The organism is Mesorhizobium helmanticense (assembly GCF_003034915.1).
Classification (GTDB): domain Bacteria; phylum Pseudomonadota; class Alphaproteobacteria; order Rhizobiales; family Rhizobiaceae; genus Mesorhizobium; species Mesorhizobium helmanticense.
In genome coordinates this window covers 57,672-114,305 of the sequence record NZ_PZJX01000014.1, presented here as the reverse complement: position 1 = coordinate 114,305, position 56,634 = coordinate 57,672, and the positions used below count along the sequence as shown (strand labels likewise).

The following is a 56,634-nucleotide window of genomic DNA, read 5'->3' as shown; positions in this document are numbered from 1 at the left end:
CCAGCAGTTCGGGCTTTCGCAGCAGCAGACGCAATCGGCGGTCGAGGCGCTGCTGCCGGCCTTCTCGCAAGGGCTGAAGCGCAACACGTCCGACCCTTACGGGCTCGGCTCCTTCATGACGGCGATGGCCAGCGGCCAGCACGCCAAATATTTCGAAGACGCAAGCCGGGCCTTCTCGCCGCAAGGCGTCGATGAAGGCAACGGCATTCTGGGGCATCTGTTCGGCTCGAAGGATCTGTCCCGCGCCGTTGCCAGCCAGGCCGCGCAGGCGAGCGGCGTCAGCCAACAGGTCTTGCAGCAGATGCTGCCGGCCGTGGCTTCGATGGTCATGGGCGGCCTGTTCAAGCAGACCACAAACCAGATGCAGGCGGCAGGCGGCTTCGGCGGCGGCGGCAATCCGCTCGGCGAGCTCATCGAGCAGATGATGCGGCAGGCGGGCGGTGGCGCCCCGGCCCCCCAGCAACGCCAGGCGCCGCAGCCTGCCAGCCCGGCCGACAATCCGCTTGGCAAGGTGCTGCAGGATATGTTCGGCGGTGGCGGCCAGCAGCCGCAAGGCCAGCCCCAGCAGACACAGAACCCAATGGGAGACAATCCGCTCGGCAAGGTGCTGCAAGACATGTTCGGTGGTGGCGCGCAGCAGCCGCAGCGCCAGCCACAGCAGACGCAGAACCCCATGGGCGACAATCCGCTCGGCAAGGTGCTGCAGGACATGTTCGGCGGCGGCGCGCAGCAGCCGCAGGGTCGGACCCAGCAAACGCAGAACCCCATGGGCGACAATCCGCTCGGCAAGGTATTGCAGGACATGTTCGGCGGCGGCCAAGGAGGCGGCACGGCTGGCGGACAGCCAGCGCCGCAGCAGCGCCAGGCGCCGCAGCCGGCGCCCAATCCGAGCGGCAGGCCGAGAAACCCATTCGACGATCTGTTCGGCAAGATGTTCGAGACGGGTGCGCAGCAGCGCGACGACTACCAGAAGGGCGTCGAGTCGATCTTCGACCAGTTCAAGCAAGGAATGGGTCGGCGGTAGGCAGTACCCTGGTCGACATGCCGTGAGGAAGAGACTGGAACAGATGCGCCGCAACCCTCGCGGCGATTGGTCGATAGCGGACGTAAAGGCAGTTTGTGACGAGGCCGGCGTTCAATGCATGCCGCCGAGATCAGGCGGATCGCACTACAAAGTCTATCATTCCGCGATGGCTGACATTTTGACCGTGCCTTTCAAACGCCCGATCAAAGCCGTATATATTCGGAAACTCGTGGCATTCATCGACGAGGCAAAGGCACATGACGGACAGACTTGAATATCCGGTTGTCATCGCGCCGCTCTCTGCGGAAGACGGGGGCGGATTTTCGGCCCTGGTACCTGATTTGCCGGGCTGCATAAGTGACGGCGACACTCCTGAAGAAGCCATCGCGAATGTGCAGGACGCCATCGCGAGTTGGATAGAAGCCGCCCATGAGCTCGGCAGGACGATACCAAGGCCATCGCGAAAGCTGGCGTTCGCCTGAAAGAAAAAGAAAATGCCCGGTCCTCGCGGGACCGGGCAGGATGCAGGCGGCCGGGGGGGAAACCGGCAGGGAGTGGGAGCCTGCGATAGTCCTTGGCCGCGTCGCCCCTCGAAAAGGTTCAACGCGACCGAAACAGCAAGGCGATCAGGCTACTTTGCGAGCCAGATCCTCGATCGTGTCGGCGCGGTCGGTGGCGATCGCTCGCAGCCTGACCGTCGGATCGCGGCCGAACGGCACATTGGCGACGTGCAGGTCGGCGCGCGTCAAGCCGATGTCGGCGAGTTCAGCGTCTGACATCTCGCCAAGGCGATAGAAGGCGCGGCGATTTTTCCAGGCGCGGCAGGCATTGGCGACCGCATTGGCCACGCGCGTCGCAACGGACGGACGCGTGGTGATGCGCGAGGTCTCGGTGGCGAAATCATACGTGGTCATGTCGATCTCCTTCAGTTCGAGCAGACAAAGCCGGCCGATCGGCGCTGGCGACAGCGACCGTTCCGGTTTCGATTCACATGCCTTCATGTGGATGCTGCTAATTTGCCATCACTCGATTGATTAATCCAACGAATGTTTCTAATCCTAGACATCAACACTAGTGATGGATTGGGCCGATGAAAGCACCTCTCGATCTCGATCAGTTGCAGACCTTCATCTCGATCGCCGACACCGGCAGCTTTACCCGCGCAGCCGAGGAAGTGCACCGCACCCAGTCGGCGGTGTCCATGCAGATGCGCCGGCTGGAGGAGCGGATCGGCAAGCCGCTGTTCGAGAAGGACGGGCGCACCAACAGGCTGACCGAGGAAGGCGACAAGCTGCTTTCCTACGCAAGACGGTTGCTGTTCCTCAACCGGGAAACGCTGGCCGCCTTCGACGACCGACGCCTCGAAGGCACGATCCGCATCGGCACGCCGGACGACTATGCCGACCGCTTCCTGCCCGAGATCATGGCGCGGTTCGCGCGCTCCAATCCGCGTGTCGAACTGACCGTGATCTGCGAGCCGACGCCGGGGCTCGTCGAGCATATCAAGCGAGGCAATCTCGATCTGGCCCTGGTGACGCACAATGATGCGCATGGCCAATCGGAAGTGGTGCGGCGCGAGCCGTTGCTATGGGTCACCTCGGCCAACCATGCGACGCATGAGCAGGACGTGCTGCCGATGGCCTTCGGCCGGCCGAACTGCATCTGGCGGCGCGCCGCCGTCGACGTGCTCGACCGGCAGAACCGCGACTATCGCATCCTGTTCACCAGTTTCTCGGCAACCGTCATCACCGCCGCGGTGCTGTCCGGCCTGGCGATCTCGGTGCTGCCGGAATGCGCGCTCAGGCCCGGCATGCGGGTGCTGGGCGACGCCGACGGGTTCGGCGTCCTGCCCGATTGCCGCATCGGTATCATGCGCGGCCAGACATCGCGGCCGGAGATCGTCGACGCGCTGGCCCGCCATATCTCGGAAAGCCTGGACAATATTTCGGTGCCGCTCGGCGAAGAGGCGGGAAGCTTCGACTTCGCCGCGCTCGCCGTTGCGAAGATGAAGCGGACCAAGCCGAACCAAATCCTGCCAGGCTGGTAAGCTCTCTGTTTTAGGCATGGCGTCTTTCCAGAAGCGCCAGGCACCGGCTCAAGCCGAGGGCATGCTTTTGGGCGGCTTTATCAGGCGTGGGCGATGGCATGCCCGCTTTGGTCACCGGACGACAGGCCCGGGAGGGTGAGCAACTGGGTTGTCTCCAGCGGTGGCGACAGCAGGTAACCCTGCAATTGGTGGCAGCCCATGCCAACGAGCTGCACTTTCTGTTCCTCTGTCTCGACACCTTCCGCAGTGACTTCGACCTTGAGGGCGACGGCGAGGTCGATCAAGGCCCGCACGATCGCCGACGAACTGCCGTCGCCGTCGTCTAGGAGGCGCACGAAAGAGCGGTCGATCTTGAGCTTGTCGATAGCATGGCGGCGCAGATAGCTCAGCGACGAGTACCCCGTGCCGAAATCATCGAGCACGATGCCGACACCAGACTGCCGCAGGGCAGCCAAAGCCATTCTTGTGGCATTGCTGCTTTCCAGAAGAACGCTTTCCGTGATCTCGATCTGCAGGCGCTCCGGCGCCAGCCCGGTTTCCGTGAGAATCGACGCAACCTGCTCGGCAAAACCGAAGTCGCGCAATTGCAGCGGTGACACATTGACCGCTACCCAGGGCAATCTGGTGCCAATGGCGAACCGGCAGGCCTCGTGCAACACCCATTTGCCGAGTTGACCGATCATGCCACGCTCTTCCGCGATGGCGATAAATTGCGCCGGCGGCAAAGCGCCATGGACCTCGTGCGCCCAGCGGATGAGTGCTTCCGCGCCGAGGATCGTCTTGCCATCGGCTGCAAAGATCGGCTGATACACCAGTTTGATGCCGGTTCCCCCATTCAGGGCATTGCGAAGCTCGCTCTCGACTTTGCGTTTGCGCAGCAGAAGATCGTCCATGTCGCCGGCGAATACCTGATAGCGGCCACGACCGTTCTTCTTGGCTTCGTAAAGAGCGATGTCGGCCTTGCGCAGCAAATCGTCGGAGTCGACATCGGGACCCGACGAGATCGCAATCCCGATGCTGGCGCTGATGAAGACCTGATCGTCCATCAGCTTGAAGGGTTCCTGCAGCCTTTGCAGAAGCTGTTCCGAAATATCCTCGGCGGTCCTGATATCGCGGATATCGATCAGGATCAGGGCGAATTCGTCGCCGCCGAGCCGCGCCACCGTATCGATTTCGCGAATTGTCTGCTGGAGCCTGGCCGCGGTCTGGCGCACGAGTTCGTCACCGGCCGGATGGCCAAACGTATCGTTGACATGCTTGAAGCGGTCGATATCGAGGTAAAGCAGCCCCACCTTGGCCTTGTCGCGACTGGCTGTCAGGAGGGCCTGCCGGAGCCTGTCCTCGAAAAGAGCTCGATTGGGAAGACCCGTAAGCGTATCGTGAAATGCCAGATACTGGGCCTGGTCCTGGCTGGTCTGCAATGCGAATGAGGCCCGGCGAAGACGTCGCAACAGGAATGCCAGCACGCTTGCGGCGAGCAACGCGCCGATGACCAGTGCCGGCCCCGCCTTGCGCACCAGCGTCAGGCCAGGACGCTCCTGGTCCCAGCCGATATAACCCAGAATGACACCATGCGAATCCATCAGCGGAATGGCGGCCGAGCTGATCGGCTGCGACAATGGCAGCTGACGGGCGCCCGCCAGCAGGTACTTCTCCGCTATCTTGCCGACAACGGCATCATTGATGAACTCTATTGAAACATGGAGATATTCGCTGCCCGGTGCCTGGGTGACGCGGTCCGAGCTCGGCACCAGCGGCATGACGCTGAGGATGGCAGGCCTGCCACCAAGCGACACCAGATCCTCGGCGAGCAATTTGACCGGACCGCCGGCCTGGTTTTCCTTCGGCGGCTGGCTGATCAGTTGGCGCAGTCTTTCGACGGTCGGTTGAATGGCCGATTGGTCCTCGCGATACGCGCTCGGCAGCACCAGCTGTCCTTCGTGCATCGCATGGACCGGCCGGTTGGCGGCGTCCAGAACATAGATCCGGTTGTGCCCGTAGTAGGAATACATCCAGACGCTGATATTCTCGGCCATCCACTGCTGGTTGCCGGCCTTGGCGTTGATGACGGAATCGTCCCATACGGCGATGCTCTCCTGCTCGCGCTCCACCGCTGCGATCTGGTCCTGAAGGCCATTGGCGAAGAAGATCTTCTGCCGCTCGAGAGAAGCTCGGTCCGCCTGCATCATGGCGTAGAAGCCGAAGCCTACGACCATGGCCAGCGCAAAAGCGGCGAGCGCCAGCACGGTCAGAGTGACGTGGAACGTCAATGGGCTGCGGTTTACACGTGCACTCATGCGTCGTGGGCACCTCCTTGCCGCAGAGTCAACCAAATCAGGCTTAAGATGACGTTATGAGATCAGCCATGACGGGGAACGCCTTGACGCGGGCGGACAACCGCCCCTCAATCGGTCCATGAGCGACGCCGCATCCGAATCACGCACCAACGCCACCGAATACACGGTGAGCGAGATTTCCGGCGCGCTGAAACGCACGGTCGAGGATGTCTTCGGCCATGTGCGGGTGCGCGGTGAAATATCGGGCTATCGCGGGCCGCACTCTTCCGGCCATGCCTATTTCGCGCTGAAGGACGACCGCGCGCGGCTCGATGCGGTGGTCTGGAAGACCACGATGAGCCGGCTGAAGTTCCGACCCGAGGAAGGCATGGAGGTGATCGCCACCGGCAGGCTCACCACCTATCCCGGAAAGTCCAACTACCAGATCGTCATCGACAATCTCGAGCCCGCCGGCGCCGGCGCGCTGATGGCGCTGCTGGAGGAGCGCAAGCGCCGGCTGCAGGCCGAAGGCCTGTTCGATGCCGGACGCAAGCGGCGGCTGCCTTTCATGCCGCGCGTCATCGGCGTCATCACCTCGCCGACAGGTTCGGTCATCCGCGACATCATCCACCGGATCAAGGACCGGTTTCCGCTGCATGTGCTTGTCTGGCCGGTCAGGGTACAGGGCGAGACGGCGGGCGCGGAAGTGACCGCCGCCGTCAACGGCTTCAACGCGCTTGTCATGGACGGCGCCATTCCGCATCCCGACCTGTTGATCGTGGCGCGCGGCGGCGGCAGCCTCGAGGACCTCTGGGGTTTCAACGACGAAGCGCTCGCCCGTGCCGCCGCCGCCTCGCGCATTCCGCTGATTTCCGCCGTCGGCCACGAAACGGACTGGACGCTGATCGATCTGGTGGCGGATGTGCGGGCGCCGACGCCGACGGGTGCCGCCGAAATTGCCGTGCCGGTCAAGGCGGATCTCGAAGCGACGCTTGCGGGTCTCGGCGCGCGGCTGAAGGCTGCCGTCTCCCGCAATTTCGAACGCAAACGCCAGCTCGTGCGCGCTGCCGCCCGCGCGCTGCCCTCGCCCGACCAGTTGCTGGCGCTGCCGCGCCGCCGCTTCGACGAGGCGACAAGCCGGCTCGGCCGGGCGCTGTCGGTCAGCATCGATCGCAAGCGGGCCAGGTTGCAAGGACAAAGGCTGACGCCGGCCACCCTGTCGCGACGCATGAACGAAGCCCGCACGCTCACCGGCCGCGATCTCGCCCGCGCGCAGGCTGCGTTCTTCGCCATCGTACGCGAGCGGCGGGCGCGGTTTTCGCGCAACGCGGCGCGGCTGTCGCCCGCGCCGATCGCAAGGCGACAGAAATTGCAGGCCGATGCGCTGACGAGGCTGACGCGGCGACAGGACCAGGCGATTTCGCGGCGGCTGGACCGCCTGCGCGGGCAACTGACCCAGGCCGACCGGCTGCTGGCGACGCTGTCGCACAAGGCCGTGCTGGCGCGCGGCTTCGCCCTGGTGAAGGACGCCGACGGCGCGGTCGTCAAGCATGCGGCGGAAGTGGCGCCGGGAATGGCGCTTTCGCTGGAGTTCGCCGACGGCGCGGCGGATGCCATTGCCACCAGCAGCACGGCGAGTCCGGCAAGACCGAAGGCAATTACGAGACCGGCCGCCAAATCCAGAGAGCCCGGCAACCAGGGTTCCCTGTTCTGAGCAGCCATGGCTTTTGAACACCTATGACTTCTATGCACCCATGACCGGCAATCCGCACCAACAGACGCCTTCCGGCAAATGGCGCGCAAGAGCCTTCGGTATCGGTTTTGACGGCACGCCTGGCCGGCTCAATGCCATCACCGACGTGCCCGGCGTCGCCGTGGGTTACACCACGCTGATTATGGGCGACGGGCCGCTGGTGGTCGGCAAGGGACCGGTGCGCACCGGCGTGACCGCCATCCTGCCCAGACCGCGCGCCGATCTCGCCACGCCGGTCTTTGCCGGCATGTTCAGCCAGAACGGCAATGGCGAACTGACCGGCTCGCATATTATCGAGGAAACCGGCGCCTTCAATTTTCCGGTCACCATCACCAACACGCATTCCTGCGGCGTCAGCCGCGACGCGACCTTGCGCTGGATGCAGAAGACACTGCCGCAATCGCTCGAAAGCGCCTGGGCGCTACCGGTGGCGGGCGAAACTTATGACGGCTTCCTCAACGACATCAATGGCCACCATCTTGGGGTCGAGCATGTCTTTTCCGCTCTCGATGCGGCTGCAAGCGGGGCGATTGAGGAAGGCAGCGTCGGCGGTGGCACCGGCATGATCAGCTTCGGCTTCAAGGCGGGCTCCGGCAGCGCGTCGCGCATCGCCGAATGGCAGGGCAGGCGATACACGGTCGGCGTGTTCGTGCAGGCAAATTTCGGCAGGCGGCATAATTTGGCCATTCGCGGCATGCGCGCCGGGCCCGATCTCAAGGAGCCGGCGATCCGCGAAGGCACGCCACGCGCCGAAAAGGGCTCGATCATCGCCATCGTCGCCACCGACGCGCCATTCCTGCCGCATCAGATGAAGCGGCTGGCGCGGCGGGTGCCGCTTGGCGTCGCCATGACCGGCGGGTTCGGCTATCATAGTTCGGGCGATATTTTCCTGGCCTTTTCTACGGCCAACCCGGAGGCGGCGCTGACGCCGTCAGGGCGCATCGCCAAGGCCGACTTCATCCCCGACATCGATATCGATCCGTTCTTCGACGCGGTGATCCAGGGGGTGGAGGAAGCGATCCTCAATGCGCTCATAGCCAATGACGACATGACCGGGCGCGACGGCAATTTCGTGCCGGCGCTGCCGAAGGCATGGCTCATGAACAGGTTTGGTGCGGGTCCAAAGAAATAGAGGCCGTACGGGCCGTCAGACAGGCTTGAAAGCCGCGACCTCTTTCGCCGGATTCGGCATTTCTACTCGGCAGCTTTGCTCGCGTTCTTTTCGTCTTCTTCGGCCTCGGCTGCCTCTTCCAGCCGCGACGCGATGAGCTCCTGGATGTCGCCGACCTCTTCCTGAATATCCTCCAGGGGTATGCCGGCTTCCGCAGCCTTGGCCGCGCACTCCTTCGCAAGGGTCTCGGCCTGCTTCTCGATCCTCTCCGGCGAGGGCTGGCACTGGACCTTTTCGCCGATCCACCCCTGCAAGAACTCGATCGCGTGTTCACTCATACTGCTGTTCCCTGGCGGCTATGCCGTTGGTAATCATAAACGTCGCCACCCTGCAAAGGATGCATATTCCATTCCAGCCGAGTCGTCGTCACCCGGCAAGCCAATCTTGTCCAAGCTCCACAGAGCTGAAGGAATCGCAGGTTCAAGGAGCACGTTCTGTTCTAGAGGAGACTGGTACCGTTCGCTGGGATCCATGGCGATCCCGCGCTATTGTTTCTATTCGCTTTTTCCCGGTTTTTTAAGACCGACATTTATCACAAAAGGTGTCACAACATGTAGCGCATTTACGGTCGCTCCACGGACGTGAGCCGTCGAAGCCGCCGCTATATAGTGTCATCCCCATGCAATGTCGACTCTGCTCGCCATCCTGCTTCCTTCCGCCGCGCCGGGGTGAATTCGCGAGTGTCAGCCAAGCCGGAATCGCGACCTTTATCGGTCCGCCTTTGGAAGTGCTGCCAAATCAATCTCCGTGATATGCCAGCGACCAAGATTTGCGGTGTAAAGTTTGTCGCCCTTGAAGGCGATGTTGGTGGGGTGCGCCAGCGTGGTCGCCGCCGGATCCTCGATCAGCACTTCAAGACCTCTGTCCTGGCGCCAGCGATAAATCCGGCTCGGCTCGTAGCATGAGATGAACAGCGAACCGTCGGGTGCGAAGGCCACGCCATCGGGAACATTGTGCACGCTCTCGACGATGACTTGCCGCGCCCCTGCCGTACCGTCGCCAAGGATCGGCACATGACTGATGCACGGCGCGTTGCTTTCCACGACATAGAGACCGTTGCCATCCGGCGCCATGGCCATGCCATTAGCGAACGACATGATCTCCCGGCACCACAAACTGCCCTCGCCGGTCTTGAGGTCATAGCGGAAGATGCCCGAGCGATTGTCCTCGCCGACACTGTCCGACACGTAGAGCCAACCCCTCGCTTCATCAACGATCGGATAGTTCGGCACGCGAATGCCGGACGAAGCGAAGCGTTCCATGTGCGCCGTCGCGACATCCCAGCGAAAGATCGCGGCATGCTTCAAATCGCAGGCAAAGCAGTTCCCCGCGCTGTCGAAAGCAATGCCAAGCAGAAAACCATCCGTGCCGCCCATGCGCTCGACCGAGCCGCCATCGGCGGCCAGCCGCAAGAGGTCGCCGGTTTCGGTGCCGCACCAGATCGACCCATCGCGGTGCACAGCCACACCCTCCGGATGCGCGACGCGCGGGCTGGTGAAGATGCCGTCGAAGAAGACGCGCGCGGCGGACATATCGAGCAATGGCTTTGCCATGGAACGTTCCTCAGCTTGCGATGGGCGAGTTCTGCGCGGCGATGCAGCGCTCGACCATGATGCGGTCGGCGGCGAGGATCTCGGCGATGAGCGCGCCGCGCTCCTTGGCGCTGACGAATTCCAGACGACGCAGGCCGAGCGGGTCGATCCGGCTTCGCAGGACAGCGAGCGTCTCTTCGGACGGAAGTGCCATCTCCCGGCACTCGGCTTCGAACGTCACCGTAAACCCGGTGGCATCACGGATCTGCTGGTGCGTGACACCAGGCATGGTTTCGATGACGGTCAATTCCCCGGATGTCTGATCGAGCTGAAAGACGCATAGGTCGGTGAAGACCAGCGCCTTGCCGGTGCGATACCCCATGGGCTCGCGCTCGGCCGGCGTCAGCAGTCCACGGGCCGAGCTGGCGATCTCGACCTCATCCACCAGCGACTGGACCGAATGGCGGGGGATGTAGAGCAGGTAGTCGCGGTGCATGTTGGCGACGTCGGCCATGCCGCCCTGCCCGGGCAGCCGGATGAGGCCGCCGCCTGGTTTGCGCAATGCGATCGTGTTGACACGGCCACGCCGGTCGACTTGTGCGGCGCCGACAATCTCATGCGTCACAGCACCCGCCTGGTAATAGGTCGAGTAGGTGTCGTCGCCGCCGGCATGCGCCACCGCCGTCTCGCAATCCAGACTTTCGATCAGCGACAGGATCATCGGGCTCGGCGCGATGTCGAGGTGGCCGCAACTCATCGTCGCGATGATCATGTCCGGCGCGTGCGTCGCCTTTGCCAGCCGGTAGGCGACATTGGCCAGCGGCGATACCGCGCCGGCGCTGGCAAAGCTCTCATTGTCGAGTTCGGCGGCAATGCGCGCGGCGATGATCTCATCGACGGAAGCGTTCTTTTCGCTGCGCATGAGCGCGGGCATTGCGATGACCGTTTCAGCGCGGACCTTTGCAGCTTTTTGAAGCAGTTCCGGTACGCCATCGGATGGCAGGCGCAGATTGTCCGCCAAAGGCGTGTCCCTGGTCGCGAACACCTCCGACAATCTCCGATAGTCCGTGACATGGAATGGCAGGCACGAGGCCGGATAGGCGCCGCCTGGCACCAGCGCTATGGCCGAAACCTGATTGCGGGTGAGGATGCTCTGGCGCCCGTCCCGCCGCAGCGCCCCAACCGGGACGATTTCCTCGACCGTAACCAGCACCTGCCGTGCCGCGCCCGCCATGGCGAAGTCCAGCGCGCGCGGCCCGATGATTTGCACGTTGCCGCTTTCATCCGCGCGCTGGGCGTGAACAACAAACGTATCAAGCCTAAGCGGTGGGATAAATCCGGTATCTGTCCCGGCAATGGGATCGGGCCTGGCATTTGCACCCGGCACGCACGCCAGCATGTCCGAACCCGCCGGAAGCTGGAACGGCATCGACGGCAGGTTCTGCTGCGCCGCCCGCAGCGCCTGGATCATGGCAAGCGCTGTCCAATCGCGAACGGGCACTGCATTGGTCTCGGCTGCCGCGCGGAAGCGTGGCGGAAGGCCAAAAATATCCAGGCTGGAAAAGCAGAGGTCGATTTCCGCCACCGCATCGGCTTCGAGAAGCAGTTCGAGCGGCAAGCCGCCGGCCCAGCAAACGTAGCGCAAATCCTTGACGCCGGATCCGGCTATCGCACGCAGCAATGCGATCGGCAGCCGCGCGAAATGGTGACCACCGACGCCAAGCGAGTCACCGTGGCCGACCATCGCGGCCAGTCCCTCGACATCGGTGAAGCGCGGCCGGTTCGGCTTGACCAGAGACATTGCGGCACGGTCTGTCACAGCGCGGATGCCTCGATGCGGTAGCGGGTGACGAACGGTCTTTCCGGCAAGAATTCCAGCGCCGTCGCGGTGCCGGATTGCGCGATGGGATTGTCGGCCAGTGCGGTCGCCGGACCAAGCCCGAAGGGCGAGCAGATCGGCTCGATGCCGATGGCGACATGACGCCCATTCCAGGGTGCTGCCTTGCGGCCGCGGTTGGAGTACCAGAGCAGAAGGCTCGGGAAATGCTCCTTCTGCCACGAGAGTTTTACCCTGTACCCCTCCGCTCGATTGGCGAGCGCGACACTGCCGTCGAGGCCGTCGATCTGCAGCAGCTCCTCCGTATCGGCGGCCAGAGGCACGTGGGAGGCGTCAACCACGCCACCGGCACGCGCGGGCACGCTGGTTAGGTCGGCGAAGGTTTCGTTTCTGGCAAACAGCGCCGCGCCGGGTTCGACGTCGTGTGGATAGGTGCGGCCATGGTCGAAGCAGCCGAGTTCGAGCGTGGCGGCACCGGTTTCTCCCGGCAACCGGAACACCGGGTGCAAGCCGATCGGCAGGCGGCAGGCGCGGCGAACGACGACCTTGAATTCGATGTCGATTGCCGGTCCCGACGGATCGGGCGTAATCGTGCGTTCAACGCGCTCGACCGGGCTTCCCTGGGGATAGGCGAGCATCAGCGACAATGCCCCGCCCGTGCTGTCGCACCAGGCCCAATCATGATTGGAGCAATGGCCATGGATTTCTTCGTCCGGCTCCGGCGGGCCCATCACACGCGCCCAGTTCTCGGGCCATCCGTCGGCAGGCACCGAATAGCCGAAGGGAAGACAGGGCCATTCGCCGCGCAACTTGCGCAGAATGCCTGGCAGTGCTTCCGCCTCCGGCTCATGCGACCAGGGTGCTACGTGCATCGGCGAAACCTGCCGGCCGTCCGCAAGCAGGAATGTGACGGGAGCCAGCATCGCGCCGAGCCGCTGGACGGTCAACGCGCCATGCGCCCAGCCCAGTCCGCGATAGTCGTCGTCTCCCTTCACGGCGCGGCCTTCTTCACCTTTGTCGTGCTCCTGTCGGCGAACTCCTTGACGCGCTGCTGGCCGATGTCGCTGCGGTAGAGATCACCCAGAATGTCGCGCTCCATGGCGAGGCCATTGGCCAGATCGCCTGATACGGCGTGCGCCGTCAGCACCTTCAGGCCTTCGATGGCGGCGGGGGGTTCGGCGGCGATCATGTCGGCCAGCTCCAGCGCGCGCGGCATCAGTCGGTCGACATCGACGACCTCGTTGACCAGGCCGGCAGCGATGAATTCGGAGGCCGGCACAATGGCGCCGGTCATCAGCAGAAAATTGGCGCGGTTGCGGCCGAGCCTGGCGACGCTGCGTTGCGTGCCGCCACCACCGGGGACCAACCCGAGCTTGATCTCCGGCAGACCGAGCTTCGCGAACTGGTTGGCGATCACGATGTCGCAGCACAGCACCAGTTCCATGCCACCGCCCAACGCGAAACCATTGACCGCCGCAATCACCGGTTTGCGGTTTTCCTCGATTGCCGCGTACATGCGCGTGCCCGCGGCCTGAAAGGTGTCGAACTCCTCGGTGGTCTGCGCCGCATATTCCTTGATGTCGGCGCCGGCCATGAAGCCGCGCCCCTCGCCGGTCACCACGATCGCACCGACGCTCGCATCGCCCGACAGCGCCTCGAAAGCCTCGGTGATCTCGCCTTGCATCAGCCGATTCATGGCATTGAGCTGGTCGGAGCGCCGGAAGGTGACGATCGCGACCCGGCCCGATGTTTCGACCGTGAGTGTCCGGTAGGCGCTCATCGTCAGGCCGCGTCCACGGTCATGTCGCCGGACGCCTCCAATGCCGCGATCTCGTCCTTGGAGAGGCCGAACTCGGCCAGGATCTCGCGGCCGTGCTGGCCGACCAGCGGGGCCGGCCGATCGATGGTCGCCGGCGTCTCGCTCATCTTGACCGCGGGTGCGACCACCCTCACCCTGCCGCCGCGCGGATGATCATAGCTGGTGATCATGCCCATATGCCTGACCTGCGGATCCTCCGCGGCGCGGCGGATATCCTTCACCTCGGCGCACCAGATGTCGACCGCCAGAAGCCGCTCCAACAGATCTCGCGTCGCGAATTTCCTGGTCTCGGCATTGACCTCCTCGAACACCTCGTCGCGCTTGTCGAACAGGGTTTTCAGGTCGTCATAGACGGCAAGCTGCGGCGCTTCCAGCACCTCGTACAGCGTCTTGAACGGGCTCATGGCGATCGACACGTAGCCGCCATCCTTCGTCTCGTAGATGCCGAACGGCGCCTGCATGCCGGGATGGCCTATGCCGGAATTCGGCCGCACGAAATCCTCGCCGAGGTTGAGCACTGCGACATATTCCTGGTTGAGATGCGCCAGCAGGCCGGCCAGCAAATTGACCTCGATCTTCTGCCCCTTGCCGGACTTCTCGCGATAATAGAGCGCCGACAGGATGCCGTAGACCATGTTCATGGCGCCGATCTGGTCGGCGAGACCGGCGCCGGCGGGAACCGGAGCCTGGTCGCCACGGCCGGTGTTGGCAATCAGCCCGGCAAGACCCTGGATCAGCATGTCCTGGCCAGGGCGTTCGACATAGGGGCCTTCCTCGCCATAGCCGGACCCCGAGCAATAGATGATGCGCGGATTGACGGCTTTGAAGTCATCGTAGCCATAGCCGAGCTTGGCCAACACGCCGGGGCGGAAATTCTGCACCACCACGTCGGCGCTCTTGGCCATCTCCATGATGATGGCATGCACCTTGCGGCTCTTCAGGTTGAGCGCGATCGAGCGCTTGTTGCGGTTCCAGGCGAGGAAATTCGGGCTCTCCGAGCCGCCCACCCATTTGGCAAAGAATGTCATGCCGCGAAACATGTCGCCGGCGCCGGCGCGCTCGATCTTGATGACGTCGGCGCCCATGTCGCCAAGCAATTGCGTGGCGAACGGCCCCTGCAGCAGATGGCTGAAATCGAGGATGCGGACGCCTTCGAGGGCCTTGTTCATTTCATGTCTCGTTTCGTGTTTTCACAGCAGTTCAGGAACGTAGCGGGGTGCCGCGGTCAGCCCGCCGTCGACGCGCAGGTCGGTGCCGGTGGTGAAGCCGGCGGCATCCGAGGCGAGATAGACGGCGGCCTCGGCCACTTCGGAAGGCTCGCCGATACGGCCGAGCGGATGCATCTTGACCCAGGCCTTGGCCAGGTTGCCGCCGATCTCCTTGATCAATTTGTCGTTCATCGGCGTGTTGATGGTGCCCGGCGAGATCGAGTTGACGCGGATGTTCATGGGGCCGAACTCGACCGCCATCTGGCGCGTCATCGCCATCACCGCGCCCTTGGCGCCAGCATAGGCGGTCCAGCCATCGAGGCCGATGTGACCCTGCGCCGAGGCCATGTTGATGATCGAGCCCGACTTTTGCGCGATCATGTAAGGCAGGGCAAATTTGCAGCCGCGAAACACGCTGGTCAGGTTGACCGCGATCAGCCGGTGCCACTGCTCGTCCGTCATCTCATGCACAGGCATGCCGCCAATGGCGATGGCGGCGTTGTTGACCATGATGTCGAGGCGCCGCGTCTTCTTGACAGCGCTGTCAATGAGGCGGGCAATATCGGCTTCCTGCGACACGTCGCAGTGCACATAGTCGGCATGGTGGCCGGCCGCGCGCAGTGCAGCGGCGAAATCTTCGCCGGCCTTGTCGGCGATGTCGCCGAGGAAGACATGCGCGCCCTCTCGCGCCATGGCCTCGGCGATCGCGTGGCCAATGCCGTCGGCGGCGCCGGTGATGACGGCGGTTTTTCCTTCAAGACGAGCCATGTCAGCCTCCATTCGCGCGCCGGCGCTTTGCTTCGTCAAAGGCGACAGCCGCGATGATGATCATGCCGGTGATGACCAGTTGCCATTCGGTCGGCAGGCCAAGACCGCGCAGGCCATTGGACAGGAATTGCAGGATCAGCACGCCGAGCGCCATGCCGCTCAGGCTGCCGATGCCGCCGGCAAGGCTGACACCGCCGAGCACCGTCGCGGCGACGACCTGGAATTCGAAATTCAATCCTGCCGTATGTTGCGCCGAGCCGACACGCGCTGCCAGGATAATGCCGGCAACCGTCGCCAGCAGCGCGCTGATGATGAAGCAGATGAACTTCACGCGCCGCACGTCATAACCCGCCAGCCGCGCCACTTCCTGGTTGCCGCCGACGGCATAGATCTGCCGCCCGAACGGCCGGTGCTGCATCATGTAGGCGAAGGCGGCGAGCAAAACGATGGCGATGACGGCCGAATACGGGATGACGTTGAACAGGCGGCCATCGGACAGCGCGATGAAGCTGTCGAGGCTGGCATCGTCCGGGATGGCGCGCTGGCCGGTGTAGAGGTAGACGCCGCCGCGCATGATGAACATCGTGCCCAGCGTCACGATCAGCGAGTTGATGCCGGCATAGGCGGTGAGATAGCCGTTCACCACGCCGACGATCAGGCCGAACAGCAGCGCGCCGCTTACACCAACCAGCAATGAGTTGGTGTCGTTCATGATGATGATCAGCGGCAGGGCAATGGTGGCGAGCAGCGAGCCGATCGAAATGTCGACCTCACCGGAAATGAAGACGATGGCACAGCCAATGCCGGCGATCAGCGGCAACGACGCCTGGCCAAGCACGTTGGTCAAGTTGCGCACAGAGAGGAAATTCTCGACCGTGACCGAGAAGAACGCCAGCACCAGGATGAGGCAGGCGAGCAGCGCCAGTTCCTGCCGGGCGAAGAGCCGCGCCAGCATGGACGGCTGGTCTTTGAGGGAAGCCGTGCTTGCAAGGCTCATTGCTTGCTCCCTTCGAAGAAGTAGGGCCGATCGCTGCTGTAATGAAGCATCATGGTCTCATCCGATCGCCGCATTGAGGATCTTCTCCTGCGTGGCTTCATCGCGCGACATGATCGCGGTCAAACGGCCTTCGCACATCACCGCGACGCGGTCGGCAAGACCCAGCAGCTCCGGCATTTCGGACGTCATCATGACGACCGCCAGGCCCTCGCCGGCAAGCCGGTCGATCAGTGCAAAGATCTCCGTCTTGGCGCCGACATCGATGCCGCGAGTCGGCTCGTCGACGACGATCACCTTCAGGCCCCGCATCAGCCAGCGCGCGATCAGCACCTTCTGCTGATTGCCGCCCGACAGGTTCTTCACCTGCTGGAACAGGCTGGGGGTCTTGATGCGGAAGCGGTCGACATAGTCCTGCACCGCCCGGTGTTCCCTGGCCTTGTCGACGAACCCCAGGCGGGCGAAGGCGCCGAGCGAGGCAAGGCTGGCATTCTGGTAGACGGGCAGTTCGCCCATCAGTCCTTCGCTCTTGCGGTCCTCGGTGAGCAGGCCGATGCCGAGCCGGACGCCCGTGCGCGTGTCGTGCGGCAGCAGGCGGCTGCCGTCGACCGTAATCGTACCCGAAGTGATCGGGTCGTAACCGACGATCGCCTTGGCGAGTTCGGTACGGCCGGCGCCCATCAAGCCGAAGAAGCCAAGGACCTCGCCGGCGCGTGCCTCGAAGGAGACGTCGTTCAGCTTCTTTGCCGTGCTGAGGTTCTCCACGGAAAGGGCGACCTTGCTGCCGGGCGCGCCGCGCTTGCGGGGGAACAGATTGTCGATGCGCCGGCCGATCATGTCCTGGATCAGCGTATCGTTGCTGTGCTCGCCGATCGGCCTGGTCGAGATGTGGCGGCCGTCGCGCAGCACCGTCACCGTGTCGGCGATCTCGAAGACCTCGTCGAGCTTGTGGCTGACATAGACCACCGCGATGCCGAGTGCGGCCAGCCGGCGGATGACCGTGAACAGCAGAGAGACCTCGTTCGGCGTCAGCGAGGATGTCGGCTCGTCCATCACCACGACGCGGGCTTCGTGAGCGAGCGCACGCGCGATCTCGACCATCTGCTGCTGGCTCACCGGCAGCGATCCGGTCCGCGCCGCCGGATCGACGTTGAAGCCGATGCGGTTGAACAGCGCGGCTGAATCGGCACGGATCTTCTTCCAGTCGATTGAGCCGCCCTTGCCGGTCGGGTAGCCTTCCAGGAAGATATTCTCGGCGACGGTGAATTCGGAGATCAGTGCGATCTCCTGGAACACGACCTTGATGCCCTCTTTCAGACTGTCGCGCGGCGACTTGATGTCGACCTCGCGCCCACGCATGCGGATGGTGCCGGCATCCTTGCCGTAGACGCCGGCCATGATCTTGATCAGGGTCGACTTGCCGGCGCCGTTCTCGCCCATCAAGGCATGGATCTTGCCGGCTTCGAGGGTGAAATCGACATTGTCCAGCGCCACCACGCCCGGAAAGCGCTTGTCGATGCCGCGCAGTTCCAGCGCCGGCACATCTGTATCGATGGCCGTGCCTTCGCCGGGGTGAAGGAAATCAACGGACATTGGCTCTGTTCCGGATGATGTCGAGATAGGTTGCCAGGATGATGACGACGCCCGGCACCACCATCTGCAGATCCTGGTTCCAGCCGAGAATGATGATGCCGTTGTCGATCACCTTGAGCACCAGCACGCCGAGCAATGTGCCGAATAGCGAGCCGCGGCCGCCGAGCAAGCTGGTGCCGCCGAGGATGACGGCGGCGATCACCGTCAGTTCGAAGCCGCGCCCGGCGGTCGGCTGTCCGGCATTCATCAGCGACGACAGGATCATGCCGGCGACACCGACGCAGAGGCCCGTGACGACGAAGGCAAACAGCTTGAGGCGCTCCGAGCGCAGGCCGGACAGGCGCACCGCCTTTTCGTTGGCGCCGACCGCATAGAGGTAACGGCCGAGCGTGGTGAAGCGCAGCGTCACATAGGCAACCACAAAGATCAGCGCCGCCAGGATCACGGGCACCGGCACCGCGCCGACATAGCCGGCGCCGAGATCTGTAAAGCTCACCAGCCGATTGTGGTTCTGCACCGCCTCGCGCGTGAACAGATAGACGCCGCCCTGCAGCATCATCATCGTGCCGATGGTGGCGATCAGCGAGTTCACTCTGAGCCTGGTGACGACCAGACCATTGAACAGGCCGACGCCGCCGGCAAAGGCGAGTGCCGCCAGCATGCCGAGCGCGAGACTGTGCGTCGAATTGAGCACGGCCATGCCGATACAGCCGACAAAGGCGAGCGACGCACCGACCGACAGATCGACCTCGGCGGTGATGATCAGCATGGTCATGCCCGAGGCGACGATCAGCACCAGCGCGCATTGGCGCAGAATGGCGATGATATTGGCCTCGGAGTAGAACTGTGGCGCCGCGATCGAGATGGCGATGCAGAGCGCGGCCAGGATGAGCCCGAGCACGAGCTGGCTGCTGCCCAGAAGCTGGCCGCCAATGGAACGTCTGGGCGCGGAGGCGTGTGTAAGCTCGCTCATTTCCATTTCATTTCCGGGCGGCATCGGTGCCGTCGCCATTTGGAGACCTGCCGCCTAAACAGGACAGTTGACCTGTTTTGCCGTCGGCATCCGTCCCGCTGCCCTTCCCGCCGAGCGGGAAGGGCAATCCGGGACCCTACTTCTTCAGGTCGGCGGAGGTCTTCATGCACTTTGCCGGCGGCTGCAGCGCGTTGACGGCATCCCATTTGATGGTGCGGGTGGTGCCGTCATAGTCGTAGTATTTCTTCCAGTCGTCGCCGTTCATCGGTGCGGTCGGGCTAACGATGTGCTCCGGCACTTCCTCGTTGTTGAAGAGCTTCACCGCGGCGTCGATGGCGGTAAAGCCTTCCTTTTCCGGGAACATCGCGGCCTCGATGCGGTAGGAAGGCTCGTTCTGCATTGCGTTTATGAAGGCAAGTCCCTCGCCGCCGGTGCCGACCGTCAACAGGCCATCCTGCGACTTCCCTGCCGCTTTCCAGGCCTGCAGGCCACCGAGCGACGACGAGTCGTTGATGCCGTAGATGATGTTGATATCGGCGTTCTTGGCCAGCGCCGCCGAGGACACTTCGAGCGCGCGGTCCGGGTTGCCGCCGCCGTCGAGGTCGTGGACCATAACCGCATCAGGGATGATGGTTTTCAGCCCATCCATGAAGCCCTGCGAGCGCAGCACGGTTGCCGACAGCAGCGGCAGGCCGACATTCATCACCTTGGCGGTGCCGCCGAGCTTTTCCTTGGCGTATTTGCCAGCCTCGACGCCGGAGAAATAGCCGGTGTCATAATCGCAGATCGCGACCATGGTGGTCATGCCCTTGACCGGGTTGCCTTCAAGCACCACCGGGACGTTGGCGGCTTTGGCTTGACGCAGCAGCGGCACCACACCCTCTTCATTCACCGGGGTGATAATCAGCACGTCAACGCCCTTGGCGATAAAGTCCTCGGCCGCGGCGACCTGCTTGGCTATGTCGAGATTGGCGTCCTGTACCTCGACCTCGATGCCGAGTTCCTTGCCGTGAGCCTTCATGCCCTTGATGACGTTCTGATACCACTCATGGGTGGCGTAATTGGTGACGTAGCCGATGCGCTTTGGCATGTTCTCGGCATGCGTAGCCGCCGCACTCAAGGCCAGCACGGCCGCGGATGCAAACAGGATTGACTTGGACCACTGCATGTTTCTTCTCCCAGGTTTATCGTTTTTGTCAGTCGCTGAACGGGTAATCCCGCCGTTCCGGGTCGGCACGTAACGAAGGGGTGGATTCGCCCCAGCCGAGTGCCGCCGAGATCTTCTCGGCGGCGGCGCAGGTGCGTTCGAAGACGGTTTGCCGATCGAACCGCGCCGCCTTTTGCGGCAACAGCGGCACCGTCAGCGCGGCGATAACGGCGCCGGTGTGGTCGCGCACCGGCATCGAGATATTGGTGCAGGCCTCGACGGCCAATGAGGCGCGCATCTCGTAACCGAGGCTGGCGACCTCATTCAGCCGTGCCTCGATTTCGGCCCGTGTGCCCTGGCCTTCGCCGGCGGCCACGATGCGCTCGACGATGCGGTCGCGCTCGGCCCGGTTCGAATGGGCGAGCAGCACCGCGCCGGAACTGGTTTCGAGGATCGGAAAATGCGACCCAAGTGCCACCGAGTAGCGCATCGGCAGCGGCGAATCGATCTGCAGCACCACCAGCGCATTCTGTCCTTCGCGCACCACCAGGTGACAGCTTTGATCGGCATTGGCGGTCAATTCGCGCATCACCGGCAGCGCGCATTCGACGAGCCGGTTTACCGGCGGATGCATATGCGCCAGTTCGAACAGCTTTAGCGACAGCCGGAAGCGGTCCGATTGCGTGCGGAAGATGTAGCCGCGTTTCTCCAAGAGAAGCAGGATGCGGTAGATTTCGTGAATGGAACGCCCCAGGCCGGCCGCGATCTCGGTCTGGGTCAGCGTTTCGGCGCTCGAAGCCATGAACTCCAGAACGTCGAGGGCCTTCTCCACCGCCGGCACGCGATAGCCGTTGCGGCCACCTTCGCCTTCGTCGAGCGTTTCGGCAACGCTGGCGGCCATCACGCGACGCTCCGCTGGGGTTGGCCTTGCCTGGTTTCACGGTAGAGGCGGTTCACATGGTCGGCGAGTTCGGCTGCCGGGATGCCGCCGGCAATGGCAGCGGCCGCATATGGCGCACATTCGCGGAAGAAGGCGATGAAGCCAGGATGCGTCGGACGCAGGTAGGAGGAGCTGATCGTCTGCAGCGTCGAGGTGAAGAAATTCCCGGAAAGGTCGTTCACCCCGGCGTCCTTCCAGGCGGCCAGCGATCCCGGCTGTCCGCCTGCCCTGACATAGTCGCCACGCTGATACTGCGGTGAACACAGGAAAAGCGCGTAGTCGATGGCCGCCTGCTGGTGCTTCGACCGGGCGCTGACGCCGATACCGGCGCCACCAAGCAGGGCGCCGGCGGAGTGCGCTGTCGGCACGTCGGCAAAGCGTAGATACGGCCTGTCGGTTTTCGCGGAATAGTTCACATAGCCGAAGGCGAATGGCACATAGACCACGTCGTCATGCGCGATCATGTGGTCATAGCAGCGGATCGGGTTCCATTTCGACGAATTCGGATGCGATAGCGCCGCAAGTTCGCGCAGTTGCGCGATGGCTTGCTCGACCATTTCCCTTGCAATGAATTGCTCGCCATCCTCCCGCGGATGACCAAGGGTCAAAAGCATGCACATGGCGTCCGTCGGCACGAACGGCAGGCCAAGCGATTTGCCGTCCTTGCGCGCATTGCGGCCAAGGTCGACCACCTCTTCATGCGTGCGCGGCACCGATCCGTAGCGTTCCAGAAGATCCGGACGATAGGAGGCGACCTGGCAGGCAGCATCGATGGGCAACGCCCACTGGCGTCCATTCTTCTCGTAGGAGCGCCAGGACGCACCGACTGAATCGTCCTCGAAGAAGCGGATTTGCTCGGCCGACAAATAGGCATCGAACGGCACCATCAACTCGCCCTGCGCGATATCGCCGATGAAGGGATGATCGAAGACAACCAGATCGTAGGTGCCGAGCACCGGGCCGAGCGCGCCCTCGCCGAATTCATAGAGGCTGCGGCGGTCCCATTCGATTTCTAGGCCAGGATTGGCGGCGCAATACGGCCCGACGCTGGCGTCGAGCGGACCCCAGCAACGTCGATGATCCCACGCAAGACCGCGCAGTCTTGTCATTTCAGGCAATTCCTCCCTGGAACCGGGCATGCGTGTCCGGCCCGCTTTAGTAGCAGGTATTTTCACCTAGACAAATAGTTTTTACATACGCAAACAGCGATCGTTTATCGCCGAGACTCTCAAGCCAAGCCGAACCGCTCCACGGCGCGCATGATGCCGCGCAGCTCGGCGAGGCCTTTCAGCCGGCCGATCAAGGAGTAACCGGGGTTGATCCTGGTCTTGCCGATATCGTCGGCGAGCAGGTGGCCATGGTCCGGTCGCATCGGAATTTGCCAGTCGGCGCGGCCCTCCTTGCGACGGCGCGCTTCCTCCTGCATCAAGGCGAGGATGACGTGCGCCATGTCGGTGCCGCCCTCGAGATGCTCGGCCTCATAGAAGGAGCCGTCGTCCTCGATGGTGATGTTGCGCAGATGGACGAAATGGATACGGTCGGCGAACTCCTTGACCATGGCGACAATGTCGTTATCGGCGCGTGTGCCATAGGAACCGGTGCAGAACGTCAGGCCGTTGGCTAGGCTATCAACGGCGTTGAGGATGAAGCGCGCATCCTCGGCGGTCGAGACGATGCGCGGCAGGCCATAGAGCGAGAAGGGCGGGTCGTCGGGATGGATGCACATGCGCACTCCTTCCTCTTCGGCCACAGGAATGATCTCGCGCAGGAACCAGGCAAGGTTGTCACGCAATTCCTTCGGCCCGATCGCATCATATTCCGCCAATGCCTCGCGAAAACTGTCGCGGTTGTAGCTGCGCTCGGTCGCCGGCAGGCCGGCGATGAGGTTGCGCTCGATCTGGTCGATCTTCTCGGCGCTCAGCTCCTTCAGCCGCGCTTCCGCCTCGGCGATGCGGGCGGCGCTGTAGCCTGCCTCGGCATTCCCGCGCTTCAACACGAACAAGTCATAGGCCGCGAAATCAATCGCATCGAAACGCAAGGCATAACCCGTCGTCGGCAGCCGGTAGGCCAGATCGGTGCGGGTCCAGTCGACCACGGGCATGAAATTGTAGCAGATCGTCGCGATGCCGGACTTCGCAAGCGCTCGGATGCTGTCGCGATAATAGCCGGCATAGCGCACGCGTTCCGGTGCGCCGATCTTGAAGGAATTATGGACCGGGATGCTCTCGACGACCGACCAGGTCAGCCCTGCCGCCTCGATGATCCGCTTGCGCGCCTGAATGCTCTCGAGCGGCCAGGCGCGGCCATCATAGATATCGTGCAGGGCCGAAACCACGCCTGTCGCACCTGCCTGCTTGACATGATCGAGCGTCACCGGGTCGTCCGGTCCATACCAGCGCCAGCACTGTTCCATAAGGCCTCCTAAATGTGAGAGGGCGACCATATTGTTGGACCACAGTGCTGTCAACACGCTAGAATGCGGCTCGTATCAACCGCTTCAGGTCGTTTTGACAGCGTGCCGTTGATTTATTACCCATTTGACCTTAGTACTGGTCCAACAAATAGCGAGGAGACATCCCATTGGAGCAGACTGGTCAGGACCGGGCGGAAGCGACGGAAGATGCCGGGGTCAGCAGCTCGGCCGTCGACCAGACCGTGCGGCAGATCCTCGACCTCATCCGCAATCGCGCCATGTCCGTCGGCGACGTCCTGCCCACCGAACGGGAGCTTTGCGAATTGTTCGGCGCCAGCCGCAACACGATCCGCGAAGCGCTGCGCACCATCCGCACCTATGGCCTGATCGATCCCAAGCCGCGCGTCGGCGCGGTGCTGGCCGATCGCCAGAACGTGGCGATCCAGAATTTTTTCGCCGCGCAGATGGATATCTCGAAGACCTCGTTCCACGACATCCAGGGATTTCGCCGCATCATCGAAGCGAGCATCGGCGACCATGTCATTCTCAACGCCAGCGCCGCCGAACTCGACGCTCTGGACGAGGTCAACGGCCTGATCGAAACCAGCAAGGATGTCCAGGAGGCGGCGCAGCGCGATTTCGATTTTCACCTGGCGCTGGTGAAGCTCGCCGGCAACCGCATGCTGGTACAGACCTATCAGTTCCTCTCGCCGGTCATCCTGCACATCATGACCGTCGGCAAATCCATCCGGCCGATCCTCAGTGAAACACGCCGCGCCCATGGCGAGATCATCGCGGCGCTGCGCGCACGCGACCGTATCGCCTATAGCTACCTGATGAGCCGACATCTCGATTTCGGCCTGCGCTTCGTTCCCGACGATCTCGAAAACGCCCGGACCCGGACCTCGCCGGCAATCCCGGCGCAGCCCAACCCGACATCTTCCAAGGATTTGCATCATGTCTGACTTTGAGAACAAGGTTGCGCTGATCACCGGCACGACCGGCATCGCGCTCGCCACAGCGAGGCGCCTGGCGCAGGGCGGCGCTGCGATTATCGCCTGCGGCATCGACCGGGCGGCCAATGCCGCCATGCAGGAAAGCCTCACCAAAGCCGGCGCGAATGCACTGGTGCAGACAGTGGATGTCTCCGTTTCCGACCAGGTTCGCGACGCGGTCGCGGCCGGCGTGAAACGGTTCGGCGGCATCGACATCATCGTCAATTCCGCCGCGGTCCATCCGTACGGAACGGCGACGACGACCGACTGGGAAACCTGGAACCGGGCGATGACAGTCAATGTCGGATCGATCTATCTGACTGCGCATTTCGGCATCCCGGAAATGATCAAGCGGGGCGGCGGCGCCATCGTCAACGTGGCTTCGGTGCAAGGCTTCGCCTGCCAGCAGAACGTTGCCGCCTATGCCACCACCAAGGGCGCCATCCACACGCTGACGCGTTCGCTGGCGCTCGACTACGCGGCGGCCGGCATCCGGGTCAATTCGGTGAGCCCAGGCTCGATCCGCACGCCGATCCTCGAGAAGGCGGCGCGTGGCGACAATGGCAGCGATGCCGACGTCGAAGAGGCCTACAGGCGCTTCGGCGCGGCCCATCCGCTTGGCCGCATCGGCGAGCCGGAGGAGGTAGCGGAGCTCATCGCCTTCCTGTGCTCGGCGAAGGCCGGGTTCTGCACCGGCGCGGACTACAAGATCGATGGCGGCCTGACCGCCGGCATCGGCGTGAGATAGAACCATGAAGATCGGGCTTGGCCTTTACCGGGAATCGCTGACGCCGGACAATTTCCGCTTTGCCCGACAGGCGGGCGCCACCCACATCGTTGCCCACCTGACCAACTATTTTCGCGGCCGCGATCCTTCGCTCTCCGCCGGCGGCGAAGAGGCAGGCTGGGGCGACTGCTCCACCGATGAACTGTGGAACCATCAGGATTTCGGCGGCCTGGTGAAGACCGTGCGCGACAGCGGACTGGAGATCGCCGCGATCGAGAATTTTTCGCCTCGCTTCTGGTCCGACGTGCTTCTCGGCGGTCCCGATCGTTCGAAGCAGATCGAAGGGCTGAAACGCCTTGTCCGCGATGCCGGGCGCGCCGGCATCCCCTGCATTGGCTACAATTTCTCCATCGCCGGCGTCTGGGGCTGGTCGCGCGGCCCTTTTTCCCGCGGCGAGGCCATGTCTGTGGGTCTCGACCTCGCCGCCATCGATGCCGACCTGCCTCTCCCCGACGGTGTCGTCTGGAACATGCGCTACCGCGCCGGGCGGCCGAACGCCGAGCCGGTGACCGTCAGCAGCGACGAGCTTTGGCAGCGGCTCGAAATCTTCCTGCGCGAAATCGTGCCGGTGGCCGAGGAAGCGGGTGTGATGCTCGCGGCGCACCCTGACGATCCGCCGACAGAGGCGCTGCGTGGCGCCGCGCGGCTCGTCAACCGGCCGGAGAAATACGACCGGCTCATGGACATCATCGACTCGCCGGCCAACGGGCTGGAGCTCTGCCTCGGCTCGCTGCAGGAGATGCCGGGAACCGACGACATTTACGGGCACGTCAGGCGCTTCGCCCGACGCCGGCGCATCGGCTACATCCACTTCCGCAACGTGCGCGGCAAAGTGCCGAACTATCACGAGACCTTCGTCGATGACGGCGATATCGACATGGCCGAGATCGTCCGCATCCTGCGCGACGAAAATTATGACGGCGTGATGATCCCTGATCATACGCCGGAAATGTCCTGCGACGCGCCCTGGCACGCCGGAAAGGCTTTTGCGCTCGGCTATATGCGCGCGCTGGTCCAGAACGCAGCGGCGCTGGGGCCTGCCCGCGCCACCCAATCCACCGACATCAGGAGGCAAGCCTCGTGACAACGCGCCTCTATGCCGACGACGCCGAAATGTATCGCCTGTTCGAGACGGAGCTCTTCGTCGCCGTGGTCGGAGACGTGATGGACACGCTGGCGCTGCAGCACCAGTTCCTGCCGCCCGTGTTCAAACCGGTCGACGAGAAGACACGCTTGCTCGGCCGGGCGATGCCGGTGCTGGAATGCGACATCTTTCCGTCCAATGAGCCGACACGCAATCCGCTGATGACCAAGCCGTTCGGGCTGATGTTCGAAGCGCTGGATGATCTGAAGCCCGGCGAGATCTACGTTGCCAGCGGCGCCTCGCCGCGCTACGCGCTGTGGGGAGAACTGATGTCGACCCGCGCGAAGATCCTCGGCGCGCATGGCGCGCTGGTCGACGGCTTCGCCCGCGATACGGACGGCATCAAGGCGCTGGAATTCCCCTGCTTCTGCACCGGCTACTACGCACAGGACCAGGGTGTGCGCGGCAAGGTCGTGGACTATCGCTGCGCGCTCGAGATCGGTGGCGTGCGGATCGAATCGGGAACGCTGCTGTTCGGCGACAAGGAAGGCGTGCTGGTCATTCCACGGCAAGCGGAGGAAGAGGTGGTTCGGCTGGCGCTTGAAAAAGTCCGCGGCGAAAGGCTCGTCGCCAAGGCGATCCGCGAGGGCATGAGCGCGGTGGAAGCCTACAGGACCTTCGGCATCATGTGACAGGCATGGACGAAGATCCTCACGCCGGGATGTCGTCGCGGATGCAGGCCTTGAGATGTCCTGCCTCGGTCTCGCGCAATTCGGGCACCACGCCCGCGCAAGCTTCGATCGCATAGGGGCAGCGGGTGCGGAACACGCAGCCCGACGGCGGGTTGGCCGGGCTTGGAATATCGCCCTTGAGTGTCTGGCGCTTCGAGCGCTTCGTCGGGTCCGGCGAGGGAATGGCCGACAGCAGCGCCCGCGTATAGGGGTGTTGCGGGCGGGCGTAGAGGCTCGCCGCCGGTGCGATCTCCATGATGCGCCCGAGATAGAGCACGATGACGGTGTCGCAAATATATTCGACCACCGCCAGATCGTGCGAGATGAACAGCATCGTCAGGCCGAGCCGCAGTTGCAGGTCGCGCAGAAGGTTGATCACCTGTGCCTGGATCGATACGTCGAGTGCGGACACCGGCTCGTCGGCGACGATGAATTCGGGCTCCAGCGTGAGGGCGCGCGCGATGCCGATGCGCTGGCGCTGGCCGCCCGAAAACTCGTGCGCGTAGCGGTCATAAGCATCGACCGGCAGTTCGACGGCGGCGAGCGCCTTTTCAGCCCGCGCCCGGCGCTCGGCGCGATTGCCAATCCTCTGGATATCCAGGCCTTCGGTGAGGATCTGGCCGATGGTCATGCGCGGCGACAGGCTGGCGAAGGGATCCTGGAAAATATACTGCATGTTGCGGCGCTGGCGGCGGAGATCCCCTGCCCCGAGCCTGACGATGTCCTTGCCGTCGAAGCGTATCTCGCCGGAGGTCGGTTCGATCAGCCGCAGCACGGAACGGCCAATGGTCGTCTTGCCGGAACCGGATTCGCCGACCAGCCCGACCACCTGGCCGCGTGGAATGTCGAAGGAAATATCCTGCAGCGCCTTGACCACAGGCCCGCGCGAGAACGCTGTCGGCGCGAAATGCTTGGTCAGGTTGCGAACAGTGAGATAGGGAGCCGGCGCGCTCATAGCTCCTCCCAGCGGATGCAGCGGCTCGCCTGTGTTTGCGATACCTGGAACAGCGGCGGCACGGCGGCACGGCAGGCGTCGATCGCCATCGGGCACCTCGGAGCGAAGGAACAGCCCTTGGGCAGCATGGCTAGCGAGGGGACGTTGCCGGCGATCGTCGGCAGCGGCGTGCCGGCCGCCTTCAGCGCCGTTGCCTGGCCAAGCCGCGGCACCGAGCGCATCAGGCCGATCGTGTAGGGATGGCGCGGACGGGCGAAGACTTCGCTTACCGGGCCGGTCTCGACAATGCGCCCGGCATACATGACCGCCACGCGATCGGCGATTTCGGCAACCACGCCAAGATTGTGGGTGACGAAGAGGATGCCCATGCCGCGTTCGGCCTGAAGGTCGGCAAGCAGATCGAGGATCTGCGCCTGGATCGTCACGTCAAGCGCCGTCGTCGGTTCGTCGGCGATCAGCAAGGTCGGGTTGCATGCGAGCGCCATGGCAATGGTGGCGCGCTGGCGCATGCCGCCCGAGAGTTCGTGCGGGTATTGTTTCGCGCGCCGCGCCGGATCCGGAATGCCGACCTGCGTCAGCAGGCGCACCGCCTCGGCTGCCGCCTCGCGATGCGATTTGCCAAGATGGATGCGGATCGGCTCGGCGATCTGCTCGCCGATCGTGTAGACCGGGTTGAGGCTGGTCATCGGCTCCTGGAAGACCATGCCTATGTCGTTGCCGCGCACGCGGCGAAGCTGCTCCGCGTCCAGCCCGGTCAGCTCGGTGACCGACCCGTCGCGCCGCCTGATCGAGATGCGGCCATCAGCGATATGACCGATCTTCTTCGCCAGCAGGCCCATGATGGAGAGGCTGGTAACGGATTTGCCGGAACCGGACTCGCCGACCAGCGCCACGGTCTCGCCGGAGCCGATCTCCAGATCGATATCCTGCACGGCAGCGATGTCGCGCCCCGCAATGCGGAACACGGCACGCAATCCGGCGATCTGGAGGATCGGCGCTTCCATTGTCAGGCGAGCAGGCCGACGTCGCGCAGGATGGCGTCGACCTTGGCGGTTTCCTCGGCATTGAGGTCGCGCTGCGGACGGGCCATCCTGTTGGTGGCGATGATGCCCAGGCTGCGCATGGCGGTCTTGAAGGAGCCGACGCCGGCCGAGCCGGCGCTGGTGCGGCCGAGCGCGATCCAGACGATCTCGAACAGCTTCAACAGCCGTTCCTGCTCGACGCGGGCCTCGGCATGCTTGCCGGCCTGCATCAGGTTCCACATCTTCACGTAGCCGTGCGGGTCGACATTGGCGATGCCCGGCACGACGCCGTGCGCGCCCATGGCAAGGGCGGTGTCGACCATGATCTCGGAGCCGGTCATGCCGAAGAAGCTGGCGTCGCCGGCCATGTCTTTCAGCACATAACGCAGATTGCCGTCATCGCCACTGGAGTCCTTCAGGCCGGCGATTACTCCTTCTCTCGCCAACGTCACGGTCGTCTTGCGATCGAGCTTGATGTGGACGCAGACCGGGATGTCATAGGCGATGATCGGGATGTCGATCGCATCCTTGATGTAGCGGAAATGATCGATGATCTCCGGCTGGCTCGTGCGGGCGTAAAAGGGCGCGGTGACGACGATGGCGTCGGCGCCGGCCGCCCTGGCGATCTTCGAATGGTTGATGACGCGGTCGGTGGTCGGGTCGATGACACCGACAAAGATCGGCACGCGGCCATTGTTGATCTTGACGGCGTGCTCGATGATCGTCTTGCGCGCCGCCTCTTCGTGGAAGACCACCTCGCTGGTCGAGCCAAGCACGAACAGCCCATGGACGCCGCCGTCGAGCAGGTTTTCCAGCGTTCGGGTGAACGACGGAAAGTCGATGCTGTAGTCCGCATTGAGCGGGGTAACGACGGGCGGCACGACGCCGGTAAAGAGTGGCATTTTGAGAACCTTCAGTTGAGATCGGATCGGGGATCGAAAGCGTCACGCAGGCCGTCGCCAATGAAATTGATGGCGAGGACCGTGAGCACGAGGGCGGCGCCGGGGAACATCCACTGCCAAGGATATTGTTCGAGGACGACGGTGGAGCGGGCGAGATTGAGCATGTTGCCCCAGCTCGCTTCGGGTGGAGCGATGCCGAGGCCGAGGAAGGAGAGGCCAGCTTCCAATAGGATCGCGTTGGCGATCTGCAAGGTCGCGTAGACGACGAGGATGTCGATGCAATTGGGCAGGCCGTGGCGGAACAGGAGATGCGGCAGCCCTGCCCCCATGCCGCGCGCGGCGACGACGAAATCGCGCTCGCGCAATTCGAGCAGGCGGGCCCTAACCATGCGCGACAGAACCGGCCAGGAGAGCAGAGAGATGACGAGGATTGTCGGCGCGATGCCGGTGCCGGCGATCGAGGCAAGAACCAGCAGGAAGATGACCGGCGGCAAAGTCATGGCGAGATCGACGAAGCGCATCGCGGTCGCATCGACGACACGGCCGCCGAAACTGGCGATGGCGCCGACGAGGAAGCCAATGACGATGGAGATCGCGACCGAGCAGACGGCAACCAGCAGCGAAGTGCGACCGCTTTGCAGAAGCCGCGCGAAGACATCGCGGCCGACGCCGTCGCTGCCGAGCCAATGGGTGGCGGACGGTCCCTTGTTCATGGCCTTCAGGTCAATGGCGTTGGGCGCGTATGGCCACCACCAGTGATAGGTCATGACCGCTATCAGCACCGGGATGACGATGAGCAGACCGGCCCGCGCGGCGCGGTTCTCGATGAAGCGGTCGAGCGCACGGCGCAGCGGACCCCTGGTGCGCTGGATGGCTGGTGGTTCGATCGCGGCAGCGGTCATCATGCCACCTGGATGCGCGGATCGACGAAGGCGTAGGCGACGTCGGTGAGAATGTTGACCAGGATGACGCAGATACCGATGACCAGCGTAGCGCCCATGATCACCGGATAGTCACGCGTGCCGACGGCATTGACCAGCAGCAGGCCCATGCCCGGCCAGTTGAAGACGCTCTCCAGGAAGATCGCGCCGCCGATCGCGATGCCCACAGTCGAGCCGATCAGCGTGATGACCGGCAAGAGCGCGTTGCGAGTGGCGTGCTTGATGATCACCCAGAACTCGCGCACGCCCTTGGCGCGGGCGGTGCGGACATAATCCTGGTTGAGCACTTCGAGCAGCGAGGCGCGCATATAGCGCATGATCAGCGCCGCGTGGCCGATCGACAGCAGGCATGCAGGCAGGATCAGATGCGCGAGCACGTCGGAGATCGAGAATGGCGCACCGGCAGTCTGCATGCCGCCGGATGGCGCCCAGCGCAGCAGCACCGAGAAGAAATAGAGGCCGAGCAAAGCGGTCAGGAAAGCCGGGCTCGATATGCCGATGAAGGACAGCACCGACATCGCAATATCGGGCCAGGCGTTGCGGCGTACGGCGCTGTAGATGCCGGCGGCAATGCCGACGACGATGGCGATCGCCAGACCCATGCCCATCAGCAGAGCGGTGGGTCCGATGCGCTCCATCACCAGCGGCAGCACACGCACGCCGCTGCGCTGGATCGAATAGCCGAAATCGCCAGACAGCGCCGCGCGCAGCCAGCCGAAATACTGAAGCGGCAGCGGCTGATCGAGGCCGAGCCGGTCGCGCAGCGTCTCGAGATCGGAGGCCGACATCGGCACGGAAGGATTGATATAGGCATCGATCGGATCGCCTGGCGCCAGGCGCAGCAGGACGAAGATGAGGAGGCTCAGGGCGACCAGCATCAGCAGTCCTGTGGCGCAGCGGCGGGCGATGAAGCTCAGCATCGGCTTTCCCGTGGATGGCGTGGGCCGGCATCGCAGAAGCCGGCCCGATTGGTGGGTGGGAGACCCGCCTGTCTACTGGATGTCCCAGGTCTCTGGATGGGCGGCGTAGGGACCGCCGCCGGGCGCGGGCGTCCAGACGAAGTCCTTCAACTTGTTGGAGGCAACGCCATAACGATTGGCCACCCATAGCGTTGCCCAGGGAAGATCCTTGTTCATCACCTTGCAAACATTCTGCCAGGCGGCGTCGAGTTTCGACGCATCGGTTTCACCGAGCGCCTTGTCGAAAGCCGCGCTCAGATCATCGAACTCGATGCGCATGGTGTTGAAGCCGGCGGGCGGCAACTGCGACTTGTTCAGACCCGGATTGATGCCGGCCGGGTTCGGACCGTTCTGCAGGCCGGCATAGACCATGGGGAATGCGCTCCAGTCCGGCGTGCCTTCCTTGTAGACGGTGCCGTTGTAGGTCGGTGTGTCGACGACGCGCGGCACGACGTTGATGCCGACCTGGGCCAGCATGGACTGGATAGCGGCCATGACGTTGGCGGCCTGCGGCGAGCCGTAATAGGTCAGCAAGGTGATGGGCTTGTCGCCATTGATCTTGTCCCAGCCGGCCTCGGTCAGCAGTGCCTTGGCCTTGGCCGGATCGTAGGCGTAGGTCTCGATGCCCTGGGGAACCAGTTGCGGCGCGACATAGCCGCAATTGGCTGGTTTGGCTGCGCCGCCATAGAGGCTCTCGATGATAGCGTTGCGGTCGATCGCGTACATGATCGACTGGCGTACCTTCAGATCCTTGAACAGGTCGACCTTCTGATTGAGGCCGATATAGTTGACCACGTAGGAGCCGCCCTCGATCAGCTTGAAGCTGGCATCGGTCTTGAACGAGGCCGCATCGTCGGGCTCGACATAGGTGAACTGGATCTCGCCGGCCCGCAGTGCGGCGACCGCCGCCGCCGGGTTCTCGAAATAGCGGTTGATCAGCACGTCGACCTTCGGCTTGCCGCCACGATAGTCGTCGTCGGCGGCCAGTTCGACATATTGATCGGTGACGTATTTCTTGAACTTGAACGGACCGGTGCCGACCGGACTGGTCGACCACCAGGTGCTGGTGGCCAGCGACTCCGGCGGCATCCCGCCAAGGGCATGCTCCGGCAGGATCAGCACCTGCGAAAGAATGGACAGGAAGGAGCCGTTCGGTTTTGAGAGCTTGATGATCACGGTGCTGTCGTCGGGCGTCTCCACGGACGCGACATCGCCGAGGCGCGCCGCAAGCAGGCTGCCGGAAGCCTTGTTCTTGGCAAGCTCGATGGTGAATTTGACGTCCTTGGAGGTGAAGGGCTTGCCGTCGTGCCAGCTCTCCTTGACCAGGTTGAACGTGTAGGTCAGCTGGTCGCTGCTCATCGTGTAGTTCTTGGCCAGGTCGCCTTCGAGTTCGGTCAGTCCGGCGTTCCAGATGACCAGCGGTTCAAAATAGGTGCTGAGCCAGGTGAAGCCGCCGGTCGCGACCAGCGGGTTGAAGTTCTTGGGGAAGCCGCCGGGACCGACGTCGAAACCGCCGGCAATGGTCTTTGGACTTTGTGCCTGCACGATGGTCGGCAGGCCGGTGCCGAGCAGCAGCGCGGCGGCAATGGCTATCGTCTTAATGCGCATGGTTTCCTCCCTTGGCATTTTTCAAATTGTGCGGTTCTTGGCGATGACTTGCTGGATACCTCTGTAGTGATCGTCGAGCCGGCTGCGTGCCCGGTCGACATCCTTGGCGGCGACCGCCTCGACGATTTCATGATGATCGCGCCAGGTGGCGAGCGGCGTCGGATTGTCGAGATTGGTGAAGTCCGACGCCTTGTTGAACGCCACCCAGAAGATGTCGATAAGGGCGCTCAGCATGTGGTTGTTCTGGCAGCGGAACAGCATCTGGTGAAACTGCTGGTCCTCCTCGGCAAAGCTCTCGCTGCGCTCGGCACGCTGGCGCATGCTTTCGGTCAGCCGGCGAAGCTCGCCGATGTCCTCGGCGCTGATCATCTCGATGGTCTTGGCGATCAGCCCCGTTTCGAGCACGCGGCGGATCTCGCGCAACTCCTCGACATCGCGCAGCGAGTCCTGCAGGCCGTAAGCCAGATTGTCGAGCAGCGGCTTGAAGGAGAATTCCTTGACGAAAACGCCGATGCCGCGGCGCGTCTCCAATATGCCGATCGATTCCAGCGCCTTGATCGCTTCGCGGACCGAATTGCGGCCCACGCCGAGCTGCTGGGCCAGGAACGTCTCCGGCGGCAATGGGTCGCCCGCCTTCAGCCTGTTCGCCTCGATATACTTCCGCAGGCTCTCCTGCACGCTCACATGCAGAAGCGGTGGTCGGCTGAGCGGCTCGATCGACTTCATTACCGGCATGTTGCTCCCTGCTCCCGCTGCTGTCCGACACCGAATAACCACATCGCGCGGGAGGTTGACGACTTGTCCTATAACGGCTTGTAGGATATCCTGCAAGTCGTTGGAGGAAATATCAGGGACATGAAGATCGTCTTGGCCGGCACAAGCCATTGGCACGCCGACATGCATCTCGATGCGGCGCGTGCCGCGGGGGCTGAAATCATCGGCGTGTGGGACGAGGACGAGGCGCATGCAAGGGGTTTTGCGGCGCGCAATTCGCTGAGCGCGATTGCTGCATTTGAAGGCGTCCTGGCAGCACCTGCCGATCTGATCCTGCTGATGGGGCACCCTTCGACCGTACCCGCCAGGGCGCGCAGCGTGATCGAGGCGGATATCCCGCTTATCCTCGAGAAGCCGGCAGCGAGCAGCACGGCGCCGTTGCTCCAGTTGCAAGACCTGGCGCATCGACGAAAGGCCTTCGTCAGCGTGCCTTTGCCCAATCGCTTCGGTCCGGCGGTGATCGCCTTTGAAAGTCTGCGCAGGGAAGGCCGCGCCGGCCAACTCGCGCATTGCCATTTCCGCGTCGTCAACGGGCCGCCCGAGCGCTATGCCGCCGACGGCGTTGACTGGGTGGTGGATCCCGCGATTGGCGGTGGCGGCGCATTGCGCAATCTGGGCATTCACGGTGTGGATGCTGCACTGAGCCTCGCCAGCGGAGTGCTCCGTCTCAAATCCGTTTCGGTTGGCAACCGCATCCACAGGTCTCCGGTTGAGGACTATGCGCTGCTGGTGTTCGAGGACGAGGCCGGCGCGGTGTTCACAGTGGAGGCGGGTTATACTTTCGCCTCGATGCGGCCCGGCGGCGATTTCGAATGGCGCATCGTCAGCGCCAACGCCACGCTGATCGACCGTGGCGACAAGGCGGTCTGCGCAACGCTCGACGACGCTGCAATTATCGACCTGCCGGTCGAGCTGCCGGCCACGCGCTACCGGCTCTGCATGCGCGATACGTTCGAACGGTTGCAGCGGAAGGTGGCGCCGGCAATTTCATTAGACGACTATGTTGCGGCGATGTCGCTGATCGACGCCGCGTACCAGGCAGGACGATGATTGGAATAGGCATTATCGGAGCAGGCGATTTCGGCGCGGCGCATGCGCGCGCGATCAGGGAGGTCGATGGCATACACATCGTCGCGGCCTGCCGTGGAGACGCGACGGCGCTGGCCGCCTTTACGGCCGAACATGGCGGCAAGGGCTACACCGACTGGCGCGAACTTCTCGAAGACAGCAGCGTCGATGCCGTCGTCATCGCTACCCCGCACGCGCTGCATGCCGAAATGGCGATCGGCGCGGCCAAGGCCGGCAAGCACATTATGCTCGAAAAGCCGATGGCGCGAACCGTGGCCGAATGCGATGCGATCAATGCGGCGGTGGGGCAGAGCGGCGTCAAGCTGATGGTCGCCCATCTCCTGCATTTCTCGAAACCCTGCATGGCGGCGAAGCAGGTCATCGACGCCGGCGAAATCGGAAGGCCATTGGTCGCATCGAGCTGGATGATCAAGCTGTGGATGGAGCACAACCGGCGCGACTGGCACCTGCGCAAGGCCACCGGTGGCGGCATGCTGATGACCGCCGGCATTCACGCGCTCGACCGTCTGGTCTGGCTGATGGATGACGACGTCATCGCGGTGAGCGCCATGCTCGGCGCGAAGTTCCACGAACAGGAGGCCGACGACACCGCGATGCTGGCGCTGCGCTTCAAGGGTGGCGGCCTCGGCCAGGTGCAGAGCGTCGGCTATCGCAACGGCGCGGTTGGCTTTGCAATGGACCTCGTCTGCGAGCGCGGCACGCTGCGCATCGACATGGATCGCGGCGCGATGATCGGTCGGGATACGGTGTGGACCGAGCTGCCGGATTCGTTCGAGCCAGCCTGGATGCATAATGCTGTGAAACGCGAATGGGCAGCGTTGCGTGACGCCATCGTTGGCGACAAACCCGTCCCGGTGACGGGCGCCTATGGGCGCAAGCTCATCGGCATCATCGAGGCAGCCTTTGCTTCGGACAAATCCCGCCGCGAGGAGACGATCGCCGATGCCGGCTGATATCGGTGCAATTGCCGAGGCCATCGCCGAGGCTCACAGGAATCCGCGCCAACGCGTGCCGGCGTCACGTTTCATCGACCTGACGCGCAATGAAGCACTGGCGGTCCGGGGCGAAGTCATGAGGCTGCTTGGCGAAAGCGCGCCTGTCGCCAAGGTGGCGATGCCGCCCGACGGGATTGCGACGGGTGCGCCAATCCCCGCCGGAATGGTCATCAACGGTGACGGAACGATCGACCTTGGCGAACGCGATTTCGCCGGGCTTGAGATCGAAGTGGCCGTCCGGCTCGGCGCCGACCTGACGCCCTGCATCGCCAGGGCCGGCCATGCGGCTGTGATGGAAACGGTCGAGCATTTCGTCCTCGGTATCGAGCTCATCGGCTCGCGCATCGACGACCGGACCAAAGCCGGCCCTTTCGGTTCGCTCGCCGACAATATGGTCACCGGCGGTTATGTCATCGGCACGCAGTTATTGGCGCACGAGCCTAAGGTCGAGGGCATGGCGATCACGCTCTCCTGCGACGGGACCATCGTCCAGCGCGAGACGGCCAAATACCCGTTCGGCGATGCCATCTCTCCCATCATGGCTTTCGCCGGGATGGCCGACGATCATTTCGGTGGTTTTGGAAAAGGCATGGTGATCACCACCGGATCGCTGTCGCCGTTGCTGATCGTTCCAAGAAAGGGTCGCATCGAGATCAGTCTCGGCGACTTTGCGCCGCTCTCCTTCACGCTGCGCTAGCCGAACATGAGCGACCATCTCGCCGCCCTGCCCGAACACGCGCCGCGCGGCATCTGGGGCGCCGTGATGCTGGCGGTGGGCCCGGATGGCAACATCGACTGGAGCGCCACGCAAGAGGCCGTCGCGCGGCTCTGCGCATCGGGCGTTCACGGCGTCTATTCCAACGGCACGGCATGCGAGTTCCATTGCCAAACGGAAGCCGAATTCGACCGGCTGAGCGAGATGGTGGCGGACGTCGCAGACGCCGCGGAAATCCCTTTCCAGATCGGCATCTGCCAGGCCAATCCGCGCGTCGCACGCGAACGGCTGAAGCGCGTTGCGGGACTGAGACCCTCGGCAGTGCAATTCACCTTGCCGGACTGGTGGCCACCGAGCGACGGGGAAGTGCTGCGTTTCGTCTCGGGCCTGGCCGAGGCAGCGCCTGATACGCCTCTGGTGCTTTACAACCCGCCGCACGCCAAGCGGCGGCTGAGCCTCGAAGCCATTGCCGCGCTGCGAACCGCGGTGCCCTCGGTTATCGGCGCCAAACTGCCCGGTGGCGACGCCAACTGGTACGCCGACATGCGGCGCAAACTGCCAGGCTTTTCGGTGTTCGTGCCAGGCCACACGCTGGCGACTGGTTATGCAAACGGCGCGCATGGCAGCTATTCGAACGTCGCCTGCCTTAGCCCGACAGGGGCACTGCAATGGTGGGCGCAGATACGAGCCGGGGAGCAAGCAGCCGTCGAGATGCAGGCACGCATACAGGCCTTTCTCGCCGACCACGTCCTGCCGTTTCGATCACGCTTTGCCGTCAGCGACGCCGCCCTCGACAAGGCGATGGCGGCGGCCGGCGGCTGGGGCTCGATCAGGCCCCGGCTTTTGTGGCCCTATTCGTCAGTGCCCGACGAGGACATCCCACCACTGGCGGCGGCCGCACGCGCTGCCTTGCCCGAATGGTTTTAGTCATACGGCAAATTCAATGTCTGTTGGCGCTGCGGCCGGTTTTTCGTTGTTGCGTGGCACAAGACTTAAGTCGGTTCTTCGCTCGCAGTCCGGGCAGCCGACCGCACCGCTGACCTGCTCAAGCCGTTCATTCCGTCTACGACTCATCCCAACGAGGTGGCCGGGTCATCCTCGAAGCTGCCAAGAGTCTGGGCAACTAGCACCATACATGCAGCTGGCGGCCTGCCCTACCCACGCAATGTCGATCCGCCTTGATTTTCTGGATCGTTAGCTCCCGCCAAGGACGGCGTTCTTCATTCCGAAGCCCGGAGGATTTACCAGAAACATTGGTCTCGTTGACGTTTTCGTGTCTCAAGATCACAGTGTTCCCGGATCATTCCGCTACGGCCAACGGGGGGGTAACTTGGCGAGCCTGATTTCCACCTCACCGAGCGAGGTCAACGAGGGCATTTCGATCAGCGAGCGTTCAAACTATGGCCACCGCCAGAAGCACATGTATGCAGCGTTTGCATACGACAGGACTTTGTCGCTAATTTAGTAGTGCGGGCTTAAGGGATGTCGACGCATCAGCGGCTGACTCGGCTGCAACGGATGATGAAGTCAATTGCAATACTGGATCGCAATGCATGATCTCGCTTCGGGGGCTTAGTCGTTTTCGGAATGGCACAACCCGCATGAGAACTAATAGGCCGTCGCGCATGGCTCGACTCAAGTCTCAATGTGGGAGCGGCATTTGCGGAATCGCAGTTTTTGCGATGCTGACATTTCCAACACTCGCTGCCGATGCGACGCCGCATTCGATTTGGGAGTGGGGCAATTTGACCGGCGACTGGTCCGGTGCACGAACAGCGCTCACCGATCGTGGGATCACGCTTACACTGGACTACGTAAGCGAAATGATAGCGAATTTGCGAGGCGGACTCGAGCGTCAAACGACTTACGAAGGCCGTCTGGAAGCTTCGGCGGACTTCGATTTCGACAAGCTTACGCACTGGCGAGGCGGGTCAGCGCATGTGACGGTCTATCAGATCCATGATGTGAACCAAAGGAACGCGGCTGACAGCGTCGGAAGCCTTGGAGACCCTAGCAACATCGATGCGTTGCCCACCACACGTCTTTTTACGGCCTGGGTTCAGCAGGAGTTTCCCAATAAAAACTTGTTTCGGATAGGCCAATTGTCAGCCGATGAAGACTTTTCGGTAATGAAGTCAGCAGGCAACTTGCTGAATGGAGCTTTTGGCTGGCCGGTTCTAAACGGGGCAGATATGACGAGCGGCGGCCCCGCATATCCGCTCGCCACCCCAGGCGCCCTGGCGGTGTTCTATTTGCAGCCGGATGTCGTTCTTCGTGCCGGGGTATTCAGTGGGAATCCAGCTGGGAACGATTGCCAGGACGACCCGCAGGTTTGTAACCGGCATGGAACCACATTCAGCACTAGCGGCGGTGTGCTGCTGATGGGGGAACTAGCCTACGAGATCAACCAGGAAGACGGGGCCGGCGGTCCCGCCATCGCCCTTAAGATCGGCGGTTGGTACCATACGGGCACATTTGCAGACCAGCGGTTCGGCCGCGACGGTGTCGGCAACGTTGTATCGTTGGCAAATCCCAGCGTGGTTGAACCTCTTACGCACCGAGGCGATTGGGCGTTATATGGCCTGGTGGACAATACGCTTTTCACTTCTAGTCAGATGAGTGTCAGTGCGTTCCTGCGGGGGCAGGTGGCACCTTCCGACCGCAACCTTGTATCATGGGGGGTGGATGCCGGTATCGCTATCGAGGGTCTCTTCGAAAATCGGAAGGACGACACACTGACCATGGCTGTAAGTCATTCTCGCATTAGCGCCAGGGCGGCCGGCCTGGATAGGGATACATCCGCTGGTTCAGCCGGCTATCCGATTAGGGATGCCGAGACGGTTTTTGAACTGAATTACTTCGTCGCGGTCTCGCCTTGGTGGTCAATTCAACCCGACATTCAGTATGTTGTTCATCCCGGCGGAAATGTTCCTGATAAAACGGGAAAGCAAGCTGTCAACGATGCGTTCCTGGTAGGCGTGCGCAGCTCGATCAGCTTTTAGCATCAGGGAGCGGGCCTAAACCATCATGCGAGGCGCTGCGTGTAGCTCAAACCGGGCTCCCGTCGCGTTCCGCGGGTACACCCAGCCCGCGCGGGATCTCGATCTGCGATCCTGTATTTGGATCGGAGACAGGCTTACTGTTTACGCCCTCGCTGCCTGAGGTTGTGTCGGCCGCCGTGTCGCCGGCACAAGTAAGGCAAGGGTAAACGCTAAGATCATGGCACAAGCCAGCATGGCCCACGCCTCATTAATGGCTTGGGTGAGCGCCGCCTTTTGGATAAGCGGCTGCACGATGGCTTCGACGGCGGGGTCGATATGCTTTGAAACGGGGCCCGTCACGAATCCGGGTGGCAGACCGATGAGCGTCGCAATCTTGCTGTCGCCTGCCAGGAGATCCTCGCCAAGTTTTTTCGCAATCGTTGGAGATCGTCCCCAAATGACCGTGTCGATCAACGCCAGGCCGATGGCCCCGCCAAGATTGCGCATGAGATTGAATAAGGCGCTGGCGTCAGGGAGATTTTCTGGTGAAATGTCGCCAAGCGCCAGCCGGGTAGGAGGCAACAGGCATAGCATGATGGCGGAGCCACGGATGACCTGTGGCCAAAACATGCCATCGAAGTCTGTCCCGGTCGTAGAGAAAGCACTCATCGCCAGGCCCGAGCCAAAAACCGCGAACCCAAACATGGATAGAACTTTCGCGGAGGTGCGCGGCTCTAACCAGACAGCGACAGGCGATGTCGCCATTTGCGTGATGCCAGTGACGAGCATGATGAGCCCGACGGTCAGCGAGCCGTGATCGCGTACGAAAGACAGAAAGACGGGCATCAGATAAACCGAGCCGTACAGTCCCATGCCAAAGATGAAGCTCAGTGCGCAGCCGAGGGCAAAGCTCCGCTCGCGGAAGAGGTGCAGGTTCAGGACTGGCGATCGCTGTCTTAGCACGCGGGCTCCCAGGGTAACGCCTGCTCCCAGACTGAGGACCAGCAGGAGCGGGGTAGGTCCTTGGAGCCAGCCGAGGGTAGGCGCCTCCTTCAGCCCGATCTCCAAGGAGGCCAGGCAGGTCGCCATAAGAGCCAGACCCAGGACATCCAGAGTGCGTAGCAGCGATCGGTCCAAGTTTTCTTTCGCCAGCATCGTCATGCCCAACGCACAGGCGATGATGCCGGGAGTCACATTGACCAGAAACAGCCAATGCCAAGAGGTCGTCTCTGTAATCCAACCGCCAGCTACCGGGCCGACGCTCGGCGCGAGGACCGCCAGCATTCCAGCGATCATTGTCGCAATCCCCTGGAGATGTATGGGGAACAGCAGGAAAACGGCGGAGAATACGAGCGGGATAAGCATTCCGCCGGAAAAGCCCTGCAATATCCGCCAGGCGATCAGGGTCTCGAATCCGTGGCTTGCCGCACAGCCGATCGAGGCAACTGTAAAGACGCCGACGCCCACCGAAAACAGGATGCGCACCCCCAAGGCGCGTGTCAGAAATCCGGTCAGCGGGATCGCTATCACCTCGCTGATTAGATAGGCGGTCTGCACCCAACTCATCCGATCGTCGCCGATGCCAAGAGCAGAGCGGATTGCTGGCAGCGCAGTCGCGACAATCTGCACGTCCAGCACGGCCATGAACATGCCGAGGCACATCGCAGCAAAGCCTACCCATGTTGCGAATTGGACCCGGACCGGTTCGTCGGCGGTCATAATGCGCGACCGACTGGCCTCGGACGCGCAATGCCAAGAGCTTTGTTCTCAGCCGGGATGCGCACAAACAGGATAGCCGCATTCAAAGCGGAAAATATCAGGGCATACCAGCCTAGATGGAAAGCCATCGGCAGCAGTGCAATCTCGGCGACGACCACCAAATAGTTGGGATGCGAGATCACCGCGTACGGTCCGCGCACAACCAGAGGCGAGTTCGGCAATATGATGATACGTGTCGTCCAGCGTCGTCCCAACGTCGCCAGGATCCAAATCCGAAGGGGTTGGACGGCGAGGTAGGCGAGCAGGAACCCCACGTCGACGGAACGGCCCGGCGCCAGCCACCACAATCCCCCGAGCCAACTTGCGTGAAGTATAACCAGGAACGGGTAATGAGCAGGCGCCGCTTCCCACGCGCCTTTGTCGAGAAGCCTTTTTGTGTTGTGATGGGACAGGATCAGCTCTCCAAGCCGTTGGAGAGTTACCAATGCAAGGACCAGAACCGCTTCCATCGTCATGTCGCCCGCACGAGAGACACGCATGATGCGCTGAAGCCCGGTCCCATGGCCAAAAGAGCGGTCCGCTTCGGCAGTCCCTCGGCAATTGCCCTCGCCAGAACGAACAGGACGGTTGGTGCCGACATGTTTCCGAAGTCGCTTAGCACCGTTCTCTCGTGATCAAGCGATCCTTGGTTTAATTCCAGCGAGCGCTCAATTGCAGTTACCACCTTCGCCCCTCCGGGATGGCAGATGAAGCGTCCGATGTCGGCCGTGCCGAGCCCTATGCGTGCCAAGACACCTTCTACCGCCGGGCCCAGGTTGGTCGTGGCGAAAGCTGGCAGGTTCGGTGCAAGCAGGACGCCAAATCCCACGGGATCCATGTTCCATCCCATGATGCCGAGAGTATCCGGCCACAGATGTTCGCCTGCGCCGTCGATCATTGCGATGCCTGCCTGACCAGAGCGCAGGACACACGCTGCGGCGCCGTCACCGAAGAGCGCCGTGGAAATCACGTTGGTCTTGTCAACAAGGTCCGAACGAAAGGCCAGCGAGCACAGCTCGAGAGACACCATGAGGACTGTCGACCCGGGCCGAGCCGCAGCCATGCGCGAAGCAATGGCCAGGCCGCTCACGCCGCCGGCACAACCAAGGCCGAATACCGGAACGCGTTCGATATCGGGTCGGAATCCCATCTGTCGATGCACGACCGCGTCCAGGCTCGGTGTCGCGATCCCCGTGGAAGAAATGAAGACAACGACATCCACGTCATTTGCCACGCATCCTGCGGCGTCGAGCGCCTTGTTTGCAGCCTCGACGAACAAACGGCTACCTTCCTCCACGTACACAGCGGTGCGCTCAGGCCAACCCCGCGGTTCGAGATACCAGGCAACTGGGCGCGCGACGTGCCGCTTACGTATGCCAGTGTTAGCGAAGACGCTCGCCATACTCGGTGAGCGCTCGAAAAGATCCGTGAAAAGGAGTTGCGCCATCGCGGCTACTTCCTCCTGCCCGACTACATACGGTGGAAGCGCCGTGGCCAACGAAAGCAGGCCGACGAGGTGGCTTGCGCCGGAGACGCCAGCCGAAATATCAACGTCGTGCTGCAAGGGTGCGGTGAAGTCAATCCTGTTAAGCATGGTACCATAACGATCCCAGTCGCCAACTGCAGCGCTGGACGTCGTCCTCAATCCGGGTTTCATCACTCCAGCGAAGCCCGGGCATATCTTCGTTATGCTCGATAGAAATCTTCCGGCCTTCACAGAAGATCAGTAAATAGCCAAATCGAACTATAAATTATACGCTATACCTTGGTTTTAATTGCCAGCTAACTGTTCAACTAATATATACCTTTGTATGGATTGGCCTTGCGATTGCCGTGGTGGCATATCTGCGCCTGCGCTTTGCCTAGCGCCTTGAAGCTGTTTCTGCAGTTGCTGGAAGTCCCACCCGGAGCGCAGGCCGCGTATAACCACGCATAACCGATTGGCGATTTCCCACATATAACTTTCTCCATCATGGACGAAGCATCATGCGCAAAACGATCAAGAACCTGGCACTCGCAGCAGCTGTCGGCCTTTCGGGAGCTGCGCAGAGCGCCGACGAACCGATGCCCACGATCGTCTTGGTACACGGTGCCTTCGCAGGATCGTCGAGCTGGAACGGCGTCATCGGAGAGTTGGAAAAGGATCGTTTCCACGTCATAGCGGCCGCCAATCCGCTGCGTGGAGTGGCCAGCGACGGAGCCGCCGTGTCAGCCGTGGTCAAGTCCTTGACGGGCCCAGTGATCCTGGTCGGTCACTCATATGGCGGTGCAGTGATCACCGAGGCTGCGAACGGCAACGCGAATGTGAAGGCCCTTGTCTATGTGTCGGCATTCGCCCCCGAAACGGGCGAGACTAGTCTCGGCCTGACGGAGAAGTTTCTGGGCAGTACACTTGGCGACACGCTCGCTCCGCCGGTGATGCTGAGCAATGGCGTGACCGATCTCTACATTGAGCAGTCCAAATTCCCTCAGCAATTTGCCGCCGATGTACCGACGGAGCAGGCACGGTTGATGGCTGTGACCCAGCGGCCGGTGGCGCAGGCAGCTCTTACCGAGGCCTCGGGTGTGGCTGCCTGGAAGGCGGTGCCCTCATACTGGATCTACGGCACGGCTGACCGGAACATCCCGCCGGCCGCGATGGAGTTCATGGCCCACCGGGCCAAGTCGCGGGCCACGGTGGCCATCGACGGCGCTTCCCATGTCGTCATGATATCCCATCCAAAACAGGTGGCTTCACTGATCAGGGACGCGGCAAGCGCAAAATAGTCACTGGCCGATGGCAGGCAACGAGCCGGCCGTCCCGTCGGCCCGGGCTGCCCCGTCGTCCATCCCGCATCAGTCGAACGCGGGCGGTTCCAGGGTATACGGTAAAGTTATGACTAAGGACCTTGACTATGACATCGAGCACACCTCACCTCAGCGACCTCCAATGGGATGTGCTGACGGTCACACGGCCGGGGCTTACCCGCGATCTGCCGCCGGGCAAGGAGGACCTGGCGTGGGTGGCAAACTCCTCGACGCTGATCCACGGCGCGCGCGACGCGGTGCTGGTGGATACGTTCCTGACAGTAGAGCAGTCACGCACGCTGGTGGACTGGGTTGCTGTCAGCGGCAAGAAGCTCGTCACCATCTATGTGACGCATGGTCACGGGGATCACTTTTTCGGCTTGGCGGCATTACTGGGACGCTTCCCGGAAGCACGCGCCGTCGCCGCGCCAGAGGTGGTTGGAGCCATGCGCAGCCAATTGACCGAGGCGTGGCAGAAAGACTTCTGGCGCCGCCTCTTCCCCAACCAAATTCCGGAGCATCTGCGCGTCGCCGATCCGCTTGAGAGCGGCACGATGGACTTAGAAGGCCACAAGCTGGATGTTGTGGACACCGGCCGCACGGACACCGCCCATTCCACCGTCCTGCATGTGCCGTCGATCGGCCTGATCGTTGGGGGCGATGTGGTCTACAACGGCATCCACCCGTATCTCGGCGAGACCAATACCGAAAGCAGGCTCGAGTGGATTGCCACGCTGGACAGGCTGGCTGCCCTGAAGCCGAAGGCGGTGATCGCGGGCCACAAGGTGCCGGCGAACAGGGACGACCCAAGCATCGTCGCGGAGACGCAACAGTATCTGCGAGATTTCAATCGCCTCGACGCGGTCACGTCCAACGCACGAGAACTCTATGACGCGATGCTGGCGCTGTATCCGGGTCATGCAAATCCCGGTTCGCTGTGGGGCGGTGCAAACAGGGCCAAGCAGCGCAGCTAGGACAGACGGGCGACGCCACTTGCCATGGGCATTGACTAGCCGGGGCTTGCTAGGTTTCCCTAAATCGCGTGTGCCCTGCACGAGCGAACATCAGGATGCGACACGATTCATCAAAATCTGCGGACCTGCGCAGGCTGCCTATCGCCCTCGAACATCAGAGTTGACGTCGACAACGCGCACGCGTCCGGACACGGAGATGGCGCCAGCACGTCGCTCGGACCAATCGAGACAAGCAAACGTTTCAGGCTCTTTTGAGCGCCCGACGGATGTCCTTGGCGAATTCCTTGATCGTGAAGCCATCGGGCAGCGAGTCGATCAGGACGAGGTCGGAGATGGCGTTGCGGACACGCAGAGGCGCGATCGCCTGATATACGGCTGAATTGTACCAAGCGCTCGCAGTATCGCGGCTTGGGAACTCCATCAGCACGACCGAGCCCGGCCAAGCTCCCTCGAGTACGTCAACTGAGCCCTGCGCCAGCCACTTACCGCCATAGGGTGCAACGGTAGCCTCGACCTGCTCGAGATAGGACAGACCTTCACCGTTGGGTACTTCGCCAGGGATTCGCAGATGGTTGATCAGATAGGTCGACATGGAAAATCCTCAATGGAACGCATGGTGTCGCGGCAACGAAGAAGAGGGCGTGCGACATCGCCCTCGCACCGCTTCCAGATCACTCCGGACTGATATCTGGCCCGTCGTTTGGAAATTTCGCGAGTACCGTCTCTTCCATGACGTGCTTCCTTGGCACTGTGTTAGGCACCCCCAAACACGGCGACCGGCATCGGTGGTCGGCTCGCCGGGATGGAGCTCGCACCGGAGGGGGTGCGACCCTCACCATCGGTACGCCCGCACACGGCACGGATCAGGTATTGACCGACGCAAGGAACGCCGATGCCTGGGCGCCGCGATACTCGCAAAAGCAGAGGCAAGAGGTCTTTTGAGAACGCCGCTGTGATTTCAATATTGCCCGATTCGAGCCGCCCACAGGGGGGCAGAAATAACCGACCGATCGGCGCCGACGCGAAAGATAGCGATCTTTCTGGAAAGACAACCGATGCGAGGGCCGCAGGTTTGTCAGCCTGTGTACACAAGGCACGATGCACCTGTCGCTCTCTGTTTCTATGACGCTATGACATTGAGTCCACGTAGACCCGGCAGACTGGCGGCAAGCGACGGCCTGGTTCGCTCGAAAACGTGAGCACGACCGCTATGAATGACAATTTGCCGCTGCGCGAGATCGCGCAAGCAATGGTGCATCTCGGCGCGAGAAAGCGGCATTCCATCCCGGACCTTCTGATCCGCGCATGTTGCCGGCGCGTGAAGCACCTGCGTGGCAAGGAAGGATCCGCGCCATACCTTTCTGCGGGAGTTCCGTGAGGAAGGCTGAAGAGACTCTTTGAACGCCATTGCCCACTATCACAATGATAACGCATTTATCATTGCCGGCTATGGCAGGTCGCGATTTTCTCTCGCCTGCGGCCCAGCGCACGACGTCCAGACTATGGCCGGCCCTCTGACATAATCCGGCCCAGCCAAAGTGACGTTCGTCGCGCCTCCATTGCTGCGACCGCATTCGTCATGGCACGGCCAGTCATCACCAGTCTTTCAGACAAAAGCCTAGCGGTTAGAGAAAATACACAAGTCAGGTTGGGGGTTAATTTTTCTACCCACCAACGCAGTTTGCCGCTGGTACCACCATTGAAACAGGGAAGGACCATACCCCATGAACATCAAAGCTATCTGCCTCGGTGCCGCAATTGCGTTTTCCCCGTCTGTCGGCATTGCCATTGCCGGCACGCTGGATGAGCCGGACACCATGAAACCGTTCTTTACGGATGCCAGCATGAAAACCATGAAGCCGCTGAAGGAATTCAAGCACGTATTCATGGCCATGCCCGCCGAAAAGCAAGAAGCGATGAAGAACGAGTGCGCGGGCATGAGGCAGCCATACACCGACTTCTGCGCGAATGTGAATACGCTCGGTGGCCATAACTAAGACCTAGTCAGTCGCGCTCAACACCGGCCGCCGCGGCGTGGAAGACCAAGCCGAGTTGGGACATCGTCGCCGGCAACGACTAGATCATCAATCCTGACCTCGAGCGCTTCCACCATGAGCGCGCCAAGGCCCCCTTCATCGTCGTGCCAAGTGCCAACCACTCGGTCTACGAAGCTCATCCCGTGCGGGTTGCCGCCGCCGTCGAGGAGGCCGCCCACAAGGTCGGCGAGGCGACCGAACAGGAAAATTGCAAAGCCGTCGCGCGCGAAGGCGCGGCGGTTTTCCGTCCCGGCGCACGAGGTTCGTCCATGAATGCCCGATCGAACGGTCCATCGCAACGCGCTTGGGATACGGCCCGGCAATCGCGCGAGCAGCGCCTGGCCGCCGCCGCCCGCTACGCAAGGGGCAAGCTGGTCTCCCACGAGGACGCGACGAAGCTGCTGGAGGCTGTGGTCCGTGCCGGTGACCGGGTCTGCCTCGAAGGCGATAACCAGAAGCAGGCCGACTTTCTCGCCGCCCGGCTCGCCGAGGTCGACCCCGCGGTGGTGAAGGGCCTGCATATCGTGCAGTCGGGCGTGGTGCTGGCCGAGCATCTCGACCTGTTCGAGGCCGGCATCGCCAAGAGGCTCGACTTCTCCTATTCCGGCCCGCAGGGGGCAGCGATCGCGCGCGCGCTCAAGGCCGGCAAGATCGAGCTCGGCGCGGTTCATACCTATCTCGAGCTGTTCTCGCGCTACTTCGTCGATCTGACCCCGCATGTCGCGCTCACCGTGGCGCGCTGTGCGGATCGCGAGGGCAATCTCTATATGGGCCCGAACACCGAGGATTCGCCCGTCGTCATCGAGGCGACCGCGTTCAAGCAAGGCATCGTCATTGCGCAGGTCAACGAGTTGGTCGACAAGGTGCCGCGCGTCGACGTACCCGGCGACCGGGTCGATTTCGTCGTGGCGGCACCGTCGAACTTCTATGTCGAGCCGCTGTTCACCCGCGACCCGGCCCAGATCACCGAGACGCAGATCCTCAGCGCCATGCTGGCGATCAAGGGCATCTACGAGCCCTATGGCGTCAAGCGGCTGAACCACGGCATCGGCTTTAATACTGCCGCCATCGAGCTGATCCTGCCGACCTATGCCGAGCGGCTCGGCCTGAAGGGCAGGATCGCGACCCATTTCGCGCTGAACCCGCACCCGACCCTGATCCCGGCCATCGAGAGCGGCTGGGTCGAACAGGTCCACAGCTTCGGCTCGGAAGTCGGCATGGACGACTACATGCGTGCTCGGCCGGACATATTCTTCACCGGCCGCGACGGCTCCATGGCCTCGAACCGCATGTACTGCCAGTCTGCGGGGCTCTACGCCACCGACCTGTTCATCGGCTCGACCCTGCAGATTGACCTCGCCGGCAATTCCTCGACCTTCACGAAGGACCGCATCGCCGGTTTCGGCGGCGCGCCGAACATGGGCTCCGATCCGCGCGGCCGCCGCCATGCGAGCGATGCCTGGCTGAAGGCGGGCCGCGAGGCCGCGGGCGAGACGACGAGCCTGCCGCGCGGGCGAAAACTCGTGGTGCAGATCGTCGAGACTTTCGGCGAGAAGCTGAGCCCGACCTTCGTCGAGAACCTCGATAGCATCGAGCTGGCGAAGTCACTCGATCTCGCTCTCCCCCCGGTTATGATCTACGGCGACGACGTCAGCCACATCGTAACCGAGGAAGGCATCGCCAATCTCCTGCTCTGCCGCACGCCCGCTGAGCGCGAGCAGGCGATCCGGGGCGTCGCCGGCTACACGGATGTCGGCCGCGCTCGCGACGCCAGGGCGGTGGAGGACCTGCGCGCCCGCAAGGTGATCCAGCGCCCCGAGGACCTCGGCATCGACCCGCTCGACGCCAACAGGAGCCTTCTGGCCGCCCGCTCCATCAAGGAGCTGATGCGCTGGTCGGGCAATCTCTACGATCCGCCCCGCAAGTTCCGCAACTGGTGAGACCGCAGCCCATGGAAAACCTCAAGCTCCGCTTCACGACACGCGGCCCGATCCCCGGAACGGCGCGCTCGACGATCGTCGGCGTCGTCGCGTCCGGCAATCTCGAGGTCCTGCTGGAGCGCGTGCTCGACCAGAACGAGTGCGCCGTGGAGATCGCTACGCCGGTGCGCGGCTATGACGACGTGTGGAAGGCCGTCGTCGCCGATTTCGTCGAGCGCGCCTCGCCGGGTGGCATGCGCATCTCGATCAACGACGGTGGAGCCCGGCCGGACACGGTCGCGCTCCGTCTCATGCAGGGCGTGCGGACCATGGAGGCGGGCGATGAGTGAGACCGGCCGTCCCTTCGCCGCGTCGGCGAGCTGGTTCCTTTCCACTGCACGAGAGCGCCTCGCGAAACTGCTCGACGCGGGCAGCTTCACGGAGTTCGTGCCGCCGTCGGAACGCGTGCAGAGCCCACATCTCGCCTTGTTCGACCTGCCCGCCGCCTTCGACGATGGCATGATCGTCGGGTGCGGGCGCCTCGGCGGAAAGAGTGTGCTGGTCGCCGCGCAGGAAGGCCAGTTCATGGGCGGAACCTTCGCCGAGGTGAGCGGCGCCAAGCTGCTCGGCCTGATCCGCGCCGCGCGTGATGACGAGAAGCTGCCGCGCACTATCCTTCTGCTGCTCGACAGCGGCGGGGTGCGGCTGCAGGAAGCCAATGCCGGCGAGCTCGCCGTCGCCGAGGTGATGCGGGCCATCGTCGAGGCGCGCGCCGCCGGCGTGGCCGTCATCGCCCTTGTCGGCGGACGCGCCGGGGCGTTCGGCGGCGCTGGGCTCACCGCTGCGACCTGCTCGGCGATCGTGATCTCTGAACAGGGGCGTACCGGCGTGACGGGGCCGGAGGTCATCGAGACCAACAAGGGCGTCGAGGAGTTCGACTCGCGGGACAAGGCGCTGGTCTGGAGCGTCACCGGCGGCCGCACGAGGCGCCTTATCGGCGGCGCCGACGCCTATGCCGAGGACACGGTGGCGAGCTTCCGCGAGGCCACCCTCGCGCTCATGGGCAAGGCGCGCCCCTTCGATCTCGCCACGCTTCGCGCCGAACTGGCACGTTTGGCCGGGCGGGTCGGACGGCTCGGCGGCTGCGATAGCGCGGTCGCGATGTGGAGTGCGCTCGGCGTCGCCGACCCGCGGGCGACCGCAGACATGGACGACCCGGCGTTCGTCGCCCTCGTCGCGGATGTGAAGGGAGCCGGCGATGACGCTCGATGAGATACTGGCCGGCCTGTTCCCGTCCGGCCACGACGTCGTCGTCGGGCCCGGCAAGCTGCTGCTCGGCACCGGCCGGCGCGTTGGTGGCCACGCGGTCGAAGTGATCGGCATCGCGGAGGGCGAGCCGCTCGGCATCGACGGCGTCCTGCCGCTCGCCGAGCGCGTGCTCGACATCGCCGCCGCCGGCGGGGACGCGCCGATGCTCGTCGTCGTCGACACGCAGGGCCAGCGCATGGCGCGGCGCGACGAGATGCTGGGCCTCAACGAATATCTCGCCCATCTGGCGAAATGCCTGCTGTTGGCGAGCCGAAGCGGTCATCCCACCATCGGGCTTAACTACGGCAGGGCAGCAGCCGGCGCCTTCCTCGCCACCGCGCTCGCCACAGACATCCTCGTCGCCCTGCCCGGGGCCGAGCCGGCGGTGATGGACCTGCCCTCCATGGCGCGCGTGACCAAGCTGCCGCAAGAAAAGCTCGAGGCCCTGTCGAAGACCACCCCGGTCTTCGCGCCGGGGCTGGATTCGATGACCAAGGTCGGCGCGGTCACGCAGGTCTGGGACCCCGCGAAGCCGCTCGACGTCCAGCTCGAGGCGACGCTCGCGACCATCCCGGCGCACGACGTGCGCGACGCACTGGGTGCCGAGCGCGGCGGGCGGCTCCTTGCCGCCGGCATCGCCCGGCGCGTGGCGGACCAGGCGGGCGAATACCGCCGTGCATAGCCGCCATCAACTCCTGCGCATCCGGCCGGAGGCATGGGCGGGCGTGCTCGACCGCGCCCCCGGCATACCGGAGCTCGCGGGCGATGAGCGGGAGCTTCTCGCCGGCTGGGCGGAGCGCGGCTGGCCGGTGATCGTGCGCCGTCCGGCGCCGGGCGAGACGCGCGGCATCTCGGTCGGCCTGCCCATGCCCCCTTCGCTCGGCAAGCGGCGCATCGGTCTCACAGTCCCGGTCCGGGCCGTCGCACGGATGTTCCCCCTGGTCGCACTGGAGGAGGCCGCCGCATCGGCGGCGCCCAGGATGCGGCCGCAGATCGACGCCGTCCTCGCCCTCGGGCGGCGCCTGGCGCTGCGGCCGGCCGTGTTCGGTGCGCTGCTCTGGCAGCACCTGACCGGGCTTTCCTATCTGCGGCCCGCCTCCGACCTCGACCTGCTCTGGCCGACACCGGACCGCGACATCCAAGCCGATCTGCTGGCCGGACTCGAGCGGATCGACGAGCGCGGTCCCGTCCGGCTCGATGGCGAGGTCCTGTTCTCCGGCGGGGCCGGGGTGAACTGGCGCGAGCTCCATGCCGAAATCGGCCGGCCCGCCGGCGCGGTCCTTGTGAAATCCATGGAGGGAGCAGAATTGAGATGCGTGCGCACCCTCTTCGCCTGACCACCGTCACCCCTGGACCGCCGGGCCCTGCGCCGGTTCGCGAGGCTGCCATCGCATGGATCGGCGAGGTGGCGGCGCAGGCGCTGACCGACGAGCTGGAGACCTGGCCTAAGCCCGGCCTCGTCAGCCTCGTCGACGCCGGCAGCCATGACAACATGGATGCTGGCACCTTTCGGCGCAGCATCACCGCGCTTCGGCCGTTCTACGTCGAACTCGCGCGGGCTGGGGCGGCAGGCGCAGGCATGGACGCGTTGCGGCGGACGGGGCTGCGGGCGGAAGCGGCCATGCTCGCCGCAACCGGCGGGGTGAACACTCATCGGGGTGCCATCTTCGCGCTCGGCCTGCTGTGCGCTGCAGCGGGTGCCGCCCTTGTGGAATGCACGGCCGGCCTGACGGCGGCGCGGCTCACCTCCATGGTCCGCGACAGGTGGGGCGCGGCGATCCTGCGTGGCCCGATTCCATTGAACAGCCACGGCAGCGCCGCGCTGCGCCGGTTCGGTGCCGGCGGCGCGCGTGCCGAGGCCGCGAACGGTTTCCCGCACGCCGTGCGGGTCGGACTGCCTGCCCTTCACGCCGGGCGGAGCCTGTCCGGCAACGAGGAGGCCGCGCGCGTGCACGCCTTCTTCGCACTGCTGGCGGCGATGGAGGACACCAACCTGCTGCATCGCGGCGGCACGGAGGGCCTCGGGGATGCACGCGAGGCGGCGCGCGACTTCCTCCTCGTCGGCGGCGTTGGCCTGACGAACTGGCTCGCCCATGCCGTCGCGGTGCATCACCGGTTCGTCGCGCGGCGCCTCAGCCCGGGCGGCTCGGCTGACCTGCTGGCCGCGACGATCTTCCTCGATCGTCTCGGGAGCGGGCCGTGAGCGGAACCGCCATATTGTGTTCGGGCCAGGGCCGCCAGAGCCCGGAGATGTTTGACCTCGTCGCCTTCGAGCCGGCGGCGGCGCCGGTCTTTGCCGCGGCCGCCCGGGCGCTCGGCGGGCGGGATACGCGCGACCTCGTGCGGGAAGGCGACGGCATCATCCAACGCAACGACGTCGCCCAGGTGCTGTGCTGCACGGCGGCTCTAGCCGCCTGGGCCATTGTCGGGCCATCAGCTCCACGCCCGCTGATCATCGCCGGTTACAGCGCGGGCGAAGTGCCAGCCTGGGCTGTCGCCGGCGTCATGGACGCGTCGATCGCCTTCGACCTTGTGGCGCGCCGCGCCTCGTTCATGGACGAGGCAACGCGCGAGCCCTACGGGCTCGCCGCCATCGTCGGCTTACCGCGCGATGTTGTCGACGGACTTTGCCGTGCCCACGGGCTCGACGTCGCCATCGTCAACGGTCCGCTGCACGTCATCGTCGGCGGGCGCGTGGCGGAGCTCCGGCCGGCACTCACGGACGCCACGGCACGCGGCGCCACCCGCGCGGCGATACTGCCGATCCATGTCGCCTCGCACACGCCGGCTCTCGAGGCCGCCACCGAGCAGTTCGGCGGGCTGCTGAGGGAAACCGTCGCGAACGCCCGTTTGCCGCGCGACGTGCGGCTGATCAGCGGGATCGACGGGATGCCAGTTCGCAGCATCGCCGATGGTCTCGTCAAGCTAGCAGCGCAGGTCTCGACAACCATCGACTGGGCGGCCTGCATGGATGCCTGCCGCGCCTCGCGTCCCACCCGTGTGCTCGAACTCGGACCCGGCGACGCGCTGGCGCGGATGATGACCGAGTTCGAGCCCGGCATACCGGCGCGCAGCGCCGCCGATTTCCGCTCCATCACTGGCCTGCGCCGCTGGATGGAAGCGGCATCCTGAACGCCTGCTCGGATGATGGAACCGAACCGCTCACGAAGGAAACAACGACCATGACCATTCTCTACTCGACCAAGGTCACAGCGACCGGTGGCCGCAAGGGCACGATCCGCAGCGAGGACGGCATACTGGACCTCAAGCTCGCCATTCCCAAGGAACTGGGTGGCGTGGGCGGAGCCACCAATCCCGAGCAGCTCTTCGCCGGTGGCTACGCCGCCTGCTTCGAGAACGCGCTGCTGCGGGTGGCGCGCCAGTCCGGTCATCGCTTCGCCGACGGCGATGTCGAGGTGGTCGCCGAGATCGGGCTCAGCCGCAACGAGGCCGATGCATTCGTGCTGCACGCGACGCTCGCGGTCAGCATCGCCGGCGTCGACCAGGCGACCGCCGAGCAACTGGTGCGCGACGCCGATGCCATCTGCCCCTATTCCAATGCGATCCGCGGGAACGTCGATGTCGCCAAGACGGTCGTTGCGCTGTGACCGACAAGGCATACCAAGGAATGTCTGGACCTAAATCAAGCGCTTAGTCTGGTTGCCCTGCGTAGAATGTCGCCGCGAAATGCCGTCGGCTATCCAGTCCTGGTTGGCGACGCACGGGACGTGCCTGACCCGGAAGGACAACGATCATGAACGACAGCCTCTCACCCCTCGAAATCGCGCGGGCAATGGTGGATCTCGGCGCCGCCAAAGCCGCTCACAGCGTTCCCGATCTTGTGGTCCGCGGTATGCTTTCCGGAGCGCTTCTCGCCTTCGCGACGAGCCTGGCGCTGCAGGGTGCGCTTCAGACAAATGTCCCACTCGTTGGCGCTCTCATCTTTCCGGTGGGATTTGCCATCATCGTCATCCTTGGCCTCGAGCTCCTGACCGGGAATTTTGGTCTGGTCCCACTGGCCGTCCTGGCTCACCGCACGACGGTCGGCCGGATGCTGGCCAACTGGTTCTGGGTTTTTGTCGGCAACATGCTCGGCTCGTTGGCCTTTGCCGGGTTGTTCTATGTCGTCCTGACCGATGTCGGCAACGTCGGGGCGGGTGCGCTCGGAGATCATCTGCGCGCGCTCGCAGAAGCGAAGACGATCGCCTATGAGCCGTATGGATATGATGGACTGGTGACCGGCTTCGTCAAGGCCATGCTCTGCAACTGGATGGTCTGCCTCGGCGTCGTCATGGGAACGAGTTCGAAGTCCGTCGTCGGCAGAATCGTCGGATGCTGGTTGCCAATATTCGCCTTCTTCGCGCTCGGATTCGAGCACTGCGTCGTCAACATGTTCGTCATTCCCATGGGGATGATGCTCGGGGCCAAGATCAGCTTCGCAGACTGGTGGTACTGGAACCAGATACCCGTGACCTTGGGCAACATTGCCGGCGGGTTCCTCTTCACGGGGCTTCCTCTCTATTGGACCTACCTGAAAGGTGGCGCTGAAGGCGCGCCCGCCCCTGCGGCGAGGATGTCATTTGGCCCAGCCGAGTGATGGCCTGGCACTCTCGCGAACACCTCCTTCCTAAACATCGATCCGCGCACATTGCATCGCGAAAGAATGTAGTCGTTTCGAAAAGAAGCCCTCTGTCGGGTCCGCCATGGTAGCGCCGACGGCACCCAGCCGACAGCATCGATTGGACGCAGCAAAAGTCAGGAGAGGCAGCCGCACATGCATCGGAGACCAGACGTGCAGTCTCGAACTAGCGGATGGTTGTGGCTGTCTGGTTCGTGTCCGACCGGGTTCAGTCCGGATGGCGAGTTGCAATCGCCGCCATTGCGCAGCGCCTGAAGACCATGAACACGACCCATCTCGAACTTCCGCCCAGTGTTTCGCGGCAGCCGCGTTTTCGCACGGCAAGGGTCGCGGAGGCCGAAATCGCCGACGAACGCAGGCGAGCGATCGTTGAGGAGATTCCACGGCTGCGCGGCTATGCGCGCGCGCTGATGCGGGACCGCGATGCCGCCGATGACCTTGTGCAAGACAGCCTCGAACGGGCGCTGTCGAGGATGGCGAATTGGACGGTAGGCGATACGCCACGCCGCTGGCTGCTCACGATCATGCACAATGTGTTCATCGACCAGTTGCGGCGCGCCAAACGCCACGCCCAGGCGGTGACCACGATCTCGGAAACGATAGATGCGATCGCGATGTCGCCAGAGGCCGAGAGGCTGGTATCGGTGGATGTATTCTCCGCGCTTCAGCGGATCAACCCCGAACGGCGCGCAGCACTCGTGCTTGTCGCGGTTGAAGGCCTCTCCTACGACGATGCCAGCAGGGCGCTGGGCATTCCAGCGGGCACGCTGACGTCCCGGATCGCCAGAGGCAGAGAGGAGTTGCGATCGATCCTCGAAGGTGTTGCGCGGCCGCGACGACCAGGGCGAGCGAAGACTGAACCGGCGCCGTTTTCATGACGAGCCCAAGGCACACCATCCATGCCGGCGCGGCGTCACGGGGTCATTATCCGGCGAACGGCGGAGCGCAGTGTGTGGTCGGACTGCGGCAACAGCATCGAGAACATCTGGAAGGGCGGGATCGGAAGATTTTCGTCCATACCGAATGACGACTTTGACATCTCTAGCGGTTTACGCTTCGAACGCCCAACCGTTCTGCAATCCGTACCAGGTCGGGCAAGGTTCGGACCGCCATCTTGCGCATGAGATGTCCGCGATGAATCTTGACCGTAATTTCGCTGAGGCCCATCTCGCCCGCGATC

General features: G+C 63.5%; 55 protein-coding genes (2 of these 55 running past the window's edge). 27 read left to right on the top strand and 28 right to left on the bottom strand.

Annotation, left to right across the window (positions count from 1 at the left end):
- Together C9427_RS06960 and C9427_RS06950 are read left to right on the top strand one after the other, a co-directional pair.
- A protein-coding gene (locus C9427_RS06960; protein ID WP_107648391.1) for a DUF937 domain-containing protein crosses the window boundary here: on the top strand, nt 1–1,024 show its 3' portion. Its footprint begins 62 nt before the window's first position; the window shows 1,024 of its 1,086 coding nt (coding positions 63–1,086); its start codon lies off the left edge, out of view; its stop codon occupies nt 1,022–1,024.
- 257 nt (nt 1,025–1,281) lie between these two features.
- Nucleotides 1,282–1,506: a type II toxin-antitoxin system HicB family antitoxin gene (locus C9427_RS06950; protein ID WP_107648389.1), complete on the top strand. Its 225-nt coding sequence runs from the start codon at nt 1,282–1,284 to the stop codon at nt 1,504–1,506.
- Nucleotides 1,507–1,650: 144 nt separating this feature from the next.
- Here C9427_RS06950 and C9427_RS06945 read toward each other — a convergent pair whose 3' ends face one another.
- Nucleotides 1,651–2,025 (bottom strand): DUF1127 domain-containing protein, encoded by a 375-nt coding sequence (locus C9427_RS06945; protein WP_245437011.1) that lies wholly within the window; start codon nt 2,023–2,025, stop codon nt 1,651–1,653.
- A gap of 89 nt (nt 2,026–2,114) precedes the next feature.
- Here C9427_RS06945 and C9427_RS06940 point away from each other — a divergent pair, with 89 nt between their 5' ends.
- Nucleotides 2,115–3,071: a LysR substrate-binding domain-containing protein gene (locus C9427_RS06940; RefSeq protein WP_107648388.1), complete on the top strand. Its 957-nt coding sequence runs from the start codon at nt 2,115–2,117 to the stop codon at nt 3,069–3,071.
- Between the two features lie 80 nt (nt 3,072–3,151).
- Here C9427_RS06940 and C9427_RS06935 read toward each other — a convergent pair whose 3' ends face one another.
- Nucleotides 3,152–5,368, bottom strand: coding sequence for a bifunctional diguanylate cyclase/phosphodiesterase (locus tag C9427_RS06935; protein ID WP_107648387.1), 2,217 nt, complete (start codon nt 5,366–5,368; stop codon nt 3,152–3,154).
- Nucleotides 5,369–5,486: 118 nt separating this feature from the next.
- Here C9427_RS06935 and xseA point away from each other — a divergent pair, with 118 nt between their 5' ends.
- Together xseA and C9427_RS06925 are read left to right on the top strand one after the other, a co-directional pair.
- Entirely contained in the window at nt 5,487–7,061 is a 1,575-nt protein-coding gene (xseA, locus tag C9427_RS06930; RefSeq protein ID WP_107648386.1) for an exodeoxyribonuclease VII large subunit, read from the top strand.
- A 40-nt stretch (nt 7,062–7,101) separates the two neighbouring features.
- On the top strand, nt 7,102–8,232 hold the full coding sequence (locus tag C9427_RS06925; RefSeq protein WP_107648385.1) for a DmpA family aminopeptidase: 1,131 nt from the start codon (nt 7,102–7,104) through the stop codon (nt 8,230–8,232).
- A 62-nt stretch (nt 8,233–8,294) separates the two neighbouring features.
- Here C9427_RS06925 and C9427_RS06920 read toward each other — a convergent pair whose 3' ends face one another.
- The 14 genes from C9427_RS06920 to uxuA all read right to left on the bottom strand — a co-directional run bounded on the left by C9427_RS06920 (nt 8,295) and on the right by uxuA (nt 23,495).
- A complete protein-coding gene (locus C9427_RS06920; protein WP_097576214.1) occupies nt 8,295–8,549 on the bottom strand; it encodes a DUF768 domain-containing protein in 255 nt (84 codons plus the stop codon).
- Between the two features lie 429 nt (nt 8,550–8,978).
- A complete protein-coding gene (locus C9427_RS06915; protein WP_107648384.1) occupies nt 8,979–9,824 on the bottom strand; it encodes an SMP-30/gluconolactonase/LRE family protein in 846 nt (281 codons plus the stop codon).
- Between the two features lie 10 nt (nt 9,825–9,834).
- Nucleotides 9,835–11,622, bottom strand: coding sequence for a CoA-transferase (locus tag C9427_RS06910; RefSeq protein ID WP_245437010.1), 1,788 nt, complete (start codon nt 11,620–11,622; stop codon nt 9,835–9,837).
- Nucleotides 11,619–12,635, bottom strand: coding sequence for an aldose epimerase family protein (locus tag C9427_RS06905; protein WP_107648382.1), 1,017 nt, complete (start codon nt 12,633–12,635; stop codon nt 11,619–11,621). The genes C9427_RS06910 and C9427_RS06905 overlap by 4 nt, the downstream gene beginning before the upstream one ends.
- Entirely contained in the window at nt 12,632–13,420 is a 789-nt protein-coding gene (locus tag C9427_RS06900) for an enoyl-CoA hydratase/isomerase family protein (RefSeq protein ID WP_107648381.1), read from the bottom strand. The genes C9427_RS06905 and C9427_RS06900 overlap by 4 nt, the downstream gene beginning before the upstream one ends.
- Nucleotides 13,421–13,422: 2 nt before the next feature.
- The gene (locus C9427_RS06895; RefSeq protein WP_107648380.1) at nt 13,423–14,628 is read right to left on the bottom strand and encodes a CaiB/BaiF CoA transferase family protein; all 1,206 of its coding nucleotides are present in this window, start codon (nt 14,626–14,628) and stop codon (nt 13,423–13,425) included.
- A 21-nt stretch (nt 14,629–14,649) separates the two neighbouring features.
- Complete coding sequence (locus C9427_RS06890; RefSeq protein ID WP_107648416.1) at nt 14,650–15,435, bottom strand: SDR family NAD(P)-dependent oxidoreductase; 786 nt, start codon at nt 15,433–15,435, stop codon at nt 14,650–14,652.
- Nucleotide 15,436: 1 nt separating this feature from the next.
- A complete protein-coding gene (locus tag C9427_RS06885) occupies nt 15,437–16,432 on the bottom strand; it encodes an ABC transporter permease (protein ID WP_107648379.1) in 996 nt (331 codons plus the stop codon).
- 57 nt (nt 16,433–16,489) lie between these two features.
- Nucleotides 16,490–18,022, bottom strand: a complete 1,533-nt coding sequence (locus C9427_RS06880) for a sugar ABC transporter ATP-binding protein (protein ID WP_107648378.1) — start codon at nt 18,020–18,022, stop codon at nt 16,490–16,492.
- Nucleotides 18,012–18,995, bottom strand: a complete 984-nt coding sequence (locus tag C9427_RS06875; protein ID WP_107648415.1) for an ABC transporter permease — start codon at nt 18,993–18,995, stop codon at nt 18,012–18,014. The genes C9427_RS06880 and C9427_RS06875 overlap by 11 nt, the downstream gene beginning before the upstream one ends.
- A gap of 136 nt (nt 18,996–19,131) precedes the next feature.
- Nucleotides 19,132–20,163: a sugar ABC transporter substrate-binding protein gene (locus C9427_RS06870; protein WP_107648377.1), complete on the bottom strand. Its 1,032-nt coding sequence runs from the start codon at nt 20,161–20,163 to the stop codon at nt 19,132–19,134.
- A gap of 28 nt (nt 20,164–20,191) precedes the next feature.
- Nucleotides 20,192–21,043, bottom strand: coding sequence for an IclR family transcriptional regulator (locus C9427_RS06865; protein WP_107648376.1), 852 nt, complete (start codon nt 21,041–21,043; stop codon nt 20,192–20,194).
- A complete protein-coding gene (locus C9427_RS06860; RefSeq protein WP_107648375.1) occupies nt 21,043–22,191 on the bottom strand; it encodes an ABC transporter substrate-binding protein in 1,149 nt (382 codons plus the stop codon). The genes C9427_RS06865 and C9427_RS06860 overlap by 1 nt, the downstream gene beginning before the upstream one ends.
- 119 nt (nt 22,192–22,310) lie before the next feature.
- Nucleotides 22,311–23,495, bottom strand: a complete 1,185-nt coding sequence (uxuA, locus tag C9427_RS06855; protein ID WP_107648374.1) for a mannonate dehydratase — start codon at nt 23,493–23,495, stop codon at nt 22,311–22,313.
- Between the two features lie 167 nt (nt 23,496–23,662).
- On the opposite strand from uxuA, the gene C9427_RS06850 reads away from it, so the two are divergent.
- Genes C9427_RS06850 through C9427_RS06835 form a run of 4 tightly spaced genes read left to right on the top strand, consistent with a single transcriptional unit; the run spans nt 23,663 to nt 27,053 of the window.
- Complete coding sequence (locus tag C9427_RS06850; protein WP_107648373.1) at nt 23,663–24,460, top strand: FadR/GntR family transcriptional regulator; 798 nt, start codon at nt 23,663–23,665, stop codon at nt 24,458–24,460.
- Nucleotides 24,453–25,238: an SDR family NAD(P)-dependent oxidoreductase gene (locus tag C9427_RS06845; RefSeq protein ID WP_107648372.1), complete on the top strand. Its 786-nt coding sequence runs from the start codon at nt 24,453–24,455 to the stop codon at nt 25,236–25,238. Before C9427_RS06850 ends, C9427_RS06845 begins: the two co-directional genes overlap by 8 nt.
- A gap of 4 nt (nt 25,239–25,242) precedes the next feature.
- Nucleotides 25,243–26,361, top strand: a complete 1,119-nt coding sequence (locus C9427_RS06840) for a mannonate dehydratase (RefSeq protein WP_107648371.1) — start codon at nt 25,243–25,245, stop codon at nt 26,359–26,361.
- A complete protein-coding gene (locus tag C9427_RS06835) occupies nt 26,358–27,053 on the top strand; it encodes an RraA family protein (RefSeq protein WP_245437009.1) in 696 nt (231 codons plus the stop codon). The genes C9427_RS06840 and C9427_RS06835 overlap by 4 nt, the downstream gene beginning before the upstream one ends.
- A 19-nt stretch (nt 27,054–27,072) precedes the next feature.
- Here C9427_RS06835 and C9427_RS06830 read toward each other — a convergent pair whose 3' ends face one another.
- The 7 genes from C9427_RS06830 to C9427_RS06800 all read right to left on the bottom strand — a co-directional run bounded on the left by C9427_RS06830 (nt 27,073) and on the right by C9427_RS06800 (nt 34,214).
- A complete protein-coding gene (locus C9427_RS06830) occupies nt 27,073–28,047 on the bottom strand; it encodes an ABC transporter ATP-binding protein (RefSeq protein WP_107648370.1) in 975 nt (324 codons plus the stop codon).
- The gene (locus C9427_RS06825; RefSeq protein ID WP_107648369.1) at nt 28,044–29,051 is read right to left on the bottom strand and encodes an ABC transporter ATP-binding protein; all 1,008 of its coding nucleotides are present in this window, start codon (nt 29,049–29,051) and stop codon (nt 28,044–28,046) included. The genes C9427_RS06830 and C9427_RS06825 overlap by 4 nt, the downstream gene beginning before the upstream one ends.
- A 2-nt stretch (nt 29,052–29,053) precedes the next feature.
- On the bottom strand, nt 29,054–29,971 hold the full coding sequence (locus tag C9427_RS06820; protein WP_107648368.1) for a dihydrodipicolinate synthase family protein: 918 nt from the start codon (nt 29,969–29,971) through the stop codon (nt 29,054–29,056).
- 11 nt (nt 29,972–29,982) lie between these two features.
- Nucleotides 29,983–30,876: an ABC transporter permease gene (locus tag C9427_RS06815; protein ID WP_208636352.1), complete on the bottom strand. Its 894-nt coding sequence runs from the start codon at nt 30,874–30,876 to the stop codon at nt 29,983–29,985.
- Nucleotides 30,873–31,832 (bottom strand): ABC transporter permease, encoded by a 960-nt coding sequence (locus tag C9427_RS06810; RefSeq protein ID WP_107648367.1) that lies wholly within the window; start codon nt 31,830–31,832, stop codon nt 30,873–30,875. Before C9427_RS06810 ends, C9427_RS06815 begins: the two co-directional genes overlap by 4 nt.
- Nucleotides 31,833–31,904: 72 nt before the next feature.
- Complete coding sequence (locus C9427_RS06805) at nt 31,905–33,479, bottom strand: ABC transporter substrate-binding protein (protein WP_107648366.1); 1,575 nt, start codon at nt 33,477–33,479, stop codon at nt 31,905–31,907.
- A 21-nt stretch (nt 33,480–33,500) separates the two neighbouring features.
- Nucleotides 33,501–34,214 (bottom strand): FadR/GntR family transcriptional regulator, encoded by a 714-nt coding sequence (locus C9427_RS06800; protein WP_425351633.1) that lies wholly within the window; start codon nt 34,212–34,214, stop codon nt 33,501–33,503.
- Between the two features lie 120 nt (nt 34,215–34,334).
- Here C9427_RS06800 and C9427_RS06795 point away from each other — a divergent pair, with 120 nt between their 5' ends.
- From C9427_RS06795 to C9427_RS06775, 5 genes are all read left to right on the top strand, one after another.
- Complete coding sequence (locus C9427_RS06795) at nt 34,335–35,303, top strand: Gfo/Idh/MocA family protein (protein ID WP_107648364.1); 969 nt, start codon at nt 34,335–34,337, stop codon at nt 35,301–35,303.
- Nucleotides 35,300–36,295, top strand: a complete 996-nt coding sequence (locus C9427_RS06790) for a Gfo/Idh/MocA family protein (protein ID WP_107648363.1) — start codon at nt 35,300–35,302, stop codon at nt 36,293–36,295. The genes C9427_RS06795 and C9427_RS06790 overlap by 4 nt, the downstream gene beginning before the upstream one ends.
- Nucleotides 36,285–37,034, top strand: a complete 750-nt coding sequence (locus C9427_RS06785) for a hypothetical protein (protein ID WP_107648362.1) — start codon at nt 36,285–36,287, stop codon at nt 37,032–37,034. Before C9427_RS06790 ends, C9427_RS06785 begins: the two co-directional genes overlap by 11 nt.
- A 6-nt stretch (nt 37,035–37,040) precedes the next feature.
- Nucleotides 37,041–37,979, top strand: a complete 939-nt coding sequence (locus C9427_RS06780; RefSeq protein WP_107648361.1) for a dihydrodipicolinate synthase family protein — start codon at nt 37,041–37,043, stop codon at nt 37,977–37,979.
- A 698-nt stretch (nt 37,980–38,677) separates the two neighbouring features.
- Nucleotides 38,678–40,054, top strand: a complete 1,377-nt coding sequence (locus C9427_RS06775; RefSeq protein ID WP_167434274.1) for a carbohydrate porin — start codon at nt 38,678–38,680, stop codon at nt 40,052–40,054.
- Between the two features lie 141 nt (nt 40,055–40,195).
- Here C9427_RS06775 and C9427_RS06770 read toward each other — a convergent pair whose 3' ends face one another.
- The 3 genes from C9427_RS06770 to C9427_RS06760 are packed head-to-tail and all read right to left on the bottom strand — an operon-like array spanning nt 40,196 to nt 43,385.
- Nucleotides 40,196–41,752, bottom strand: a complete 1,557-nt coding sequence (locus tag C9427_RS06770) for a DHA2 family efflux MFS transporter permease subunit (protein ID WP_107648359.1) — start codon at nt 41,750–41,752, stop codon at nt 40,196–40,198.
- Complete coding sequence (locus C9427_RS06765) at nt 41,749–42,267, bottom strand: isoprenylcysteine carboxyl methyltransferase family protein (RefSeq protein WP_107648412.1); 519 nt, start codon at nt 42,265–42,267, stop codon at nt 41,749–41,751. The genes C9427_RS06770 and C9427_RS06765 overlap by 4 nt, the downstream gene beginning before the upstream one ends.
- Nucleotides 42,264–43,385, bottom strand: coding sequence for a type III polyketide synthase (locus C9427_RS06760; protein ID WP_107648411.1), 1,122 nt, complete (start codon nt 43,383–43,385; stop codon nt 42,264–42,266). The genes C9427_RS06765 and C9427_RS06760 overlap by 4 nt, the downstream gene beginning before the upstream one ends.
- A gap of 392 nt (nt 43,386–43,777) precedes the next feature.
- Here C9427_RS06760 and C9427_RS06755 point away from each other — a divergent pair, with 392 nt between their 5' ends.
- Together C9427_RS06755 and C9427_RS06750 are read left to right on the top strand one after the other, a co-directional pair.
- A complete protein-coding gene (locus tag C9427_RS06755; RefSeq protein WP_107648358.1) occupies nt 43,778–44,557 on the top strand; it encodes an alpha/beta fold hydrolase in 780 nt (259 codons plus the stop codon).
- A 128-nt stretch (nt 44,558–44,685) separates the two neighbouring features.
- Nucleotides 44,686–45,552: an MBL fold metallo-hydrolase gene (locus tag C9427_RS06750; protein ID WP_107648357.1), complete on the top strand. Its 867-nt coding sequence runs from the start codon at nt 44,686–44,688 to the stop codon at nt 45,550–45,552.
- 241 nt (nt 45,553–45,793) lie between these two features.
- On the opposite strand, the gene C9427_RS06745 is transcribed toward C9427_RS06750, so the two are convergent.
- The gene (locus C9427_RS06745; protein ID WP_107648356.1) at nt 45,794–46,144 is read right to left on the bottom strand and encodes a DUF1330 domain-containing protein; all 351 of its coding nucleotides are present in this window, start codon (nt 46,142–46,144) and stop codon (nt 45,794–45,796) included.
- Nucleotides 46,145–47,276: 1,132 nt separating this feature from the next.
- On the opposite strand from C9427_RS06745, the gene C9427_RS06740 reads away from it, so the two are divergent.
- The 11 genes from C9427_RS06740 to C9427_RS06690 all read left to right on the top strand — a co-directional run bounded on the left by C9427_RS06740 (nt 47,277) and on the right by C9427_RS06690 (nt 56,332).
- A complete protein-coding gene (locus C9427_RS06740) occupies nt 47,277–47,549 on the top strand; it encodes a hypothetical protein (protein ID WP_107648355.1) in 273 nt (90 codons plus the stop codon).
- A gap of 308 nt (nt 47,550–47,857) precedes the next feature.
- On the top strand, nt 47,858–49,528 hold the full coding sequence (gene mdcA / locus C9427_RS06735) for a malonate decarboxylase subunit alpha (protein WP_107648410.1): 1,671 nt from the start codon (nt 47,858–47,860) through the stop codon (nt 49,526–49,528).
- A gap of 11 nt (nt 49,529–49,539) precedes the next feature.
- Complete coding sequence (gene mdcC / locus C9427_RS06730) at nt 49,540–49,857, top strand: malonate decarboxylase acyl carrier protein (RefSeq protein ID WP_107648354.1); 318 nt, start codon at nt 49,540–49,542, stop codon at nt 49,855–49,857.
- Nucleotides 49,850–50,779: a biotin-independent malonate decarboxylase subunit beta gene (locus C9427_RS06725; RefSeq protein ID WP_107648353.1), complete on the top strand. Its 930-nt coding sequence runs from the start codon at nt 49,850–49,852 to the stop codon at nt 50,777–50,779. Before mdcC ends, C9427_RS06725 begins: the two co-directional genes overlap by 8 nt.
- A complete protein-coding gene (locus C9427_RS06720; protein ID WP_107648352.1) occupies nt 50,766–51,497 on the top strand; it encodes a biotin-independent malonate decarboxylase subunit gamma in 732 nt (243 codons plus the stop codon). Before C9427_RS06725 ends, C9427_RS06720 begins: the two co-directional genes overlap by 14 nt.
- Complete coding sequence (mdcG, locus tag C9427_RS06715; RefSeq protein ID WP_342587237.1) at nt 51,415–52,152, top strand: malonate decarboxylase holo-[acyl-carrier-protein] synthase; 738 nt, start codon at nt 51,415–51,417, stop codon at nt 52,150–52,152. Before C9427_RS06720 ends, mdcG begins: the two co-directional genes overlap by 83 nt.
- The gene (gene mdcB / locus C9427_RS06710) at nt 52,128–53,018 is read left to right on the top strand and encodes a triphosphoribosyl-dephospho-CoA synthase MdcB (RefSeq protein WP_107648350.1); all 891 of its coding nucleotides are present in this window, start codon (nt 52,128–52,130) and stop codon (nt 53,016–53,018) included. The genes mdcG and mdcB overlap by 25 nt, the downstream gene beginning before the upstream one ends.
- Nucleotides 53,015–53,947: an acyltransferase domain-containing protein gene (locus tag C9427_RS06705; protein WP_146172513.1), complete on the top strand. Its 933-nt coding sequence runs from the start codon at nt 53,015–53,017 to the stop codon at nt 53,945–53,947. The genes mdcB and C9427_RS06705 overlap by 4 nt, the downstream gene beginning before the upstream one ends.
- Before the next feature lie 50 nt (nt 53,948–53,997).
- Nucleotides 53,998–54,423, top strand: a complete 426-nt coding sequence (locus C9427_RS06700) for an organic hydroperoxide resistance protein (RefSeq protein WP_107648348.1) — start codon at nt 53,998–54,000, stop codon at nt 54,421–54,423.
- 146 nt (nt 54,424–54,569) lie between these two features.
- Nucleotides 54,570–55,412, top strand: a complete 843-nt coding sequence (locus tag C9427_RS06695) for a formate/nitrite transporter family protein (RefSeq protein ID WP_107648347.1) — start codon at nt 54,570–54,572, stop codon at nt 55,410–55,412.
- Nucleotides 55,413–55,627: 215 nt separating this feature from the next.
- On the top strand, nt 55,628–56,332 hold the full coding sequence (locus tag C9427_RS06690) for a sigma-70 family RNA polymerase sigma factor (RefSeq protein ID WP_245437007.1): 705 nt from the start codon (nt 55,628–55,630) through the stop codon (nt 56,330–56,332).
- A gap of 163 nt (nt 56,333–56,495) precedes the next feature.
- On the opposite strand, the gene C9427_RS06685 is transcribed toward C9427_RS06690, so the two are convergent.
- On the bottom strand, nt 56,496–56,634 hold the final stretch of the coding sequence (locus C9427_RS06685; protein WP_245437006.1) for a response regulator transcription factor. 521 nt of this gene lie beyond the right edge of the window; the window shows 139 of its 660 coding nt (coding positions 522–660); its start codon lies off the right edge, out of view; its stop codon occupies nt 56,496–56,498.

Coding starts and splice junctions, on each gene's coding strand:
- C9427_RS06950 (WP_107648389.1), top strand. CDS start 1,282: ATGACGGACAGACTTGAATATCCGGTTGTCATCGCGCCGCTCTCTGCG.
- C9427_RS06945 (WP_245437011.1), bottom strand. CDS start 2,025: ATGAAGGCATGTGAATCGAAACCGGAACGGTCGCTGTCGCCAGCGCCG.
- C9427_RS06940 (WP_107648388.1), top strand. CDS start 2,115: ATGAAAGCACCTCTCGATCTCGATCAGTTGCAGACCTTCATCTCGATC.
- C9427_RS06935 (WP_107648387.1), bottom strand. CDS start 5,368: ATGAGTGCACGTGTAAACCGCAGCCCATTGACGTTCCACGTCACTCTG.
- xseA (WP_107648386.1), top strand. CDS start 5,487: ATGAGCGACGCCGCATCCGAATCACGCACCAACGCCACCGAATACACG.
- C9427_RS06925 (WP_107648385.1), top strand. CDS start 7,102: ATGACCGGCAATCCGCACCAACAGACGCCTTCCGGCAAATGGCGCGCA.
- C9427_RS06920 (WP_097576214.1), bottom strand. CDS start 8,549: ATGAGTGAACACGCGATCGAGTTCTTGCAGGGGTGGATCGGCGAAAAG.
- C9427_RS06915 (WP_107648384.1), bottom strand. CDS start 9,824: ATGGCAAAGCCATTGCTCGATATGTCCGCCGCGCGCGTCTTCTTCGAC.
- C9427_RS06900 (WP_107648381.1), bottom strand. CDS start 13,420: ATGAGCGCCTACCGGACACTCACGGTCGAAACATCGGGCCGGGTCGCG.
- C9427_RS06895 (WP_107648380.1), bottom strand. CDS start 14,628: ATGAACAAGGCCCTCGAAGGCGTCCGCATCCTCGATTTCAGCCATCTG.
- C9427_RS06890 (WP_107648416.1), bottom strand. CDS start 15,435: ATGGCTCGTCTTGAAGGAAAAACCGCCGTCATCACCGGCGCCGCCGAC.
- C9427_RS06885 (WP_107648379.1), bottom strand. CDS start 16,432: ATGAGCCTTGCAAGCACGGCTTCCCTCAAAGACCAGCCGTCCATGCTG.
- C9427_RS06880 (WP_107648378.1), bottom strand. CDS start 18,022: ATGTCCGTTGATTTCCTTCACCCCGGCGAAGGCACGGCCATCGATACA.
- C9427_RS06875 (WP_107648415.1), bottom strand. CDS start 18,995: ATGAGCGAGCTTACACACGCCTCCGCGCCCAGACGTTCCATTGGCGGC.
- C9427_RS06870 (WP_107648377.1), bottom strand. CDS start 20,163: ATGCAGTGGTCCAAGTCAATCCTGTTTGCATCCGCGGCCGTGCTGGCC.
- C9427_RS06865 (WP_107648376.1), bottom strand. CDS start 21,043: ATGGCCGCCAGCGTTGCCGAAACGCTCGACGAAGGCGAAGGTGGCCGC.
- C9427_RS06860 (WP_107648375.1), bottom strand. CDS start 22,191: ATGACAAGACTGCGCGGTCTTGCGTGGGATCATCGACGTTGCTGGGGT.
- uxuA (WP_107648374.1), bottom strand. CDS start 23,495: ATGGAACAGTGCTGGCGCTGGTATGGACCGGACGACCCGGTGACGCTC.
- C9427_RS06845 (WP_107648372.1), top strand. CDS start 24,453: ATGTCTGACTTTGAGAACAAGGTTGCGCTGATCACCGGCACGACCGGC.
- C9427_RS06840 (WP_107648371.1), top strand. CDS start 25,243: ATGAAGATCGGGCTTGGCCTTTACCGGGAATCGCTGACGCCGGACAAT.
- C9427_RS06830 (WP_107648370.1), bottom strand. CDS start 28,047: ATGAGCGCGCCGGCTCCCTATCTCACTGTTCGCAACCTGACCAAGCAT.
- C9427_RS06825 (WP_107648369.1), bottom strand. CDS start 29,051: ATGGAAGCGCCGATCCTCCAGATCGCCGGATTGCGTGCCGTGTTCCGC.
- C9427_RS06820 (WP_107648368.1), bottom strand. CDS start 29,971: ATGCCACTCTTTACCGGCGTCGTGCCGCCCGTCGTTACCCCGCTCAAT.
- C9427_RS06815 (WP_208636352.1), bottom strand. CDS start 30,876: ATGATGACCGCTGCCGCGATCGAACCACCAGCCATCCAGCGCACCAGG.
- C9427_RS06810 (WP_107648367.1), bottom strand. CDS start 31,832: ATGCTGAGCTTCATCGCCCGCCGCTGCGCCACAGGACTGCTGATGCTG.
- C9427_RS06805 (WP_107648366.1), bottom strand. CDS start 33,479: ATGCGCATTAAGACGATAGCCATTGCCGCCGCGCTGCTGCTCGGCACC.
- C9427_RS06800 (WP_425351633.1), bottom strand. CDS start 34,214: ATGCCGGTAATGAAGTCGATCGAGCCGCTCAGCCGACCACCGCTTCTG.
- C9427_RS06795 (WP_107648364.1), top strand. CDS start 34,335: ATGAAGATCGTCTTGGCCGGCACAAGCCATTGGCACGCCGACATGCAT.
- C9427_RS06790 (WP_107648363.1), top strand. CDS start 35,300: ATGATTGGAATAGGCATTATCGGAGCAGGCGATTTCGGCGCGGCGCAT.
- C9427_RS06785 (WP_107648362.1), top strand. CDS start 36,285: ATGCCGGCTGATATCGGTGCAATTGCCGAGGCCATCGCCGAGGCTCAC.
- C9427_RS06780 (WP_107648361.1), top strand. CDS start 37,041: ATGAGCGACCATCTCGCCGCCCTGCCCGAACACGCGCCGCGCGGCATC.
- C9427_RS06775 (WP_167434274.1), top strand. CDS start 38,678: ATGGCTCGACTCAAGTCTCAATGTGGGAGCGGCATTTGCGGAATCGCA.
- C9427_RS06770 (WP_107648359.1), bottom strand. CDS start 41,752: ATGACCGCCGACGAACCGGTCCGGGTCCAATTCGCAACATGGGTAGGC.
- C9427_RS06765 (WP_107648412.1), bottom strand. CDS start 42,267: ATGACGATGGAAGCGGTTCTGGTCCTTGCATTGGTAACTCTCCAACGG.
- C9427_RS06760 (WP_107648411.1), bottom strand. CDS start 43,385: ATGCTTAACAGGATTGACTTCACCGCACCCTTGCAGCACGACGTTGAT.
- C9427_RS06755 (WP_107648358.1), top strand. CDS start 43,778: ATGCGCAAAACGATCAAGAACCTGGCACTCGCAGCAGCTGTCGGCCTT.
- C9427_RS06750 (WP_107648357.1), top strand. CDS start 44,686: ATGACATCGAGCACACCTCACCTCAGCGACCTCCAATGGGATGTGCTG.
- C9427_RS06745 (WP_107648356.1), bottom strand. CDS start 46,144: ATGTCGACCTATCTGATCAACCATCTGCGAATCCCTGGCGAAGTACCC.
- C9427_RS06740 (WP_107648355.1), top strand. CDS start 47,277: ATGAACATCAAAGCTATCTGCCTCGGTGCCGCAATTGCGTTTTCCCCG.
- mdcA (WP_107648410.1), top strand. CDS start 47,858: ATGAATGCCCGATCGAACGGTCCATCGCAACGCGCTTGGGATACGGCC.
- mdcC (WP_107648354.1), top strand. CDS start 49,540: ATGGAAAACCTCAAGCTCCGCTTCACGACACGCGGCCCGATCCCCGGA.
- C9427_RS06725 (WP_107648353.1), top strand. CDS start 49,850: ATGAGTGAGACCGGCCGTCCCTTCGCCGCGTCGGCGAGCTGGTTCCTT.
- C9427_RS06720 (WP_107648352.1), top strand. CDS start 50,766: ATGACGCTCGATGAGATACTGGCCGGCCTGTTCCCGTCCGGCCACGAC.
- mdcB (WP_107648350.1), top strand. CDS start 52,128: ATGCGTGCGCACCCTCTTCGCCTGACCACCGTCACCCCTGGACCGCCG.
- C9427_RS06700 (WP_107648348.1), top strand. CDS start 53,998: ATGACCATTCTCTACTCGACCAAGGTCACAGCGACCGGTGGCCGCAAG.
- C9427_RS06695 (WP_107648347.1), top strand. CDS start 54,570: ATGAACGACAGCCTCTCACCCCTCGAAATCGCGCGGGCAATGGTGGAT.
- C9427_RS06690 (WP_245437007.1), top strand. CDS start 55,628: ATGGTTGTGGCTGTCTGGTTCGTGTCCGACCGGGTTCAGTCCGGATGG.